Here is a 56,415-nt window from a genome sequence, read left to right on the forward strand (position 1 = left end):
CAGCCCACAGTGGAAGAACCGGTACAACATCCGCGCCGGCGTCGAGGGCACCATCCGCCAAGCCACCCACGTCACCGGCATCCGCCACGCCCGCTACCACGGCCTGAACAAGACCCGCCTAGAACACAACGCCGCCGCCACCGCCATCAACCTCATCCGCCTCGACGCCTGGTGGACTCACAACCCCCTCGACAGAACCAGAACCACCCACCTCCAACGCCTCCACCTCACCGCCGCCTGAACCCGAATTAGCCAACAGGGTCTAAGAGACCGAGAAACCTATGACAGCTTGGGGCCACGCGGGCCCGTCGCCCCAGGGGACTGCTCAGCTAGCGGGTGGCTGGGTCAGACGGCGGGTAGCTTGGTCGCCACCCGCGCTTGCGGCCACGGCGAAAGACCGCGATGCCGCCCAGCACCAGCAGGACGAGCGCGACCGCGCCACCACCGACGCTGAGTGCGACGTTGCGGGCGGTGGTGTCCGGCGGCGTGGGCGGGATGATCGGCTTGATCGCCGGCTTCTCCTCAGCGGTCTCCTGACCCCCGGACCGCGCCGGCAGGATGGCCGTGACCGCCTCGAACGGGTTCACGACGCCCCAGCCGTACTTCTGGTCAGGCAGGTCGAATCCGGGATGGTCGGCGGTGAACTCGATCCGCTGCTTCACCTGCACGGGTGTGAGTTTCTTGTCGTACGCCTCGAGAACGAGCGCGGCGACACCCGACACGAACGGCGCGGCGAAACTCGTGCCCTGGTCAGGCCCTCCGTGCCCGCTGATCGGCGCGGTGCTCACGACCGCCTCACCCGGCGCGACCACTGAGATGGGAACGGAGGTCGTGGTGAAGTCCGCGACCTTGCCAGCTTCGTTCGTCGCACCGACGACGATGAGCCCTTCGAAGCCCTTCTGTCCCGCGAAGCCTGCCGGCCAGGTCTCGGCATTGCCCTGCTGTCCGCCGGTGTTGCCGGACGCGACCACGACCACCACACCCTTGGCGAGTGCGTCCGCCACCGCGTCCCGCAGCGTGCCGCGCGGACTGGAGGTGACCATGGAGACGTTGATGACATCGGCTCCGTGGTCGGCCGCGTAGCGGATACCGGCGGCGAGTTCGTCGGCGGATCCAGCGTCGCGTTCCTTGGCGACCCGGACCGACAGGATCCGCGCGTGAGGTGCGACGCCGACGAAGGGCGTGGTCTGGTCCGCGACGTTCTCCCGCCCGGCGATGATGCCGGCGACGAAGGTGCCATGCCCGTTGCAGTCCCTCCACGGCGGAACCAGATCCTGGTCTGCGGGCACGAAGCTGGCTGGTGGTGCGATCGAGGCCCCGCCGAGCTGGGGATTGCCAAAATCGACACCGGTGTCGACCACGGCCACCGTCACCCCTCGCCCGGTGGCGAACTCGCGCACGCGCTCCAGTTGCAGGCGCTTTTGTTGCCACGGCGTACGACTAAGGACGGTGCTGGCGAACTGCCGGTCGCACCTCTCGGTCAGCTGGTTCGGCGGGATCGGCTCTGGAAGCGGGCTGCTCGACGGCGATGCGGCCGGGGTGGTGGGTCCGCTCGAGTCGGCGTCGTCGGTCGGCGAAGGGGTCCCGCTGGGTGAAGGGCTCGCGGTGGGGGCGGACACCGACGACTGCCCCGGGCCGGCCAGGGCGGCCGCGGGCAGCGCGCCGACGACCGGCGCCAACGCGAGTAATATGCCGGCCGACCGAACGCTGTGCCTTCTCGACCACCTCACAGTGGGCGAGAGTACCCGTAATGATCCGATCTGCCGGGCGGGCCGGGGTCACCGATCACGGGGCCGCTTTCGGTCACGGCAGCAACGGTCTTGCGCAAAGCTCGTTCTTTTCGGGGAAGTACGACCACGCTTGGTCACTGGGTGGGGTTTCCCACCGCGCGAGCGCGGGAAGCAAAGCGTCATGCCAACGCAGAGTCTCTGCGGCACGGGGTATGGCGAGTGGAGGGTCTAAGGAGAAGGCGTGACTGTGGCTCCGGTCGAGAGTTCGGCGACCTCCACTGCCTTGGTGCTGCCCTTCGAGGTGGCCAGCGCTCGGAAGGCGCGGCGTCGACTTGACGCTGACCTTACCGCAGCGGGCATCTTCGCGGACGATGTTCAGGATGCGCTCCTCGTGCTCAGCGAACTCGTCGGCAACGCCCTCCGGCATGCCCGTCCGCTGCCGGCGGGCACCTTGCGGGTGACCTGGGCACGCCTACCCGAGCAGCTGGTGGAGCTGGCGGTGACAGACGGCGGAGGGCCGACCCACCCACGTACCCTCGAGCTCCCCGCATCGGCGCTGGGTGGCCGCGGCCTCGCGATCGTCGGCGACCTTTCCGAGACCTGGGGTGTGCGGCGCGACGCGGAGTCGACCACGGTGTACGCCGTCCTCCGGTGCCGGGCCGCCGCGCCGGCCTAACGAGCGCCGCGGCGTCAGGCCGGCTAACGACTACGCTCGTTCCGTGTCACTCAGTGCGGCGGCCGGCACGCCACGTGTCGCGACAGTGATTCCCGCGAGGAACGAAGCGGCCCGGGTGGCCGCGACCGTGCGCGCGGTCGCGAAGATTCCCGCCGTCGACCTGATCATCGTCGTGAACGACGGATCGCGGGACGCGACCGCCGACCTCGCCCGCGACGCCGGCGCCGTCGTGGTCAGCCACCAGCGTTCGCGAGGGAAGGCCGCAGCGCTGGAGACCGGGGTCGAGACAGCCGCGGCGATCGACACCCGCGAAGGACGCGCCGCGCCGAGGCACCTGCTGTTCCTGGACGCGGATCTGGAGGAGAGCGCCGCCGAGGCTGGCGACCTGATCGCGCCCGTCCTCGCCGGCAGCGCCGACATGAGCATCGGGCTCCTCCCGGCGCAGACCGGCGGCGGGGGCGGCGGCCACGGCTTTGTCGTCCGGCTGGCCCGAGACGGCATCACCCGCGCCACCGGCTGGCTCGCCACGCAACCCCTGTCTGGGCAACGCTGCCTGACCCGGGAGGCGTACCAGCTGGCCCGCCCCCTCGCGCCCGGCTTCGGTGTCGAGGTGGGTCTCACGATCGACCTGATCCGGCGCGGCCTGCGGGTGGTGGAGGTCCCGGTCGCCTTCCAGCACAGGGTGACCGGCAGTGGCTGGCGCGGCCAGGTGCACCGGGGCCGCCAGTGGCTCCATGTCGCGGCCGCACTCGCCCGCCGCGGTGTCCTGCCCTCGGCGCGGGCGGTCCTCGGGAGGCGTACGAGCTCGGACAGCTCCGCGAGCCGGGACAGCTCCGCGAGCCGGGACCGCTCGGCCCGGTGAGCAGCACCGCCGCGACGTCCGTCCACTCGCCCGTCGCGTCCCATCGGGCTGGCCGCCGGGCCCTGGTCTTCTGCGGCGCCAGCTTCGCCCTCTTCACCCTCACCGGGTTGCTCGGACCGTCGGCTGTCACGCTGACGCTCCCGCAGCGGGTGGCCTGGCGGCCGCCGTACTGGTTCGACGTCCATCCCGCCCCGTGGCTGGTGATGGGGCTCGTGTACGCCGGCCTGGTGGTCGGCGCGTACGGCCTGTTCGTCGCGTTCCGTGCGCTCGCCGCCGGCTGGCAGCCATCGCCGCGGCGGCTGGTGGCGCTCGGCGTGGCGGGGGTGACGGCACTGACTCTGGTGCCGCCGATGGCGTCGGGGGACGTCCTGATGTACGCCGCGTACGGCCGGATCGCGGCGCTGGGTGGCGACCCGTACGTCACCTCACCCGCGGCCGCCGCGCTGCTCGGCCACGACCCGGTGATCGCCGCCACCGAACGTCCCTGGCAGAACGCCACCTCGGTCTACGGTCCGGTCGCGACCTGGATCCAGGAGGCGGCGGCCCGGATCGGCGACGGGTCCACGCACGGCACCATGCTGGGTCTGCAGGTCGTCAACGCGGTGGCGTTCGTCCTGACCGGTCTGCTCACGGTCGTCCTGGCGGGGAGTGGCGATGTGGCCCGGGCGCGGGCGGTGCTCTTCGTCCTCGCGAACCCTCTCCTGGTCTGGGCCGTCGTCGGCGGCGCTCACAACGACGCGCAGGCGGTGGTGTTCGCGGTCGCGGCGCTGGTCGTCGTCCGCCGTTCGCCGTTCGCGTCCGGTCTCCTGCTGGGGCTTGGCGGTGCGATCAAGTTGACGGTCGGGCTCTACGGCCTGGCTCTCCTGTGGTGCTTCCGGCGTTCTCCGCGTTCGGCTCTGAGCCTGTGTGCCGGTGCACTGCTCACGCTCGGCGGGACCTACCTCACCGCCGGGCCGCAGGTGTTCGACCGGGTTCTGCTGGCGCCGAGCTTCATCTCGTCCGGAACGCCGTGGCGTCTGCTGTTCGGCCCGCTGCATCTGTACGTGCTGCCGATGTCGGCGGCCAGGGCGGTGATCGCGAGCCTTGCGACGGTCGCGATCGTGTTGCTCGCGGTGCTGTTGTTCAGGGCCCTGCCCCGCCCGGTGCTTGCGCCGGCGGGCGTCGACGACCCGCGCCCGGAGGCGGTGCGTGCGTCCGCGGCGATCTGCCTGGCCTGGGTGTTCCTCACGCAGTACAGCCTGCCGTGGTACGACCTGATGGCGTGGGTGCCGCTGGCCGGGCTGGTGGCGACCAGGCTCGACCTGATGTTGCTGGGCCGGACGGCGATGATGGCCGCGGCGTACGTTCCCGGCCGGGTCGTGGTGATTCCGCTCGGACTGGCCATCGTCAGTGACCGGATCCGCGACACGGTCACTCCGCTGGTGCAGACGGCAATCCTGGTGTGGCTCGTCTCATGGTGCCTCGCACAGGTTCGTGGGCGGGTTCGCGGGGATGATGAAGGTATGCCTCCTCCAGAACCCCCGATCGAAGGTGGCCGGCCGGTCCTTCTTTATGACGGCGACTGCGCTTTCTGTACGCGCAGCGTTCGCCTGATCGAGCGGTGGATCCGACCGTCCGCCGCGTTGGAGCCCTGGCAGTTCGCGGATCTCGACGCGCTGGGCACGACCCGCGCCAGAGCCGAGTACGAAGTGCTGTGGGTGCGACGTGACCGTCGGGTCGACGGTGGAGCCCAGGCGGTCGCGCGGTTGCTCATCCATGCCGGTGGTGGGTGGGCCCTGCTGGGATGGTCGCTGCGGGTGCCGCCCATTCGCTGGCTCGCGCACCTCGTCTATCGCCTCGTGGCCAACAACCGTGACCGGTTGCCGGGAGGCACGCCTGCCTGCGCTCTTCCGGCCGACCAGCGCCCCGGTGCCAGCTCCGGAGCGTAATCGTCAGCCACGTCTCCACGGTGCGGGTGGATGGGCCGCATCGTGGGAAAAGTCCGTATTTCCGCCATTCGTGGAACGCTGGGCGGGCGAATCGCGTCTACGGAACTGCCAAGTTGGAACAGAAACCGACCTCCGGCGCAACAGCCAGTAACCAGATCCAAGGAAGTTACCCCGTCCCTGGGTCAGCCCCCGGTGGAAAGGGAGTGCTCGCGATGACCACCACGGTGGACTCGACCACGCTGATGCGGTGGGAGAGTCTCGCGCTCGACTACGACGTCGCCTGGGCCGACCTGCTGCTCATCGCTCTGAACGTCCACGGCGTACGCACGTCTGTCGGCTCGCGGACCCGCCTGCATGTGCGGCTGCCAGGTGAAGACGACACCCGGCTCATCGTGGTCCCGTCCGGCCGGCCCGACTCGCCGTTCGAGCTACGCGGGGACGATCTGTGTGTGGACGCCCAGCCGGTCGCGGCGGTCGAGCGGCTCGCCGTCGACGACGCCGTACCCGGCTACCTTCGGTGCTGGGATGGCAACCGCTGGCGAGCCGCCACCCTCAACCCCAACTCCCGGAGTCGCTGCACCGGCTGCGCGTTCTGTCCCACCAGCCTGGAGGATGCCGTCGACCCACGGCTCCGGCTCGACGACGAGATCGCGGCCCTGCTGGCCGGTCTCGCGGCCGAGCTTCCGCCAGGCGGCTCGCTCACCGATCTGGACGAGGTGACCATCTCCACCGGCTGCTTCCACACGGAGGCGGCGGCCCTGGAACACCTGCGCACCGTCCGCCGGGTGCTGACCGAGCACGGCATGCGACCACGGATCGGGTTGCTGAGTTCGGTGTTGCGGAGCCAGCGGGCCTTCGACCAGATCGCGGACGAGGTGGGTCCGTTCCTGCTCTACCTCACCGCCGAGTGTGGTTCACGCAGAGACGTGCTGCTCAAGGCGAGCAAGGCCAGCCTGCTGCCGCGGGAGATGCCGGGCCTGCTCGCCCGTGCTCGCGCGGCGGGCCTGGAGACGTCGTTCACCTACGTCGCGGGGTTGGACGCCTACGACGAGATGCGCGACTTCCTGTCGACGCTGCTTCCGGAGGTGACGGTTTTCCCGTCCGTGCAGGTCTACCAGTCGCACACCACGCTGATGGACCTGCTCCGCGCGCCCGAGGCCGAGGACCTCAGCTACTACCTCCGGATCCGGCGGGACTTGGAGGAGCTGGCCGCACCCCGTGGACTGGTTCCGGAACGTTGGCGGTGCTACCGGCCGCTCTGGTACACCACGTTCGCGGGGGCGCCGCTCACCAGCCCGTGCCGGTGAGGAGGGGCTCGGCCATGTCGAGGTCTGCAACCGCGGCGCCCGAGAGCCTCGCGATCCGCGGCCACCGCGAGGACCACGACGGTATGCGGGCGTACGTCCTCGATCGGCGGCTCACCGGCTACGACAGCTACCGAACGGCCCGGCTGATCGTCGCCGACCGCCCACCGCTGCGGGTACGCGTGCTCACGCTCGACGACCTGACGGTCCTGTGCCCGTTGCCCGAGCAGCGTGAGCTCCCCGACCGTTGGGAAGGCACGCTGGAGCTGCCGGCGACCAGCCGCGGTTCGGTCATGCCGGCAGACCTCACCCGCGCCCTTGTCGAGGCGGGGATCGAGCCGACCGCGCTCGACGATGCGCAGCGCCGGCATCTGATCGGCTTCGTGGCCGAAGCCCGGCCGGGTCCGACCCGGGACGCCCGCCTGGCCGCCGCGGTGTCGGCCGCGCGCCGCGACCAGGTGCGGGTCAGAGGCTGACAAGCTCGAACGTCGTCGCCAGGCGTCCACCGAAGCGGGCGGCGGCCTCGCGGGCGAAGCCGGTGAGGAGTTCGCGGGCGTAGGCGACCGGATCGCGGTCGGAGATCTCCTCGATGTACGCCCGGTGTTCGGCGAGCGAGGCGATCGCGCGGTCGAGGGTGCTGGAGACGTCGACGGCGTGCGAGGGGTACGGCGACGCGGCGACGGCCACCCACCGCACGCCGTTCCAGGGTTCGATTCCCTCGCCCACCAACTCGGGGAAGATCCAGCGGTTGCCGGCGTCCCCCACCGCGTCGAGGGCGGCCCGCCCGACGGCTCTGTGGTCGGGGGTGTTCCAGGAGCCGGGACCCCAGGTGTCGTGGTGGTTGAGCGTCACCACGAGTTCGGGCCGGTGCCGCCGGATCGCGCGGGCGAGTTCCCGGCGCAGAGCCAGACCTTCCTCGATCACGCCGTCCTGGTGGTCGAGGAACTCCACCGACCGCACGCCGACCGCCGCCGCGCTGGCTTGTTGCTCGCGTTCCCTGATGGCCGCGGCGTGCTCCGGCGGGATCCCGTCGATGCCGGCCTCGCCCCGGGTGACCAGGAGGTACGCGACCTCCCGCCCCGCGTCGGTCCAGGCCGCGACCGCACCCGAAGCGCCGTACTCGAGGTCGTCCGGATGCGCGACGATCGCGAGGCAGCGTTGCCAGTCCTCGGGCATCGGCGCAAGGTCAGCTTGCTGATCGGTCATCGCACCCCCTCGGCCATCAGCTCGACCCGCTTCCTCTCCGCCAGTTGCAGGCTCCGCCGGGTCCATGGTGGTGTCCGCGGATCGGCCGCGATCTCGTCGTACGACATCCACCCCACCCACGCCACCTCCTCCGGTGAGCCCGGTCGCGGTGTGCCGGTCTCGTGCGCGGCGAGGAAGACGACGTCGACCACCCACTGGTGGTCGTCGGAGTGGAAGGAGGTGCTGCGAACGTACGTCAGTGAAGGCGCGAGGGTGACTCCGACCTCCTCCTGGACCTCGCGGCGGACAGCCGCTTCGAGGACGCCGTCGTTGTCATCAGTCCGCTCGACCTTGCCACCAGGCATGGACAGCGTGCCGGCGGCGTGGCTGACCTGGGCGAAGCGTTGGATCATGAGCCACCTGCCGTCCCGGAAGATCGCGGCCTCGACGTTCACGATGAACCGCTCTGCCATGGGCTACTGCTCCTTCCCTCGCAGGGCCAGTAACCGTAGTGGCCAAGGCGTCAGGTTGCGACCGGCTGGTTCCGGGAGCGCCGCTCGACGCCGACGTTGACGATCGTGGTGTCGAGCATGGGGGTGAGCGCTCCGAGGACGAGGACGCCACCCAACTTGAGGAGCTGCGCGTCGATCCTCTCGGGCTCGCTAGGCCTGTCTAGCGCAGTATTTGGACTCATGAGTCCAACTATATGGATCTACGGGTCCGGTTTTGTCGGCGCGGGGAGTAGGGCGTGTCCTGTAGATCGGCAAGGTCTCACCAGGACATCCCAGGATGATGGAGACTCCGAGGTGCTATGACCCCCTGGAGTTTCCACGGTCTTGCTGAAGTGCGGCGATGTGCGACCGACCGGTTTCGCCTTGCCTGGTGGGAACGTGCCCTGCCTCGCACTGCAGAAGGTTGGCCCAACACCTCGAAGCGAACGTACGCGGTCGGATGCGCGTACCCGCGAGTCGTGGTCGGGTGTTTCCCTACCAGGGCAGGCGATTGTCCGCGTGGGTGCTCCCGAGTGCGCGGAGAGCGGCCAGCGTGTCGTCGGGCAGAACCACGTCCGCCGCGGCGACGTTCTCACGCAACTGCGCTAGCGACTTCGTGCCCGGCGCCACCGTCGACACCTCAGGCTGGGCAAGGATGTGGCTCAGCGCGGCGGGTGCGGTGCTGACGCCTGCTGGAAGCAGCGCCTGGAACTCCTCGACCAGCCTGGCACGGCGGGCGATGTCCTCAGCCGACCACCGGCTGCGCGCCTCGTCGAAGACCGACGTCGCGGCGTACTTCCCGGACAGCCAACCGGACTCCAACGGCACCTTGATGATCAGACCGACGCCGGACTTCGCCGCTTGTTCGAAGGCGGCGGCAGGTTCCTGATAGAGGGCGTTGAATCGCATCTCGATCGCCTGACTGCCGGTGGTTTCGGCGATCATGCGGATTTCCGCCGCGGTGTCGTCGCGTCCCGACACGCCGTACGCACGGATCACGCCGGAGTCCTTCAGGCGCTGCAGAACTCGATAGTGCGGCGCAGACGTGCCGTCCATGACATCGGACGGAGGACTGTGGACGAGCAGCACGTCCAGGTAGTCCGTACGCAGGCGCCGCAGGCTCGCCTCGACCGACTCCTCGATCCGGTCGGCCGAGAAGTCGATCGTGTCCGGCCACACGCCGAACTTCGTGCACAGCACCACCTGATCGCGACGTCCCTCGAGCGCGAGGCCGAGGATCTCCTCGCTGCGGCCACCGGCGTAGGCCGGCGCGGTGTCGATGAAGGTGGCACCCAGCCGGATCGCCTCGTCGATGATCGCGACGCACTCTTCCGTCTCGGGCCCACGCCAGTTTGCCGCACCGAACTGCATGGCACCGACGCCGATCTCACTGACCTCGATCCCGGTGTCGCCGAGCTTGCGTGTCCTCACTTACGTGCTCCTTCAGATACGTCGCTCGCCGCGTCCGAAACGGTCGAGCCCGGCCAGTGCGTGCAACGACTACGCCGGAACTGCGGGGGACAGCGCTCGTCGGTATCCCGTGATCTTGCTGTTGATCACGTCCAGATCGCGGTGGAGGTCGGCGATGTGGTTCAGGACCCGATCGCGGTGCGCCTCCAGCAGCTGCATGCGCTGCAGTTCGGTGGGCGTGTCGGCTCTCAGGAGCTCGGCATAGCGCAGCATCTCGCTGACCGGCATTCCGGTCGCGCGCAGTCGCATGAGGAGCACCAGCCGCCGCAGGTCGACTTCGGTGTACCGCCGATGGCCGGACCCGTCGCGGGCGACACCCTCCAGCAGGCCCACGCGTTCGTACCAGCGCAACGTGTGGGTGGACAGGCCGGTCAGCGCGGCGACCTGCCCGACGGTGAGCGGTTCGTCGACGTCCGGAGTGAGTTCGTCGACGCGGCAGGTTGCGACGTCCGGTGGTTCATTGATCACGCATTCAGAGTGCCCCTTAGAGTGCACTCGAAGTCAAGGCGCTGGGTGAGGATCAGCCGGTCCGACGCGCCCTAGTCGTCCTTATGGCTGTTGATGTTGATCACGTTGCCGTCTGGCGCGCGAACGAAGAACCTCCGCAGGCCCCAAGGTTCTGTGGTGAGTGGGTGGACGATCTCGAACCCGCGTCGTTTCGCTTCCTCGTACGCCTCCTCAACGCCGTCGCCGACGGCAACCGAGATCACCGAGTCGTGCGGAGCCGTGGCATCGCGGGTGACGAGTTGAACGATCGCTCGGCCGTCAGGAGACTGGAAGCGGGAAACCCAGCCCATGTTGAGCTCTTCGACGCTCAGCCCGAGGTAGTCCACGTAGAAGTCCCGAGCTTCGCCAATATCTGGGACGGACAGGTTCGCGGTGAGGCGCGTTGGCTGCACTGGTGGCTCCTTCTGTCGGTAGCCGGTTTCGCCCGCCATTCTTCTGCGTGGCGCCGAGTCGGTCCAGCTCAGTACGCATGGCCCCCGTAGGTTGGCTAGGGCTGTCTAGCGCCGTATCTGGGCTTATGAGTCCACGTATATGGATCTGCTGGTCCAGTTTTGGTGGGCGCGGGATACTGGGCGCCGTGGCCACCGCAGCAGAAGTCCCCATCCGCGGCCGGGCTGCCAAGCGGTCCGCGATCCTGCGGGCGGCCCGGCAGGTCTTCCTCCGACACGGCTACCAACGCGCCTCCGTCGACGACATCGCGTCCGAGGCGGGCGTGTCCAAGCAGACGATCTACAACCAGTTCGGCGGCAAGGAAGCTCTCTTCCTCAGTGCGGTCGAGGAGATGTTCCTGCAGCTGAACGCCGACACCCTCGCCGCGCTGGAGTCGTTCCCCGACCGTCCGCGCGATCTCGAAGCGGAGCTCATCGCCTTCGGCCGGCGGCTTGGTGCCTGCCTGTTCGAGGGGCAGGCGGTCGCGGTGCGCCAGCTCATCGAGGCCGAGGCATTCAGCCATCCCGACCTGGCCGAGGCATCCCGGGAACGCGGACCCGGACGGATGGCCGCGGCCCTCTCCGCCCGGCTCAGCCGGCTCGCGCACGCCAGGCTCCTCGAGGTGGACGACCCCGACGTGGCGGCCCGGCACTTCATGGCCCTGGTCACCTACGACCTGAAGTCGCTCGCGGACCGTGGTCCGGAGGGGGTCGACAGTCCGGAGTTCGACGCCGTGGTGACGACCGGGGTGCGCGCGTTCCTTCGTGCGTACACGCCGTGATGAGGAGTATCGAGATGCCCGAAGCCAGCGGACTGTCGGCGCCCGCTGAGACCGCTGAGACCGCTGAGACAGTGGAGACGGCGGACACGCAGCGTGCTGCTGTCCGCTTCTGGCGCGAACGCTGGCGGAACCAGCCGTGGATCGACCGAGCCGCCCGCGACGATGACGAACCCTGGTCGCTGCCGCTGGTCGTACGCGTCGAGAAGGCCCGGCCGCCCGATCACGACGATGCGATGACCGCGGCCGCGTTGGCTGTCGTACGCCTCCTCGCCCATCCCGCCAGCGCGCCGGACGGACCCTGGCACGCTGTCCTCGAACGCTGGATGGACGGGCGGATCCGCAAGGTCGTCCGCCGGGCCCGCGGTGCCCGGTGGACCGACATCCTCGACCTCCCCGGCGGCACGGCGGAGGTGGCGGGCACCGAGGTGCGGGCGTTGCTACCGCATCCCGTCGCGGAGGTGCCGCCGCTGGTCAGCAAGCTGCAGGTGCAGGGACTCGACCTGGACTCTGACGCTGAGAGTGGGGTCGACCGGTCTTCCCCTCCTGTGGAGTCGGCGGCCGGTCCGGTGCTGTCGATCGTGTTGGCTCCCGGGGTACGGATGTCGACTGGCAAGGCTTGCGCGCAGGTGGGACACGCGGCGCAGCTCGGCATGCTCCAACTCGACGAGGACCTGGTGTTCGGGTGGCTGGGCGCGGGATTCCCGGTGCGGATCGTGGCAGGATCCACGCGGGAGTGGAACGCCGTGCTCCAGGGGGAGATCCCGGCCGCCGTCGTTCAGGATGCGGGCTACACCGAGGTCGAGCCCGGCACCCAGACCTGTGCCGCCACGTTCGCGGCGGTGACCGGCACGAGCCGTTGACCAACCGCGTCGCCCGCGAACCTCGTTCGGGGACTTCTCGTTGGACAGCTCATGGGGAACACCGTGGTGAGGGTCGCACTGATCGGCGGAGTCGTCGCGCTGGGCGTGGCCGCGCTCGACCGTGCGCTGTTGTGGATGGAACGCCGCCGCTGGATCTATTACCGGCGTACCAAAGGCGCTTCGAAGACCAGCCGGGAGATCTTCCAGACGTTCGACCCGGGCGCGCAGGCGCTGAAAAAGGCGATGGAGCAGGAGAAAATCCGCAAGGTCGTCCGGCCCTCCGGCGACCCGCCGTTCGATGTCGACCTCGACAGCGGGATCGTGCGCGTACGCAAACCAGAGGACGCCGAGGGCAACCCCGACGGCCAGGGAACATCTCGATGATCTGAAACCGCGAACACGCGTGCGTGCACGACGCTAATCTCGCCTCCTGCTGTCTGACGGTGGGGCCCGTCGACAGCTCCATGGGCGGCTTTTTGGGGGACTTCATGAGTGCACGCTTCTGCCCACCACCTGGTTGGCCAACGCCACCAGAAGGCTGGGTGCCCGAACCTGGTTGGCTTCCTGATCCGTCCTGGCCGCCGCCTCCCGAGGGTTGGCAGTTCTGGGTCAGTGACACCTCGGAACGTTCCGCGTCGTCGTCTTCCGCGCCATCGGCGTCAGGTGCCGCGGGCGCCGGCGTCACATTCGGCACGACGAACCCGGGACCACAGTGGTCGCCTCGACCGGCGGCCGAAGCACGAACTGCCATTGGCCGCGGTACGCAGTTGGCTCAGATCTTCGGATGGGGAGGTCTCGGCGCGGTCGTTCTCCTTGGCGCGGCCACTGGTGGGTTCAGCGGCGCGGCGATGTTCTTTGGTTTGTACTCAGCCGTTGTCGGGATCATCGCGCTCGCCCGGGGCCGGGTCGGCTGGGCGAGACTTGGTACGCGCGCCGCGGGAGGTGCCGCCTGCGGTATCGCCTTCGTCGCAGTCATCGCCAGCGCGTTGACGGCACCGAGTACCGCGGCGACAGGTGACCCCAAGGCAGCCGGTGTCGCTCCGGCAGCCGGGCCGTCGCGGACCCCGACCCCGACGCCGACCACGTCGCGTCCGACACCGGTGGAGACGACTGTCAGTCTGGTCGAGCAGGCGATCGCCGGCGCGGGGCCCGAGACAACGCTCGCAGTTCTGGGAGTGATCCCTGTCAAGGCTCAAGCCGCTCTCGACGGGTACGACCGTTCCGCCTTCGGAGAGGCGTGGACCGACACCGACCGCAATGGATGCGACCAGCGCAACGACATCTTGCGGCGCGACCTCGTAGACAAGACTCTCAAGGCAGGCACCAACGGCTGCGCCGTGGTGAAGGGGACGCTCCGCGACCCCTATACCGGCACGTCGATCACGTTCAACAGGACGTCCAGTACCACCTCAGCTATCCAGATCGACCACGTTGTGTCCCTGGGGAACGCCTGGGCTAGTGGCGCCAGCGAATGGACAGCGGCGAAGAGAGCCGCATTCGCGAACGATCCGCTGAATCTCCTCGCGGTCAGCGCCACGGCCAACCAGTCGAAGCAGTCAGACGATGCGGCGGCCTGGCTTCCTCCGGACGAGCGCTACCGGTGTGCCTATGTGTCCCGCCAGCTGGCTGTCAAGAAGAAGTACGGCGCATGGATCACCGCTGGGGAACGTACCGCCATGGCTGAGGTTCTGATGGCCTGCCCGGCCGCGCGACTACCAGTCGCCCGCGTTATTCCTCTCGGTGGCGCGCCCGTGGACTCACCACCTCCTACCCGCACGTCGCGGCCGCGAGTGCCCAAGCCAACCACCGCGCCGAAACCGACCAGTGAGGCTCCGCGTCCACAGCGGGGGGTTCATCCCGGTGCGTTCTGCTCACCCGAGGGCGCCCTCGGCTACACATCCAAGGGCACACTCATGCGCTGCAGCACCAAGCCCGGCGACAGTCGCGCACGGTGGCGTCGGGCTTAGAACACCTGGAGCGCCCAGCTGTCGCCGACGATCGGTAACCGTACATATGGGGGGACGGTAAGGATGGGGTTCGGAGTAAGCGTGAAGGTTGCTCCCGGCATACGCCGTTTACCGCCTCGACGACCTTGGGTGGTCATCGGTCTGCCTCACGAACTCAAGCGAGCGCCGGGGAGCTAAGAGACCGTTCGGGACAGTAGACCTAGGTGGTCCAATGCCCGGTAACCGCAATCCTGGTCCGTGAGCTGGCCGGCGCGGATGTGCTCGATGAACACAGCCTCCTCGAGCAACACAACCTCGGTGAACTCCCTCGTCGCCGGGGTCAGGCTCTGCCACTTTTCGGCAACCCTCTGCCAGGAGGAAGTGTCGCTGGATCTGGAAGTTCGCGGCGAGCCAGGTAGAGCCCAGGTACGTTGTAGAACTGGGTTCGTAGCCGGTCTCCTCCAGCAGTTCCCTTTTGCCGGCTTGCAGCACCTCTTCGCCGGGATCCACCTGTCCGCCGGGCAACTCGACAAGCAGGCGACTTGGCCCTACGCGGAACTGCCTGGCGACGACGAAGCTTCCCTCCCTCGTGCGAGGCACGACAGGCGACCGTGTGGCCTCCCATGAGGACGTCCCAGTCGGATCGCTTCCCGTTGGGCAGCACATACGTCCGACGCGAGATCTTCATCCAGCCGTCGTAGACCGGGCGCTCGGACTCCAGCAGCCACTCACCCACGCGCAAGCCATCCCTCCATCAACCAGGCCATGAAACACCGGGCACAGGATTCCAGACGGAGCGCCAGGGACGCGAGGTTGTGTGTGCGGGTTGGTTGCGCACTCAGTGGAAGTCGCGGGACATGGTGCGGATGGTGAGTGGCAGCCGGGCGAGCTTCTCCGCGACGATGTTCGTGACGCCCTGGGCGCGTTCGAGGCGGCCGCGGATGAGCAGGGCGGGTGACTCGCGGGCGATCCGGCGGTGCCGGTCCCATACGGCCTGGGGGCAGATGATGTTGATCATCCCGGTCTCGTCCTCGAGATTGAGGAACGTCACCCCGCCCGCGGTCGCGGGACGCTGGCGATGGGTGACCACGCCGCCCACCAGGATGCGCCGGCCGTTGTCGACGGTGCGGAGGCGGCCAGCCGGGATCACCCCGAGTTCGCTGAGCTTGTCGCGGACGTGCCGGGTCGGATAATCGTCGGGGGAGATTCCGGTCGCCCACAGGTCGGCCATCACCTGCTCGGCGGGGTTCATGTCCGGGAGCAGCGGGACCTGTTCGGGGATCGCCGCCTTGGTAGCGGGTGCGGGCGCGGGCGCTGCGGTCAGATGGTCGGCGCGTTCCTGGGCGGCGCTGCCCGACAACCACAACGCCTGCCGCCTGGACAGCCCGAAGCACGCGAAGGCGCCAGCGGTCGCCAAGGCCTCCATCTGCGTCGCGGTCAGCTCGACCCGGCGGACAAGATCGGCCTGGTCGGCGTACGGTCCGTTGGTTTCGCGTTCGGTGACGATCCGGCGGGCGACCTCCTCACCGATCGAGCGGATGCCGGCCAACCCCAGGCGTACCGCGAACCGCCCGTCGCGCCGGTGCCGGGCATCGTCAACCGGTGCGTCCGGATCGAACGGCCCAGGAAGTGGATGCTGCGCCGCCACACACGCCGGGTCACCCCCCACTTCGCTCACTCGGTCGCCGAGCCGCTCGGTGTCTCTGGTCGCGTTCGGCTTCTTGTTCGCTGCGCGGACCGCTCGTTCCTCGCGGGCCACTTCGCTCACTCGGTCGCCGAGCCGCTCCAGATCCGCGTGGATGCCGGACGCGTGCAGGTCGGCGTGGCGTACCTCGACACCGTGCCTGCGGGCATCGGTGACCAGACTCTGCGGGGAGTAGAACCCCATCGGCTGTGCCCGCAACAACGCGGCCAGGAACACCGCCGGATAGTGCAACTTGAACCACGCGCTCGCATAGACCAGTAAGGCGAAGCTGATGGAATGGCTCTCGGCGAACCCGAAGTTGGCGAACGCCTCGATCTTTTCGTAAATCATGTCGGCGGTCTCGCCGGTGATGCCCCGCGCCGCCATTCCGGCGTACAACTTCTCCCTGAGTGAGGAGATCTTTTCCAGCCCGCGTTTGGAACCCATCGCCCGCCGCAGCAGGTCAGCGTCGTCGCCGCTGCAGCCGCCGACCTCCATCGCGATCTGCATGAGTTGCTCTTGAAACAACGGCACGCCGAGGGTGCGTTCGAGGGCGGGTGCGAGCGTGGGATGCGGAGGCGTGGGCGGCTCCTCCCCGAGTTTGCGGCGGATGTAGGGGTGCACCGCGCCGCCCTGGATCGGACCCGGCCGGATCAGCGCGATCTCGATAACCAGGTCGTAGAACCGTCGCGGTCGCAGCCGGGGCAGGGTCGCCATCTGGGCGCGGCTCTCGACCTGGAACACCCCGACGGAATCCGCGCGGCACAACATGTCATAAACGCCCGGCTCCTCCTTGGGAATGGTCGAAAGCGCCCAGTCTTCACCGAGATGCTGGCGGATGCCGTCCATGGTGTACTGCAGGACGGCGAGCATGCCGAGCCCGAGCAAGTCGAACTTGACAAGGCCCATCCACGCGCAGTCGTCCTTGTCCCATTGGAGTACGGTCCGGCCGGTCATGCGTCCGTGCTCGATCGGGCACACCTCGCCCACTGGCCGGTCGGTGAGCACCATGCCGCCGGAGTGGATACCGAGATGGCGCGGGAACGTCAGCAACTGCTCGGCAAGCCCGCGCACCGAGACAGGGACGTCGCTGTCGTCCCCCACGTTCACCGAACCCCACGAGTCGACCTGCTTGGACCAGGCATCCTGCTGCCCGGTGCTGTGGCCGAGCGCCTTGGCCATGTCGCGGACCGCCATCTTGGGGCGGTAGGTGATGACGTTGGCGACCTGCGCGGCGTTGTAGCGGCCGTACTTCTCATAGACGTGCTGGATAACCTCCTCGCGCCGGTCGGAGTCGAAGTCGACGTCGATATCAGGCTCTTCGTCGCGGGTCGCGGAGAGGAAACGCTCGAACGGCAGGTTGTAGAAAACGGCGTCGACCGCGGTGATGCCCAGCACGTAACACACCGCGGAATTAGCCGCCGATCCCCTGCCCTGGCAGAGAATCTCCTTGTTCCGGGCGAACTCCACGATGTCGTGGACGATGAGGAAGTAGCCGGGGAAGTCTTTTTCCTCGATGACCTTGAGTTCTTTGTTGAGGCGGGCGTACGCCTCGTCGCGCAGCGGTCCGACGTAGGAGCCGTACGCCCGCTCCGCGCCCTGGAAGACCAGCTCACGCAGCCAGGTCATCGGGGTATGGCCTTCTGGGACCTTCTGTCGGGGCAGCCGCGGCCGCGCCTTCCGCAGCGGGAACGCCAGTGCGTTGGCGTACTCCACCGTGCGGGCCACCGCGCCCGGATAGCGGGCGAACCGCGCGGCCATCTCCGCTCCCGCCCGCAGGTGCGCGGTGCCGGCGGCGGGTAGCCAGCCGTCGATCTCGTCCAGGCTGCGCCGGGCACGGACGGCGGCGAGCGCGGTCGCCAGTGGGCGGCGGTCAGGGGTCGCGAAGTGCACGTTGTTGGTGGCGACCACCGGGAGCCGGCGGGCCTTGGCGAGCTGTGTCAAGGCGTCGTTGCGGTCGGTGTCGAGCGGGTGGCCGTGGTCGATGAGCTCGACCGCGAGGTGGTCGTGGCCGAACAACGCGACCAGCCGGTCGAGCTCGCGGCCGGCACTGTCGATGCCGTCGCGGGCCAGCGCCTGCGGCACCATGCCCTTGCGGCACCCGGTGAGGATCAGCCATTCCCCGGCGGCGCGGGCGGCGAGATCGTCGAGGTCGTAGACCGGTCGGCCCTTCTCGCCTCCCCGTAGCTGCGCCTCGGTGATCGCGCCGGCCAGCCGGTGGTAGCCCTCCTCACCGCGCGCGAGGACCAGCAGGTGGCTGCCCTCGGGATCGGCGGCGCCGTTCTGGGGTTTGGTGAGACCGAGGGACAGCTCGGCGCCGAAGATCGTCGCGAGGTCGTAGCCGGAGAGTTCGGCGGATTCGGCCAACCGGACCACGCCGTAGAGGCCGTCATGGTCGGTGAGGGCGAGCGCCTGGAGCCCGAGGCGTACGGCTTCTTCGACCAGCTCCTCGGGATGGCTGGCGCCGTCGAGGAAGCTGAAGTTGGAATGGCAGTGCAGTTCGGCGTACGGCACCACCGGTCCGGGCGGTCGCTGCGGGCGCTGCTCGGGCGGCGGGTCGTACGGCGGCCGCGCGGAGGTCCAGGCGGGACTGTCGCCACCGTCGGCTTCCCCGGGTGGGCCGCCGGGCCGTCGTCCGGACAGCTTGCGTTCGAGTTCCGACCAGCTGATCGGCGGATTGCCCCAGCCCAGGCGGTGGGGGTGGGCCCGCGGTGTGGATCGGTCAGTCATAGCTCGCCTCGATCCACCAGCGGCCGTCCTCGTGGAGGACGACGAACGCATTGCCGTCAGCGCAGGCAACCTGGAACCGGGAGTACCGGCGAGCCGTCGCGGGATCCCACCACCGCTCGTCGACCAGCCAGGGACCCGCCCAGCCGACGATCTCGGACGGCTCGGAGTCTGGGCGGACCAGAACCCGGCATTCCTCGGAGATGTCGCCGCGCTCGTCGATCTCGACCAGCTGGCCGGTGGCGCCGCGCACCTCGATGGGCTCGGGCGTGGGGGGAACCGTGGACGGGGCAGGAGGCGGAAGATGCCCCGTCCACGGCGGCTCGATGGGGCGGGCCGGCGCCACCTCGTCTCCCCAGGGCACGAGAGTCATGCGTTCGGCTGGCGCCCGTCCTCCAGAGAGAACGACCGTGGTGACCGCTTCGTGCCCCAGCATGCTCTGAATTCGGGTGAAAGCGCGGTGAACGCGTTCGTCGGGTGCCTGGTCACCCCACAGGCCGTCCTGGTAGGCGCCGGTGCGGGCAACGTCGTCGGGGATCAGGCGGACGCGTACGACACCCGACGTCAGCTCCTCTGACGGACGGTCGTCCGCGGTGCGGGTGCCCTGCAGCTGCCAGCGGATCCGGTCGACGACATCGGCGGCACTGAACCACCGGGGATGCCGCCACTGCCGGCTCCGCGGCTCATCGCGTTCGGTATGAACCTCGACCCGGAGGCAGGTGCAGACCAGGTCGAGTTCGGCCAGCCTGGTGATCAGCTCGTCGGCGGCGCCGCGGATGGCGAAAGCCACCTGGTCAACTCGTTCGACGGGCGGCTCGAAGGCGGTGTCGGTGGCAAGCTCCGGTGGCGGCCGCCGGGTGGCCAGGGCACGGTCGTCACGACCGGACGCGAGCCGGTGCGCCAGCAGGCCGTCATTGCCGAACCGCGCCAGGACGTGCCGGGCTGGCAGGGCGGCGAACGCTCCAAGCGTGCGGATCCCCAGCCGGCGGAGGAGGTCGATGAGTTCGGGGCGGTGGAGCGTGTCGATCAGCAGCGGGGCGAGGCAGGTGGCGGACTCTCCCGGAGGGAACGCCAGCTGCCGCTCGCCGGCCTGCTCGGCGAGCCGGGCCGCCTGCTCCGCCGCGAAGGGCCCGTCGGCGATCCCGATCACGCAGGCGAACCCAGCCTCCTCCAGGTGAGCACGCAGGGTTTGCGCGAACGCCCACTCGCCTCTGGTCGCACCGGCCCGGCCGGATGGCTCGGCGCCGGCCAACGCTGCCTCGGTGTCAGGGGACGTGGCGCGGGAACTCGCGTAGTAACGACTTGGCCCGCGGGCGCCGAGCGCGCACATGCCGGGGCGGATGATCTCCACGCCTGGGGCGAGGGCCTCGACCGCCGTCACGACGGGCTCGAACTCGCGGGCATCGATGGCCGGGTCGTACGGCAGGACGACAAGATCGGGGCAGCGTGACTGCGCCTCCCGGATCCGCAGCTCCCGGCGTACGCCACTGCGCCGGGCGGCCTCGGAACAGGCGAAGACCCGACCTCGGTCGAGGACGGCGATGGCGGCGTCAGCGGCGATACCGGCGTCCCGACTGGCCGCGATCACCGGCCAGTCGGGGCACCACACCACCACGGTGCGCACGCTCATCGCGTCCATGCCCTGGGACGTCGATGCTGCCTGCGCGGGACTTCCACCACCCGCCCATCATCGAACACATGTTCGACGAAGTCAAATCCCGGCGCCGCCCGGCTGCCCCTCGCGAGCCGCGCGAGCGTTCGGCCAGCCCTGGGTGGTCTGATTGGTGGGTGTCCGTTCCTGAGACCCATCGCGCGATCGACGCGGTTTGGAGAATCGAGTCGCCCAGGCTCATCGCCGGGCTGGCCCGGATGGTGCGCGACGTCGGGCTCGCGGAGGAACTCGCCCAGGACGCGCTGGTCGCCGCGCTGGAGCAGTGGCCCGGATCCGGCGTACCCCGCAATCCCGGCGCCTGGCTCATGGCGATCGCCAAGCGCCGCGCGATCGACCAGATCCGCCGTCAGGAGCGGTACGAACGCAAGCTCGCGGAGATCGGTCGTGAACTCGCGATCGACGGTGAGGAATCCACGCCGGACCTCGACGCGGCGTTCGAGGACACCATCGAGGACGACCTCCTGCGCCTGATCTTCGTCGCGTGCCACCCGGTCCTGTCGACCGAAGCGCGGATCGCGCTCACGCTGCGCCTGCTCGGTGGGCTGACGACCGACGAGATCGCGCGGGCGTTCCTTGTCCGCGAGTCGACCATCGCCCAGCGGATCGTCCGTGCGAAACGCAGCCTCGCCAAGGCGCAGGTGCCGTTCGAGGTTCCGACCGGAGAGAATCGGGCCACCCGTCTGTCGTCCGTCCTCGAGGTCATCTACCTGATCTTCAACGAGGGCTACGCGGCGACCGCCGGGGATGACTGGATGCGGCCGGCGCTGTGTGAGGAGGCGCTGCGGCTGGGGCGGATCCTGGCCGAGTTGGTTCCGTCCGAACCCGAGGTGCACGGCCTGGTCGCGTTGATGGAACTCCAGGCGTCCCGGGCATGGGCCCGGACCGGCCCGCGGGGCGAACCCATCCTGCTCCTCGACCAGAACCGCAGCCGCTGGGACCGGTTGCTGATCCGGCGCGGACTCACGGCCCTCGACCGCGCGAGCGGGTCTGACCAGCCACCTGGGCCGTACGCCCTGCAGGCCGCGATCGCCGCCTGCCACGCGCGGGCGGGTACGCCGGAGGAGACCGACTGGGCCCGGATCGCCGCTTTGTATGCCGCGCTCGCGCAACTCGTACCGTCGCCAGTTGTCGAACTCAACCGCGCCGTCGCACTCGCGATGGCCTTCGGGCCGGCGGTCGGTCTCGAACTCGTCGAAACGTTGACCTCGGAGCCGTCGTTGAAGGAATACCACCTCCTGCCGAGCGTGCGAGGTGACCTGCTCGCAAAGCTCGACCGCCTGGACGAGGCGCGGGAGGAGTTCGAGCGCGCCGCCTCCCTCACCCGGAACGAACGCGAGCGCGCGCTGCTCCTTCGCCGGGCCGCCGCGTGTGTGGAGGGGAGCGGTGGCGCACCCACACCTTCGCTGGAACCGTGACGGCTGATCGTCTGTCGGTGAACGCTCTCTCGCTACTGTCAACCGAAACTTGCTTGTGTTCGTGGGCGTACGACGGCCAGCATCACGACATGGGCAGATCCGGGCGCAGCGGTGGCTTGCCGAGGTGGGGTTTCCCGTGCCGGAACTGCTGTATCTGGTGTGGGAGTGCCCGGAGTTCGACGGACGCCAGCTGTCGGTGCAACGCTTCGTTGACGCCGAGGCCGCGGGTGACCCGATCTGGACGCTGACCGACGTCCAGCGGGCGGAGTTCTTCGCTGACTTCGGTCGGGCTGTCGGCTGGTTGCACAGCTTTGATCTGCCAGAATTCTCTGGCTGGGTTGACGATCGTGGTGAAACACATGCCACCTGGGCCGATGCCGCCCGCCCTGACGCCGCGATCCGGGCGATCCGAGACCAGGGTTCGCTGGTGTCGGCCGGCGTGCTCACCGAGGCGGAGCGGCGGATTGAGTGCGGACTCGCCGCACTGCCGACAGTCCAACCCCGCTTGGTGCATCGTGACCTGCACCTCGATAACACCCTGATCGCCAGTGGCCGGTTCGTCGGGCTGATCGACTTCGAGCTGGTCCGGGAGTGGGATTTCGTGTGGGACTTCGCCAACCGGCTCCAGGGCGTTTTTGATTGCTACGAAGGGTGCGAGGACCCCTTTCTCGCCGGCTACCGGGAGATCGCGGGCGAGCTTCCGCCGTCGTTCGCGCTACAGCACTGGCTCTATACCGGCATTTATGAGGTGCTGTGCATAGAGGAGTGCCTCGAGGGAAACCAGGCGTACACCAAAAGCCACGAAGATTTGCGCACCTGGCTCGACACGCCGGTCCCGCTGTAGGTAGTGGTGCTCTGCTACTCCTGGCCTGTCAGGTTCGGAGGCGTTGGTTGCGGATGGGGTTGCGTTGGTGTCGATCCATTCGGGTGGGATGAATTCGGGCACGCCGTCCACCGCAACCTGGACTTGCCAGGCTCCTTGGTGGATGAGGCGGTGATGATAACCGCAAAGCAAGGTCCCGTTGGCCAGCGTGGTCGAGCCGCCGTCGAGCCATGAACGAATGTGGTGGCCGTGGCACCAGGCGGGTGGCCGGTCGCAGCCGGGGAATGCACATCCCCGATCCCGTAGCTCCAACAACTTGCGGAGGCGTCCGGTGAAGAACCGTGTCCCGTCCGACAGGGCAACCTCGCCGTCGCGGATGCCGAACCAGCTGACCTTCGCATCACACGCCCACTCCTGAACCGTGCGTGCCGACACGTAGGTGCCGGTACGCAGCAGTCGGCCGAGTCCGGTGCCGTTGACCAGGTTCTCGTCGGTGATGGTCACAACGATGTGGGGCTTCTCCCCACCCTGCGACGGGGACGTCCCGGAGTTGAGGTAGCGGCGGACGAGCTCGTCCAACGCCTCGCCTCGACGCTGGGCGGCGCTTCGGGGGTCCAGCCCGTCGGCGGTGGTGGGCAGGGGTTTGGACAGGGGCTCGATGGCGGTGCGGAACCGGTCGGCCGCGATCGGGTCGAGCTTGCCGCGAAGATAGGTGCCGGATCCGTCTGGGGCGTCGTACAGGGACAACTCGCACCGCCGGGCAGCCTTGGCTTCTTCTTCGGCGAGCTTCTTCGCCAACACCTTGTCGGCCAGGTCGGGGTCGACCGCGTTCAAGACGGCTTTGCCCAGCCCGGCCAGGTCTTTCGGGTCAAACACGCGAGCATGCTCGACCAGGACCTGTTCGGCCTCGGCTCTGGTTTCCTGTCCGGCCTCTTTCGGTAGATCGCGGATCGCTTTCGCGATCACCCGAGCGTGGTCGACGCTGATTTCACCGGCGTTCAACGCAAGCTGCACAAGCGGCAACGCGGTGTCCAGATCGTTCGCCAGGCGCACCGCCGCCCGCGCGTGTTCCGGCCGCATCCGCAGCAGCGACGACAACAAGGCGGCGGTACTGGTCGCACCAACCGTGCGGCCCAGGTCCTGCCGGTCCGCCTCGCGGATCACCTGAAGTTTGACCGCCTCGATCTGTGCCGAGAGAGCTTCCAGGTTCATGAGCAGGTCGATGAGCTCCTCGTGAGGAGTCGACCAGAACAGCGCACCGGACTCCTCAGCGAGACGGGCACGTATCCGCTCGACCAGCACCGAGAACGGGTGCCGGCCCGTGTCCGCCGAGGTCGAATCCATACCCGAACACTAGCGGCCACCACCGACAAGACCCCGGCCCGAAAGCCCAACAAAACAAGGGCATCCGGCATCCGCCAGGGCCACCGTTCTGGGTCGGGGGCACCCTTGGCCAATAGAGCCGTACAAGGGTGCCCCCGACCCAAAACGAAGGCGAATCCAGCAAGGCGAGAGGATCGTGGGTACGAGCGGTTCGCGCCGATACCTGACGCGTCCCCTCCACGAGGTGGTAGCTCCGCGACCGAGAGGACAGCAGCATGTCGTACCCCGAACCCACCTACTTCGGTGACACCGGCGAGGTGAGCGCGGTCTACCGGCCCGCCGACCACGAACCCGAACTCGTCTATCCGTCGGCCGGCAGCGTCGACTACCTCGCGAAGGGCGCGGACACCAAGAGCGAGTTCGGCCTCTACCGCTGGAACTTCGGCCCCGGACGCACCGGCCCCGACCCCCACTTCCACAAGACGATCTCGGAGTCGTTCTACATTCTGTCTGGGACCGTCCGGTTGTACGACGGGAACAAGTGGATCGACGGCACGCCGGGCGACTTCCTCTTCGTACCCGAGGGTGGCATCCATGGCTTCCGTAACGAGTCTGGAGAGCCGGCGTCGATGCTGCTGCTGTTCGCGCCGGGTGCGCCGCGCGAGGAGTACTTCGAGACCCTGGCCGAGATCGCAGGGGGTCGGGTGCTCAGCGAGGAGGAGAAGCTGGAGTTCTACCTCCGGCACGACAACTACTGGATCTGACTCACGGCCCCAACTCCGGCCGGCAGGAGGCAGCTACCCGTCGTCGTCCCGAGGAAGGCGCGCGGCCCGGGCGTCGAGGTAGCGCTGTTCGGGCAGGCTCGTCGTCCGCCGGGCGGCCTGGTGGTAGGCGGCGCGGGCGGCCGCGTGGTCGCCCGCCATCTCCAGGAGGTGCGCGCGTACGGCGTGGAGTCGGTGATGCTCCGCCAGCCGGTCGTCCTCGTCGAGCGCCTTGAGGTGGTCGAGCCCCGCCCGTGGCCCCTCGACCATCGCCACCGCGACAGCGTGGTTGAGAGCGATCATGGGGTTCGGTGAGAGGCGTTCGAGGAGTTGGTACAACGCGAGGATCTGCCGCCAGTCGGTGTCCTCCGCGCCCGGTGCCTCGTCGTGGATCGCGGCGATGGCCGCCTGGAGTTGGTACGAACCAACCGGGAATCTCGCCAGCGCATCGGTGATCAGCGCGACGCCCTCGGCAATAGCCTGGGTGTTCCACAGGTCGCGGTTCTGCTCGGCGAGCGGGATCAGGTCGCCGTTCGGGCTGGTCCGTGCAGGCCGCCGCGCGTCGGTCAACAGCATGAGGGCGAGGAGCCCCGCGACCTCGCCGTCATCCGGCAGGAGCCGGTGAAGGGTGCGGGCCAGCCGGATCGCCTCGGCGGTGAGGTCGGTCCGCTGCAGGTCAGGCCCGGACGTCGCGGTGTAGCCCTCGTTGAAGATCAGATACAGAACGTGCAGGACGACTCGCAGCCGTTCCACGCGTTCTTGTTCGGGAGGCATCTGGAACGCCGTACCCGTGGCCTTGATGCGTTGCTTGGCCCGGCTGATGCGCTGGGCCATGGTCGCCTCGGGTACGAGGAACGCGTGGGCGATCTGCGCCGTCGTCAAACCACCGACCGCCCGCAGGGTGAGCGCGAGCTGCGACGGCTGGGACAGAGCCGGGTGGCAGCACAGGAACAGAAGAGTCAGCGTGTCGTCTTCGCCGGAGACGCGGGTGTCGTCGGCGGCCGGCGTCACGAACTCATCCGCCGGGCCCAAGGTCGCCGCGGTCGCTTCCCGCTGCCGGCGGGCCTGGTCGCTGCGGAGCTGGTCGGTCAACCGCCGGGAGGCGACGGTGATCAGCCAGGCCTTCGGGTTGTCCGGCGTACCCTGCTCGGGCCACTGGACGGCGGCCGCCAGTAGCGCCTCCTGTACGGCGTCCTCGCAGGCGTCGAAGTGTCCATAACGGCGGACGAGCGCGCCGAGGACCTGCGGCGCGAGTTCGCGCAGCAGGTCCTCGGGCACAGGATTGGTCGTCACGCCTCGGGTTCGGGCTCACCGTGGAGCGGCCGGACCTCCATCGCCCAGTACCTCGCGTCCGGCCAGCGGGCGGCGATCTCGATCGCGCGCTCGGGGGTGGCGCAGTCGACGATGCAGTAGCCGGCCAGCTGCTCCTTGGTCTCGCTGAACGGGCCGTCGGTGACCGCGGGTACGCCGTCCCGCACCCGGACCGTCTTGGTCTGGGAGGAGTCAGCCAACGCTTCCCCACCGACCCATTCGCCGGACTCGGTGAGTTCCTTCCAGATCTCGCCAGCCTCGTTCATCAGGCCGTTGCGTTCCTCTTCGGAGAGGGTCGCCCAGGTGGCGGGGTTTTGGTAGATCAGCAGGATGTACTTCACGGCGTCACACCTTCTGGTTGGCGCGCCCGGTTGGGCGACTCTCAGCGGTGACGTCGGAGTGGGTGGGGAGTTCTCGACGTCCCGGCGAGAATCTTTCCGCGTATTTCTTCAGAAGCTACCCGAGCGGCCGCGGGCCGTCGGCGGCGGCCGCATCGGCGGTCGCATCGGCGGCCGCATCGGCGGTCGAGGCGGCTTCGACGGCGCGTAACCAGACCTCGGTGAAACCCGGGCCGTCCACGTCCACGAGGACCCGTGTGCGGATTCCGTTCTCGTCCGGAACGAACCGCAGGACGCCGCCGTCGAGGTCCGGCCGGAGGTTCATCTCCTCGACCGTGGCGCCCGGCCACCCCAGCGCGACGGCGCAGGTGACCGGGTCGTAGTGGAAGTTCAGGAGATCGCCGGGAAGTCCGGTATGAGCATGGCCCAGCCGGGTCATGCCGGCGTCCTCGCCGTACGCGGCCGCCTGGGAGGCAAGGCGTACGCCGAGCGGTCCGGCGGCTCGCAGGCGCGGGAGGTCTGACGCCCGCAGATGGCTGCCCAGCGTCGCCGGCAGGGTGGTCAGCGTCAGGCATCCGACCGCGCTCATGACGATGCTGGCCGCCCGGGTGTCCCACTGCACGTTCCAGTCCTGGTCAGGGCCCCATGCCGGCAGACCGGCGGCGGGTGGGCGTACCCAACCGCCCATCATCACGACGGAGGTCTCGGCGAGACTGCCTGGCCGGCAGGTCGCAAGAATCGCCAGGTTGGTACAAGGACCGATCGCGACGACCGTCGCGCCGGCCTCGACGCTGCTGCTGAGGAGATCAAGGGCGGCGCCCGGCGGTGAGGGCGTGGGGTGGGCGCTCGCCGGCCAGTACCGCGGGTCACCGATGACCGGGTCAGCCAGTTGTCCGGTGGTCAGCGACGCGCCCGCACCGGCCGCGACGGGAATGTCGGCTCGGCCGGCGAGTTCGAGCAGGTGGCGGACGTAGCCGGCCCGGACGCCGGCCGGGTCCAGCACTGTGGTGATGCCGAGGAGTTCGACGCCAGGCCAACCGAGCAGCATGGCCAGCGCGCAGGCATCATCGGGATCGCCGCCGAGGTCGGTGTCGAGATGGATGCGCATGTCTGCCTCCCTCGTGGTTGATCACCGAGAGGTCGCAAAGCTAGCTGTCGTCTTCACCGACTGGTTGTCGGGTCCACGCCGGGGATCTGTACGCAGATCTCCGTGCCCAGACGGCAGCCGCCCGACAGGGCCAGGTCGTCGCCGCTCCAGAAGCGCCCCGGGTCGTACCAACTCGGGCGCTTGCCGCCGGGCAGGAGTCCCATGGCCTGGTAGGTCACCGCGACGACCTCCGCGCAGTAGGCCGTCTCCAACTCGGTGCGGCGTTCCCCACGCCGAAGGATCCTCGGGACCCGCCCACTCACCCAACGGGTGGCGAGCCGGGCCGTCGAGGGGAACGGCGTACCGTCCAAACGCGCGATCGTCCGGAGTACGCCGTCTTCCATCGCCCGGGTGGCTGTCGGGTCGAGTTGACGCAGCCAGACCCGCTGGCCGTACTTACGCGCCCACACCAGAACCGACGCGCGGAGGTCGTGTAGTTGGACACCGCGCTGGTGCGTGCCAGACCAGAGGTCCGGCAGCGACTTGCCCAGCTCGGCGTGCCACATGAGCGGCGGCAGATCCTCGAGCGCGACGGTCATGCCGACGTGGTTGACCGGGCTGTTCGTGGTGATCCGGATCGCCCGGTCTGCCGCCGACCGGCCACGGAACAGCCAGAGGTCGCCGGTGCGGGTCAGGTCCAGGGCCTCGTCGAGGCTGATGCTCATGCCCGGCATGGTCGTAGCCTAGGCCGCATGCGTTGGTGGAAGGTGCTGGGCGTCGCGGGCCTGCTGGGCGTGGCCGCGACCGGAGTGGTGATCGCGCGGGCCGAACGCCGGCGCCGTGCCTACACGCCGGAGCAGATCCGGTCACGGCTACACGAGAGGTACGCCGAAGCCACCGCGCGCGGCTCCGTAGCCGGCGACTGAACACCCGGCCCGGGTGCTCGCGGGCCGACGGCAGGCGAAGGGCAGACTCGTCCTCGTTATGAACGAATCTGCCCGCCCCGAAGACCGTCCCGAAGGCCGCTCCCAAGGCCCGGCTCCCACGACCTCCACCTCCGACCTTCTCGAACTCGAAATCGGTCCTGTCGCGCACGGCGGTTGGTGCGTCGCCCGGCACGAGGGGAAGGTCGTGTTCGTCCGGCATGCGCTGCCCGGCGAACTCGTCCGCGCCCGGGTGGTCGAGGAGACCGCCCGGTTGGTACGCGCCGATGCGATCGAGATCCTGCGCGGCTCTCCGGACCGGGTCGCCCCACCGTGCCCGTACGCGGGTCCCGGGCGCTGCGGCGGCTGCGACTGGCAGCACGCGACCCTTGCCGCGCAGCGGGAGCTGAAGGCCGCGGTCGTCAAGGAGCAGTTGCGTCGCATCGCCGGCCTCGAGGTCGAGGTGACCGTCGAGGCGCTGCCGTCCCCCGTCCCGGACGAGGATCCCTCCGGCGACAGCGGGCTCGGCTGGCGTACCCGCGTGCGGTTCGCCGTCAGCGACGACGGCGTGGTCGGCTTCCGGCGGCACCGCTCCCACGAGATCGAGCCCGTCGACGCCTGCGTCATCACCCATCCCGAGATCGAACGCCTCGGCATCGAGCGCCACCGCTGGCCGGGCGCCGACCAGATCGAGGTGGCGGCGTCGGCCGCGACGGGTGACCGGGTGGTCGCGGTCCCGGACCGGAATCGCGGCGCCGTCGAGGTCCCGCGCCTCGCGGCCCCAGTCCGGCTCGTCCGCGGTGAGCCGCAACCGGGTCCTGGCCTGCCGTACGTACGCGAACACGCGGCTGGCCGCACCTGGCAGGTGAGCGGGACCGGCTTCTGGCAGGTTCATCCGGCCGCGGCGGACACGCTCGTCGAGGCTGTCCTCGAGGCGCTGGAGCCGCGCTCCGGTGAGCGGGTTCTCGATCTGTACTGCGGTGTCGGGCTGTTCGTCGGCGCGCTGGCCGAGCGGGTCGGGCCGGCCGGCACGCTCACCGGAGTCGAGGAGGACCCGATCGCGGTCCGCGACGCGCGGCACAACCTCCGGGACCTGCCGAACGTCACCATCGAGAGGGGTCGGGTCGAGCGGGTGCTCAGTCGCGGAAGGCCGGCCCGGGGCGGCGGGCCGGGTGCCAATCGAGACCGTCCGGGCCTGGATCAGGTGGACCTGGTGGTGCTGGACCCGCCGCGCTCAGGAGCCGGGCAGACCGTCGTACGCCGCGTCGCGGCGCTCGCCCGTCGCCGGATCGCGTACGTCTCCTGTGACCCGGCGACGTTGGCCCGCGATCTCCGGTACTTCGCGGAGCACGGCTGGAGCCTTGCGGGGCTGCGTGCGTTCGACGCGTTCCCGATGACCCACCACGTGGAGTGCGTGGCGATCCTGGAGCCGGTGAAGAAGGACGGCGCCTGACGCCCGCGGTCATGCGGCTGCGAGATGCCTGGTGATCAGCGACCGCAGTCGTTCGGAGTCCTCCGGAGCACCCAGACCACGTTTGGGGAGGAGCAGCACTCCGGTTCCCCAGATGTCCGGGGTGAGCAGCACGAATACCCGTCGGCCCTCGACGCCGCGCCCGTAGAACCCCCAGTCGGTCTGATTCGCATGCCGCTCGGAAACGGTACTGATCCCGTCCTCATCGACCGTCACGCGATGTTCGCCCAGATGCCGGGCGTAGGCGAGCAAGGCGAGAGCCGCCAGCCAGCGGACGGCCACCAAGAAGAGGCAGAGAATCAGAAAGAACTTCCACGCCCCCAAGCCGACGGCACCAACACCTCTGGTCAACAGGTTGGCTGCGCTCACCAAGCCGAGCAATGCGCCCAGTCCCCACAGGGCGCGATAGCACCATCGCCCGACTGGACTGTGTCGCATCTGAATCTTCAGTCCGTCAGATATCTCCCGCCATGTCACTACGTACGTCAGCTGCACCGACACATCAACGGCCATGCGTCCTCCTTGGATTCGATGGGCAGGGACTGTACCGGCGGGTCAGCCAACCGATCAGGACACAGATGCCGCCGCCCACGGGGCCCCGACCGCGGTCGCGGGGAGCGGAGCGCTGCAGGTCGCCCGGCCGTACGAGCCGGTTGGGCGGACCACCGATCGGAGCGGCGGCCTATCATCGAGGGTGGTTGTTGAATCTGAAACCAGTTGTCGGAGGCGGTGGACGGTGAGCAACGTCGAGGCGGAACCCGCCGAGCAGCGCTGCGGAGCGGTCGCCGACGAGCGGACACCACGAACACCACGGGCGCCGTACGTCGAGGTGCTTTCCGCACGTGAGGTTCCTCTGGGCGGACCGCGGGCGATGTCGGTACGCCGATCGCTCCCGCAGCGGGCCCGGACGCTGATCGGGGCCTGGTGCTTCGCCGATCACTACGGCCCTGACGACGTAGCCGAGGCGGGCGGCATGAACGTCCCCCCGCATCCGCACACCGGCCTGCAGACGGTGAGCTGGCTGTTCAGCGGGGAGATCGAGCACCGCGACAGCCTGGGCACGCACGCCCTGGTGCGCCCGGGCGAACTCAACCTCATGACCGGCGGCTACGGCATCAGCCACTCGGAGGTCTCAACCGCGCGGACCAGGGTCCTGCACGGCGTCCAGTTGTGGGTGGCGCTGCCGGCGGCGCACCGGAACGCTGGCCGGGATCTCCAGCACTACGCCCCCACTCCCGTCCAGGTGGACGGGGCTGAGCTCAGAGTCTTCCTGGGCTCGCTTGCGGGGGACACCTCACCGGTGCGGACGTTCACACCTTTGCTGGGTGCCGAGCTCCGCCTCGCGGCAGGGGCGACGACCACGCTCGCGGTGGACCCCGGCTTCGAGCACGGCCTGCTGGTCGACCAGGGGAACGTCCGTCTGGGTGGCGTACTCCTGCGTCCGGCGGAGTTGGGCTACGCCAGCACGGGGTTCGACACCCTCACGCTGACGAACGAGTCGGAGGACGCGGCCCGGTTGGTCCTGCTCGGTGGTACGCCGTTCGACGACCAGATCGTCATGTGGTGGAACTTCATCGGCCGCAGCCACGCCGACATCGTCCAGGCGCGCGAAGACTGGCAGAAGGCCTCTGACCGCTTTGGCGCCGTCGAGGGGTACGCCGGCGACCGGCTTCCCGCGCCCGCCCTACCGAACGCCACCCTCACCCCGCGCCGGAACCCACCGCGCCTCTGAGCCTCTGGCCGGGCGGAGAGCGCGGTCGGCGCCGGCGCTCTCCGCCCCGAGGTGTCAGCCGAGCCTCAGGAACCGTTCGAGGCGTACGGCACCTTGACCCAGCTGAGGACCTGCGGGCCGCGCGCGTTGATCGTGACCTTCAGCCAGCTGTTCACGCCGGTGGAGCCGTCGACGGTGATCCGGTTGAGGTTGGGTACGGCGGACACGCCGTACACGGACAGCCACTTCGAGCCGTTCGCGAGCGGCCGGTCGGCGTTGTAGACGTGGCTGTCGCCGTTGAACAGATAGACCGGCCCGTCGAACGCCGTGGCCTGCTCGGCGATCGTCTGGATGATCGGCGTGAAGCCGGAGAGGTTCGCGGGGTTCGGGTTGGACACGGACGGGTCGAACATGTCGGCCTGGGTCAGCAGCACCACCGCGCGGTCACGGTCCCGCTTCGCCTGGGCGAAGGTCTCCCTGATGTGTTGGACCGCCGCGGCGGTCCGCCCGCGTACCTCCGCCAACTGCTCCGGCGTGGCGGAGGTGTTGCCGGTCCACGGCAGCAGGCTGTTGTTGCTGCCGACGACGTGGACCGCGGCGAAGGTCACGTCGGCGCGGGTGTACCTGACGTTCTCGGCGTAGCCGGCGGCGGCCTGGGACTTCACGGCGACCTTGTGCTGCCCGAGCGTACGACCGGGCTCGGGAAAGAACGTGCGCCGGATCGCGGTCAGACGTTCGAGCGGGTTGTAGGAGCCGTTGTTGGCGCGGTGGCAGTCGGTCCACTCGTTGTCGCCCGGTGTGTAGACCAGCGGGTCCGCGAACCGGTCGAAGTCTGACCTGATGCGCGCGAAGTAGCTGTCGCTGCACAGCGACGAGCCATCCTTGATGTCACCGAGGTGATCGACCAGGCGTACGTCGGGGTCGGCGTTGATCTGATCCACCACCGACGGGAACTCCGTGATCTGGGTGGGGCCGTACGGCACGTCGCCGATGACCGCGAACGTGAAGCCCTTGTCGTTTCCCGCTGTCACTGCCGCCATGCTTGGCGAAGCGCCGACCATGAGTGAGGTCGACAAAGCCGCGCCCAATGCGAGGCACTGCCACTTCTTCACGCCGTTCTCCCATCGTCGTTGTCGGCGGTCATGCTCGCGTGACGGCGTGAACCGGCGAAGGCTCCCGCGAGGATCCTTCGTGAACCTTCGCGGCGCGCGTCAATGCCAGCTTGGCGCCCGTCAACCTGGGGTAGCTATCCCTGGTGCCCGAGAGGTGACAGTTTGGTATGACAATCGGTATGGTCGCCGGTATGGCAACAACGAAGAAGATCACGGTGAGCCTGTCGGGGGATGCGCACTGGCTCGCCGAACGCGCGGCCGCGGACGCGGACATGTCCCTCTCGGCATGGCTCTCGCGGGCCGCCTGCCATTACGCGCTGTGGCAGGCGCCGGGCCAGGTCTCCGAGGAAGGTCAGCTCCGCGACGAGGAAGATCGCTCGGCGGAGGAGACCGCCTATCGTGCGACGGGGTGAGATCTGGCGCTACGTCTCCAAAGGCTTCGGCCGCGAGCGCCTCGTCGTCGTTGTCAGTACGGACGCCATCAACGGGTCACCCGGACAGGGCTGGTTTCTCGCCCTCGAGGTGACACCGGAGGATCCGGGTCACCTGCTGGCGGTTGAGCTTCCGGGCACCGGATGGGTCACTCCCCAACAACTCGACGCGCTCTACCAGCGCTCGTGCGTTGAGCAGGCTGGCCTCGTCGAGCACGACGTGATGGAGCGGGTGGCTTCCATGCTCCGGATCGCGCTGGACCTGTAGCGGGACGCCGCGCCCGCAGGCCTAGTCAAAACCCCGTCGCGCCAGGCAGCTGGCTGAGCCGAGGTCGACGTGGGACCTGGCGACGATGGGGCGGCCCAGGTGCCCGTGCTTGCCGAACCTTGAGTAGACGCCCACTTTTTCGCGGGAACTGGGCATCTACTCAAGGTTCGCGCCGCGACACCTTCAGGTCTGCCCACGATGTGAGACAAGCCAGACGTTGTCTCACATTGTGTACACCTTCTGCAGTGCGAGGCAGGGCAAGTTCCCACCAGGCAAGGCAAATTGGCCTAGTGAGGTGGGGACTTGCCGCGTGAGGTCCATCAAACGGTGTACGCAATGTGAGACAGAACCTTGGCTTCTCACTATCCGATACGACCGGGTGTACGCCATTCGAGACAGCCGCCACCTCACGCGGAATCCCCCGCGAAGCACACTCAATTCGCCTTGCTTGGCGACGACTCGGTCCAGGAGAACCCGAACTGGCCTCACATCCGCAGCACCTCAGCAAGACCGTGAAAACTTAAGGGGGTCATAGCACCCCAAACTTTTCACAATCCTGGTCGGCGCGAGTTAACACCAAGTCGGCCCGGATGCTGAGACGTGCGGGTCCTCTGCTGTAGGGATCGTTGCGGACTCCCCGCACCCCCGCGCTCAGTCGTCCTGGTCGGTGCAGTCGACGTTCGGGGTTGCGCACGCGGTCGCAGCCGCGGTCCCAGCGTCGATGGCGGCCGCCTGGACGTCGGTGAGGAGCCGACGCGGACCGGGGCCGGTGGTGCCGAGGACGTCGTTGGGGTTCGACAGTTGGCAGATCCCGAGGCTCAGGCACCCGCACCCGATGCAGTCGGTGAGGTTGTCGCGCAGGCGCTGCAGTTGTTCGATCCGGGCGTCGAGTTCTGATTGCCAGGCGGCGGACAGGCCCATCCAGTCCCGGCGGGTCGGCGTTCGTTCGTTGGGAAGGCGGGACAGCGCCTCCCGGATGGTCTTCAGCGGAATGCCGAGGCGTTGCGAAACCCGGATGAACGCCACCCGGCGCAGGATGTCGCGGGTGTAGCGACGCTGGTTGCCGGACGTACGGCGGGAGCGGATCAGCCCCTTCGACTCATAGAAGTGCAACGTGGAGACGGCGACCCCGCTGCGTTCGGCGAGCTGGCCGACGGTGAGCTCCGCGGCGGCGGACGGAAGATGGGTCACAGGACGCACCTTAGCCTTGACCTCGACCAAACTTGAGGTTCGCCGTTCTCGATGAGGCGGAGGTCACATCTCCACCGCCGATGTCACACCAGGCGGCCGGCGCGGCTCTCAGGATGCGAGCGCGAGAGGAGACCGCACCATGAACGACCCGAGGGGCGACGCGATGAACGTCGCAGGGAACGACGCGATGAACGTCGTGAGGGACGAGGCGACCCGGGAGTTCGTCAATTGACGACGACGAGCTGGTAGAACCCGCCGTCCTCCGGGGCCGGCGCACCGTGCTCCTCGGCGGCGACCGCGAACGCGCGGCCCAGGAAGAACAGGAACGCGCCGACACCGCCGTCTCCCCACCGCAGGGCGACCTGCTCCAGGGCTCCACCGAACCCTTCGGGGTCATCCATCCCCACGGCCATGAGCGCCGCCTTGGCGTACTCCCTGATCTCGGCGACCTCATTCCCCGGACTGCTCAACCGGCACCGCGCCTCCATAAACGTTCTGGATCATCACGGTCGCGTGCTTGCGGACCTGCTCCGCGAGTTCGTCAGCCGAGGCGATCGGCTCGTAGTCGACCGGGGCGAGCGCCTGCAGCGCCTCCGCCAGCTCCGGCCACGTGTTCACCAACATGTCCCGCCGGGCCTCCTGGCCGATCGGGACATCAGTCTTGTCGGTCCACGCGGCGACGACAGCCTGGACCTTCTGCTCCTGCGTCTGCTCCATGGACTGACTCCTACCCGCAGACCGATTCCTACTCGCCATCAGATCGGCAACCCTTCACGTCGAAACCGAGCCAGATAGTTCTGGACAGACGGGTTCCTTCTCCGGTCTAGATCCACCGGGAAACTGATACTCCGGTTCGACGGGGTACGGACGATGATGTGCGAGCCAACTTCTTCGTCTGCGCGGTCTACACCCACGTTCGCGCCAGTGACTATTCGCCGCAGTTCCGTTTGGCGATCGGACTTCTTCTGCTGGCCGTTGTCTCGCTGATTCTTGGTTTCCGGTGCCGTTTGGTACGCCGAGCCAGCGGGTGGCACAGGTCGCCGACATCGTCGCGGCTGTCAGGCGGCAGTTCGCGGACGCCGGGCGACCGGCGCCCAGGATCCTGCTCGCTGGTGCCCGCCGGCAGCTCCTCGAACTCGCGGTCGCCGAGGCCGACACCCTGGCGCTGCCGTTCCTCCTCGAAGTGGGCGAGGAGCGGCTCGCGGCCAGCATCCGCGAGCTGCGGGCGATCGCCGGCACGCGGTTCGACGGGCTCGAGCTCGCGCTGAGCGTCCTGGTCGTCGGTGACGGCGAGGTGCCGGAGGCGATGCGGATGCTGGTCCGTGACGTGCCGCGTGACGCGGTGAGCCGGCTCAGTGGCACGCCGAAGGAGATAGCTGACACCCTCCGCCGGCGCCGCGATCAGTACGGCATCTCGTACGTCACCGTCGCCCAGCCGTACATCGAGCAGTTCGCGCCCGTCATCGAACTCCTGGACGAGTGAACTCCCGGTCTGGAGGCGCTGTCTGGTAAGGGTTCTTTGATGGTGTTGACCGGACCGAGGAGCACTCATGCGCGCAGCCTTGTACACCCGCAGCCGCACCCTGACCGTCGAGGACCGTCCGACGGTGCCGCCCGGACCCGGTGAGGTCCAGATCGAGGTGGCGTACGCCGGCATCTGCGGCACCGACCTGCACATCCGGCACGGCGCGATGGACGACCGGGTCCCGCTGCCGGGGATCCTCGGGCACGAGTCGTCGGGCCGGATCGCGGCGGTCGGTGAAGGTGTCACCGGCTGGCGGCGCGGCGATCCGGTCACGGTGATGCCGCTGCGTTGGTGCGGCACCTGCGCCGCCTGCCGGGCCGGCCACACGCATGTCTGCCAGACGCTGAAGGTCATCGGCGTGGACCTGCCTGGTGCCATGCAGGGAAGCTGGACGGTTCCGGCCGAGGTTGTCGTACCCCTTCCCGCCGACCTTCCCCTCGACCAGGCCGCCCTGGTGGAGCCGACGGCGGTGGCGGTTCACGACGTGCGACGCGCGGAGCTGCGTGCCGGCGAGAAGGCCGTCGTCGTCGGTGGCGGCCCGATCGGCCTGCTGATCGCGCGGGTCGCGATCGCGGAGGGCGCCGAGGTGGTCGTTGCCGAGCCCGACCCGCATCGCCGGGCGATCGCCGAGCGGATCGGCCTCACCACGGTGGATCCGGCCCAGACCGACGTGGCCGGGTACGTCGCGGAGTGGACGGCGGGCGCGGGCGCACCCGTCGCGTTCGAGGTGTCGGGTGCGCCGGCCGGGGTTCGTTCGGCGACGGAGGTGCTGGGGGTGCGCGGCCGGTTGGTCATCGTCGCGATCCACCCCGAGCCGCGCCCGGTCGACCTCAACCGCGTCTTCCTGCGGGAGTTGACGATCGTCGGCACCCGCGTCTACACCCGGGCCGACTTCGAGCACGCGGTCGGTCTCGTCGCCAGTGGCGTGGTTCCCGCGTCCGCACTGATCTCGAGGGTCGTCCCGCTGTCGGGTGCCACGGAGGCGTTCGACGCGCTGGAGTCCGGTGGTGGCGTGATGAAGGTCCTGATCGACTGCCAGGCGGAGTCGTGAGCGGAGTCGTGAGCGGAGGCAGGGACGCGGGTACGCCGGTGGCCGGGCTCGGCCTCTTCGACCTGACCGGCCGGCTGGCTCTGGTCACCGGTGCGCGGCGGGGTCTCGGCCTGGCAATGGCGGACGCGCTGGCCGCCGCGGGCGCCGACATCATCGGTGTGAGCGCGCACCTCGAGCCGTCCGGAAGCGCGGTCGAGCGCGCGGTCACGGCCCGGGGCCGGGCGTTCGAGGCGTACGCCGTGGATTTCGCCGACCGCACCGCGGTCTCCGAATTCGCGCGGGAGATCTCGGGTCGTGACCGGCCGGTCGACATTCTCGTCAACAATGCCGGCACGATCCGGCGAATGCCGGCCGCGGAGCATTCCGACGAGGCGTGGGACGAGGTGATCGCCGTCAACCTCTCCTCGCAGTTCGTGTTGACCCGCGAGGTCGGACGCCGGATGCTCGAACGCCGGGCGGGCAAGGTGATTTTCACGGCGTCGGTGTTGAGTTTCCAGGGCGGCATCACCGTGCCCGGGTACGCGGCGGCCAAAAGCGGTCTCGTCGGCCTGATGCGTGCGCTCGCCAACGAGTGGGCGGCGTACGACGTGAACGTCAACGCGATCGCACCCGGCTACATGGCCACCGACAACACCGTGGCGTTGCGCCAGGATCCCCTGCGCAACAAGGCGATCCTCGACCGGATCCCGGCCGGCCGGTGGGGGCGCCCGGAGGATCTGGCGGGTGCGCTCCTCTTCCTTGCCTCGCCGGCCTCGGACTATGTCTCGGGTGCGATCATCCCGGTCGACGGAGGCTGGCTGGCTCGCTAACGTGATCAAATGGCTCACCCCTCCCCATCGGCGGCGATGGTCGCATCGGCGTTCGACCTCGGGCATCCCATCGAGTCGCTGACCCCGCATCGCTACGGAAGTTTCGAGACCTGGATCCTCACCACGATTGCCGGGCGTTTCCTCGTCAAGCGGCTCTGGTTGGGGCCGGAGCCTGAGTGGCGGGCGGCGCTCGAGCGGTCGATGGATTTCGAACGCCGCGCCCGTCAAGGTGGTCTTGACATGCCGGTGGCGATCGTGCCGCCGCGTCCGGCGTTTGGTTGTGCGGCGCTGGTGGGGTCGTACGGCATCTTCCGGGTGTACGAATGGCTCGACCATCGCCCGGTCGACTTAGGCGACGACCTCAGTGAATGGGTGGGCGCCACGCTGGCCCGCCTGCACCAGGTGGAGCCGCTGGCGGGGTCGCAGCCCGAGCCGGAGTGGTATGGCCTACACCCGCCGGAGCGGTGGCACGACTGGCTTGCCGCCGGCGAGGCCCAGGGCAGGGCATGGGCACCCGCCCTCCGCCAAGCCGTTCCCGTCATCCTCAAGACATCGCGGTGGATCGCGGACGCGTTCGCGAACGCCGGGGGCTACGTGCTGACCCATCGAGACGTCGAACCCTGGAACGTCCTGATCACTGACCGCGGCCCGGTCCTGGTCGACTGGGACACCTCCGGCCCCGACAGCGCCCCGTTGGAGGCCGCGCAGGCCCTGCTGACGTTCGCGACCATCGGGAAGGCCGAGCCGGATCCGGCGCGGGTACGCCGGGGGCTCGCGGCGTACGTCGACGCGGGCGGAGCCCCGCTCACCTCCGGTCGGGACCTGACCGCGCGCCGCGCCGGGCTGAAGCTCGCCCGGCTCAGCGAGCGCCTCCAGGTGACCGTCGGCCGGATCGGTGCCGGCTCCACCGAACCCCACAAAGCTGACATTCGTGCCCGGGAGCAACTCGAGGAACTCCCAGGTTTCCTCGCGGACCTGACCCGCTGGTGCGCGCTTCTCGAGCCGGGCGCTGATCCCACCTTCGCGTGAGCGGCCCAACGGCAACACCGCCCGACGTCGCGAAGTTGGCCGAGTCCCTCGGCCGCACGCGTTCCAACCTGTCCAACCACCTGACCTACCTGCGCGGTTGTGGTCTGGTGGTGGCGACGCCGGAAGGCCGGCAGGTCAGGTACGAGCTGGCGAGCCCGCAGCTCGCGCATGCCCTGGTCGAGTTCCTCAAGGTCGTCGGCTGACCTCACCCACGCTGGCAGCTCCACGCTGGCAACACCACGTGGACAGCACCGAGGAGAGCAGGAATGGGAGCGGGACACGGCCACGGCACCGCGACGGGCGCGCACCGCGGGCGGCTGCTCCTGGTGCTGGCGCTCACGGTCGTGACGCTGCTGGTGCAGGTCGTCGGCGCGGTCCTGTCGGGATCGCTGGCGCTCCTGGCAGACGCTGGCCATCTGGCGGCGGACGCCGCCGGGGTCACTATGGCGCTGATCGCCGTGACCATCGCGCAGCGCGCTCCGACGACGAGGCGGACGTTCGGCTGGCAGCGGGTCGAGATCCTCGCGGCCGTCGCCAACGCTGTCCTCCTCTTCGCGCTGGCGCTCTACATCCTGGTCGAGGGTTTCGAGCGGCTCTTCGCCCCGCCCGAGGTCGGCTCGACCCTGATGCTGGTGGTGGCGCTGATCGGCCTGGTCGCCAACACCGCCTCGTTGCTGCTGTTGCAGCGGGCTCAGGCGGAGTCGCTCAACCTGCGGGGTGCCTATCTCGAGGTGCTCGGCGACCTGCTGGGTTCGGTCGCGGTCGTCGTGGCCGCCGTGGTGATCGCGGTCACCGGCTGGCTGCGCGCCGACGCGGTGGCATCGATGCTCGTGGGTGTCATGATCCTGCCGCGGGCCTGGGCCCTGCTGCGGGACGCGGTGGACGTACTCCTCGAGGCCACGCCGAAGGACGTCGACCTCGAACGCGTACGCCACCACATGCTCCATCTGGACGGCGTCATCGACGTCCACGACCTGCACGCCTGGACGATCACGTCAGGACTCCCCGTGCTGTCGGCGCACGTGGTGGTCGACGAGGGAACGATGAACGGCGGCCACACCGGTCGGGTCCTCGACGCTCTGATGGAGTGCCTGTCGGATCACTTCGACGTCGAGCATTCGACGTTCCAGATCGAGTCGGCCCAGCACCGCGACCACGAGCACGCACTCCACGACTAAGAGGTCCCGCCGTGAGCCACACCAAGAGCCGGCGTACTGCCACCCGGTCCACGTACGGTGGTTCTTTCGGAGGAGGGCGTACGTGGCAGGTCGGGGCGAGCCCACGCTGATTGGTTCGGTACAACGCGCGCTGCGCCTCCTCGACGCGGTGGGTGCCGCTGACCGGCCCGTACCCGCGAAGGTGCTGGCCCGCCAGACCGGCCAGCCATTGCCCACGACGTACCACCTGCTCCGCACGCTGGTCCACGAGGGCTACCTGTGTCGGGTCGAGGACGGCTATCTGCTCGGCGACCGGATCGCGGCTCTCAGCCACCGCAGCCGCGGCCAGTTGATCGCTCTGCGGGTACGCCCGACCCTCCGGATGCTGCACGATGAGCTCGGCAGCGCGGCGTACCTCTCGTTCTACGAGGACGGCGAGATCAGGCTGGTCGATGTGGTCGACAGCCCCGCCGCGCCCCGCGTCGATCTCTGGGTCGGTTTCCACGACGCGGGTCACGCGACCGCGCTGGGCAAGTGTCTGCTCGCCTGCCTGCCCGAGGACGACCGCCGCGACTACCTTGCCCGTCACGATCTGAACGATCTGACCCCGCACACGATTACTGACAGCAAGGTTCTCTTGGCGCGGTTGGAGACCGAGCGCGAGTACTCCCTTGACCGTGAGGAGTACGCCGTCGGGACGGTGTGCGTGGCGGCGCCGGTGAAGCTCGAGGACCTCACCGGCGCGGTGGCGGTGTCGCTGCCCAGCCGCCGGTTGGAGCGGGTCTTCGAGAAGCGACAGGCGATCAGCCGGGCGGCCCAGCGGATCGCGTTCGCCCTCGCCACCGAGAACACATAGGCGAAGCCCGCCCGCGCGCCGGTCGCATTGCGTGACGCTGGTCGCTCTCTGTCCGTGTCCACATCGCGCGATGGCTATCACCATCTGAAATCGAACCGTTGGTGCAACCAGCTCGCCCACGCGATGGTTTCAAGAAGGGGGGACCTACTGAGGAGGGGGACATGGTGGGCGAGGGCCCGACCATTTCAGACGCCACCCGCGTCGAGCTCTTTCGTGTCATGGTCCTGATCAGGACCTTCGAGGACGCCATCCTCGGCGAGTACGCGAAGATTCGGAGGCCCCACCCCGCGGTCTGGCCGGCAGGGGTGGCAGCGCCGGACCCTGACCTGGCGCGGGCGGGATTCTCCGGGGGCCGTGAGCCGGTCGCCGCGGGAGTCTGCGCGCACCTCCACCCCGACGATGCGATCACCGCCACCAACCGTCCGCATCATCTCGCCGTCGCGCACGGGGTCGACCTCACGAAGCTCGCGGTCGAAGCGCTCGACCGCGGGGACGGTGGTGGTGGTGCTCGGACCGGGCCGGAGCACCGGCACCTGTTCGTCGCGGACACCGACGTCTCCGGTTCCGGGACGATCGCGGAAGGCTATCCGCGCGCCCTCGGGCGGGCGTTCGCGTTCCAGCAGCGGCGGACCCGCCAGGTGTCCGTAGCCGTGGTGGACAGGGCCGAGATTCATCAGGACGGCTTCCGAGATGCAATAAATCTTGCAAATTTGTGGAAACTGCCCCTCGTCTTCGTGATTGAGGACCACGATTGGGGAACCACTACTCTTCGGAGCGCTCCGACAGGCGCCGTCGCCCCCTTGACGACGCATGGTGTTCCGGGCGAGCGAGTGGAAGACAATGCGGTGGAGACGGTTTACACATCGGTCGGGCGCGCGGTCGAGCGCGCCAGATCGGGTGAAGGACCCGCCATCGTCGAAGTGCACACCGTTAGACTCTGGCGGTCCGATGCCGAGAGAAGGCGCATCGGCTCCCCGCCAGCCGCGTACGACGTCGTGGCCCAGGACCCGCTTCCGACGTACGAGTTCGCACTACGAGAACGCAATCTTGTGGATGACGAACTCCTGGCCGAGATTCGTACTCTCGCAGCCACCCGCGTCGCCGAGGCGCTCAGACCACTGAGAGCCGAGGAGAAGCCGGTGAAAGCTGTGTGACCAGTGCACGGAAGGCGGCACCATGAACGGGCCGACCGCGGGTGGTTCCCCAGAAGGCGGAGACACCCTCGTACATTCGCCGGGCGCGGCGTTTGACCTGAGCGCGTCGGGCGATTCCTATGACCCCCTGGTCTTCTGCATCAGCGATGGCGCAGGCGGATTCGGTGGTATTTACTGGCTCGACGACCGGGCTACTGCGTCCGGATAGAAGCAGGACAACCTTCCTGAGCCCGCGCTCGGAAGGTCCAGATCGCCCGCCTCCGCGATCTGGACCGCCCAGGCGTGGGCTCAGTTATTTTTCTCGGTCCGGGTCGACATCAGCCGTCTGGTGTGGTCCGGCGGTGCGTCGTGCGGTCGGCGTCGGTCGTAAAGGTCACGATCCGAATCATCGTTTCTATTACGCCTTGACGTCGATCAGGTAAACCTGCGACTGTCTGCCACGTGGAAAGCGGCTCTCCGGTTTGCAAGGCTGACGCATCATCGGAGGTAGTGGCACATGACTTCGCACCACCCGACCGCATTCATGAGTCGCCGCGGCTTCCTTCGCGGCGCGGGCGGCGTCGCCGCCCTGGGTATCCTCGCCGCGGCCTGCGGTAGCAACACCGGGCGATCGCCAGGCGGTAATGGCAAGGTCGCGCTTGCCCAGTGGTATCACCAGTACGGCGAAGCCGGCACCAAGGAAGCCGCACTGAGATATGCCAAGGCCTATCCAGATGCCAGCGTGACGGTCCAGTGGACCCCCGGCGACTACGGCTCCAAGCTGGCTTCGGGATTGTTATCTGACAAGGGTCCAGACGTTTTCGAGAGCCAGCTCAACATCGCCATGGTGCAGAGCAAGCAGGTGGTGGCCCTCGACGACATCATGGAAGACGTCAAGGACGACTTCAACGAGAACGACATCACGACGAACACCGTGGACGGCAAGATCTACGGCGTACGGATGATCGACGATCCGCAGCTCATCTATTACCGCAAGAGCCTGCTCGACAAGGCGGGGCTCAAGCCACCCACCACGGTCGACGACTTGATCGAGACCGCGAAGGCGCTCACCACCGACAAGATGAAGGGCATCTTCGTCGGCAACGACGGTGGGCTGGCACTTGGTGGGCCCGCACTGTGGTCCTCCGGCGGTAGCTTCCTCACGCCCGAGCGCTCGCCCAACTTCGCTGGTCCGCGCGCGGCACAGGCGTTCAGCAAACTACGCGAGCTGCACACCAGCAAGGCGCTGTTGCTCGGCGCGCCCACCGACTGGTGGGACCCTGGTGCCCTCATCAACGAGCTCGCCGCGATGCAATGGATCGGCCTGTGGGCCATGCCCGCCATCCAGAAGAAGTTCGGGGACGACATCGGCGTGATCGCGTTCCCGAAGCTCGACGCGCAGGGCAAGGACGCGGTGTATTCCGGTGGCTGGACGCAGTTCGTCTCCGCCAAGAGCAAGAACGTCGAGGCCGCCAAGAAGTTCGTCCGGTGGCTCTGGATCGACAAGGCGGAATTCCAGGAAGACTGGTGCCTGAGCTACGGATTCCACATCCCGCCGCGTAAGAGCCTTGCCGCCAAGGCGTCCAAGCTGCAGGCCGGCCCGGCCGCCGACGCGGTGCGGCTCGCCGCCGATTACGGCAACACTGACAACCCCGCCTGGACACCCAAGATGGGTTCGGCGTTCGGTGACATGCTCACCAACGTCATCAAGAAGGGCGCCGACCCGGCCACCGAACTCCCGAAGGCCGAAAAGACGGTGCAGACGGAGCTCGACCGGTTGTTCGGGTGACCGTCGGATGAGCACGGTCGCCGAGTCGTCCGCCGCCGAGAGTCGAGCCTCGGCGGCGGGGCGCCCAGCCAGGAAGGGCATCCGCGGGACGAACCTCGCGTTCTGGATCTTCGTCGGGCCGTTCACCCTCGGCCTGCTGATCTTCGCCTATGTCCCGATCGTCTGGAGCCTCTTCCTCAGCTTCTTCGACGCCCGCAACACCGTGACGCCGACTGATTTCGTCGGCCTACAGAACTACGTCGACATGCTGACGGATCCGGATTTCCTGTCCAGCATGGTGACGTTCACGGTGTTCGCGATCTTCATCGTCCCGCTGACCTTCGCGCTGTCGCTGGCGTTGGCGCTGCTGGTCAACCAGGTCAGGGTTGCTCGGGCGTTCTTTCGTTCGGTGTTCTTCCTTCCGACCGCGTGTTCGTACGTCGTCGCGTCACTGATCTGGAAACTCTCGATCTTCAACGGCGTGCGGTTCGGGTTGGCCAACACCGTGCTCGGGTGGTTCGGGATCGAGAACATCGCCTGGCTCTCGACGGTGGACCCGCCGTGGTACTGGATTCCGCTGGTAACGGTGCGGCTCTGGCTGCAGCTGGGTTTCTACATGATCCTCTTCATCGCGGGACTCCAGCGAATTCCGACCGAGTTGTACGAAGCGGCGTACGTCGACGGCGCTAAGCCCGGCTGGCAGATCTTCCGCTTCATCACCTTCCCGCAGCTTCGGGCGACCTCGGTCGCGGTGTTGATCCTGAACCTCATCGCGGCCTATCAGGCGTTCGATGAGTTCTACAACCTGGTCGGCAACGTCAACTACGCGCGACCTCCTCTGGTCTATCTGTACGGCGTTTCGCTCGGCTCGATCCAGGACCTCGGCCGCGGCAGTGCGGGAGCCCTCATCCTCGCGGTGATCATCATGATCGTCACGCTGGTGCAGAGCAGGATCTTCGGATTCGGTAAGGCGGAGTGATGGCGACAACCACGCCCGAGCGAACGACCGGAACCCCACGGCCGATCGGCCACCAGACCAGCCCGATCGGTGTGGCCGGCGCGATTGCCCGTTGGGTAGCACTGACTATTGGGACGCTGCTCTTCCTGGTGCCGTTCTATCTCGTCGTGCGGAACGCCCTGTCAAGCGAGGCGGACATCACGGCTCCCGAATGGACGTTGTTTCCGAGCCGCCTGCACTGGGAGAACGTTGGTGAGTTGTTCAGCGACCAGGAGGTCCCGATGGCGCGGGCCCTGTGGAACTCCGCGGTCGTTGGCGTGCTCGGGACCACCGGGCAGCTGTTGTTGGCGTCGATGGCGGGATACGGCCTGGCACGCATCCCGCATCGGCATGCCAACAAGGTGTTCTACCTGATCGTTGCGACGCTGATGATTCCCAGCGCGGTGACGTTCATCCCCAGCTTCGTTCTCGTCTCGTCGTTGGGCTGGGTGAGTTCGCTGCGTGGGCTCATCATTCCCGGGCTGTTCAGTGGCTTCGCGGCATTCCTTTTCCGGCAGTACTTCCTGAACTTCCCCCGGGAGTTGGAGGAGGCGGCGCGCGTTGACGGGTTGGGCTATTGGCGGACGTTCTGGCTGATCGTTGTGCCCAACTCCCTGCCGTTCTTCGCGGCACTGGCGGCGATCACCTTCATCGGCAACTGGAATTCCTTCCTGTGGCCGTTGGTGATCGGCCAGGATTCGTCGTCGTGGACCGTCCAGGTGGCCCTGTCGACGTTCATCACCGCGCAGACCATCAACATCCACGAGCTTTTCATGGCCGCGGCGGTGTCCATCCTGCCGTTGGTGCTGATCTTCGTGTTCCTCCAGCGCTATCTGGTACGCGGCGTCACCGAGACCGGTATCAAGGGCTGAGGTCAGCCGTCGGCTTGCCGTTCGGCGCCTGGCCGGCAACCCGCGCGGCCAGCGCGGACGGCCCGCCGAGTGCGGCCATGACGTCAACCAGATCGGCGTAATCGCGCAGCAGCACGATCTCGCCCTCGCGAACGTGGATTACGTAGAGGTAGGAAATCTGGTGCGGCTGGCCGGTGGCAAGAATGGAGCCGGCGATGTCGTGCTCCACGGTGATCACCTCGGGATTGGCGGTGTCGTGGATGACGACGTTGCGATACTCCTCGAACCTGAAACCAACCCCGAGGTTCGGTCGTAACCAGGCGCGGATCGCCTCGCGTCCCTCGACACGTTCCGGCATTCCAAGCGCGGTGAAGGGGAATTCCATCACGCCATCCACCGCGAAGAGGTCCGCCACCGCCATCCGGCCGGCGGAATTCTGAAGTACGGCGTTCTGGTAGCGCGCGAACACCGCACGCGGACCATGGTCGGCCGGCGGCACCTGATTGCCTGCCGGCAGCACCTGGTTGCCGGCTGGAAGAACCTGGTCGCGGGTGGGCTTTTCGTGAGGGACTGAATGTGCCGCTGTCGGCCTACCCAGACTGTCGAGCAGAGCCGGCAGGTGGCCGAGAGCCTCAGCCATCGCGAGCACGTTCTGGTATTCACGGAGGTGGGTGATCTGACCGTCGTGAACGCTGAGGATCAGGGCGAACGACGCGGCGGCGTTGTGGCCGGTCGCGGTGTTCGTGGCGGCGAGGTCGTACTCCACCACGATGCTGTCGGGCTCTGCCCCCACCTCGTGGATCACGACGTTGCGGAACTCCTCAAAGCGCAGCGGCAGCGCTTCCTGGCCACGGCGAGCCAACGCGCGGAACGCATCTCGTCCCTGGATCCGCCGCGGCCGGCCTGGCGGGTTGAAGGGCCATTCGACGACGACGTCCGCGGCCAGACCTGGCAGGTCTTCGGTGGTTCCCTCGAGTACGGCCTCCTGGAAGCGAGCGAACGCTTCGCGCGGGGTGAGCGTGGTATCGGCTGACTGGGGCATGACGACACAAACCTCCGTTCACTCAACGGGCGTTGAGACTCAACGAGCGTAGAGCGAATCTGGGTCCTCGGTCAACGCCAGTAGAGTCGGGGACTGTGAGCGGTTCCGATCGACGCCTGTCACGTGCTGAACGCCGCCAACAGACCGAGGCGCGCATCCTGGCGGCCGCCCGCAGGCAGTTCGCTCAGGTCGGCTATGACCGGACGACGATCCGGGCGGTCGCGGCGACGGCCGGGGTCGACCCGGCGCTGGTGATGCAGTACTTCGGCTCGAAGGACGAGCTGTTCCGCCAGGCGGTCCACGTACCCCCTGACGAGGAGCTTCCGGACCAGACGGGTGAGTTCGTCGAACTCCTCCTCGCCATCCTTGGCGTCAAGCTGGGCGAGCTTCCCGAGGCGTCAATCCCGCTGATCCGGTCGGCCTTCACCCACCCCGAGGCCGCTGAGCAGGTTCGGAGGTCGTTGGGTCATCAGATCACGCAGGCGACCTCGGCGATCCACGCCGAGGACGCGGAGCTTCGGGCGGCGCTGATCGTCGCGACACTGCTCGGGGTGACGATCGGGCGCCACCTGCTCCAGATCGACCAGCTCCGTGACGCCACACCGGAACAGATCACTGAGCTGCTCCGACCGAGCTTCGAAGCGCTCGTCGAAGGCGACTGAACCTGGCTCCCGCGCCCGGCGAATCTCGTGGTCGCCGCACTGCTGTGTGAAGGGCCAAATGATCACGTATACGTGATCATTTAGGTTCCCGACCAAGGGGACCTGGACCCCGCATGGAGTTTTCAACAGGCTCAGGAGAGCGAGCTCACCAGGAGTCGAGGCGTACGCCAACTCCTTCGGCGTTCGCCCGGCCGACGACGTGATGGGCGGCGGTGAGGTCCAGCAGCGCCATTCCCTGCGACTCGAACAACGTGATCTGCTCGTCGCTCGTACGCCCGGTCGCCTTGCCCACCAGGATGGTGCCGAGGTCAACCACTCCTGACCAGTCGTCGAGGCCTGCGATCAGGTCGCCGCTCTCCGTCCGGGCGACGTCGATGCTGTCCACCGCGACCACGTCGGCGGCCAGGACCGCGGCCGCGTCGAGTTCGCGTTTGACGGCGTAGTTGGAACCAACGGCGTTGACGTGCGTGCCGGGTCGCAGCCAGGACCCGTCGAAGACGGGATCGCTCGCACCGGTCGCGGTGATCACCACGTCGGCCAGCCGGACCGCGGACTCGGCATCACTTGGCGCCACGTCGAGGCCGGTCTCACCGGCCAGCTCCGTACAGAAAGCCGCGAGGCGTTCGGGTGACCGGCCCACCACGCGGACGCGTTCGAGTGACGGAAGCGCGCGCACCGTGGCGAGGAGTTGGCCGCGCGCCACCCAACCCGCCCCGAACACCGCGAGGGTACGACTGTCTGGACGGGCCAGCACCCGCGTGGCGACCGCGGTCGCGGCGGCGGTGCGGAGGTTGCCGAGTACGTTGGCCCGCAGTAGCGCGGTGAGCTGGCCGGTCGTCACATCGAAGAGCTGGAACGTGAACGCCGCGCCCTGGGTGACGTCGGTGCGGACGACGGGATAGGTCTTGACCCCCATCACGCCGAGCGTCGGCGCGATCGCCCCCATCAGGTTGAGCGTCGCGCCGGCGCGGATCACCCGCTGGCGGACGGCGTTCTCGGCGGCTCCGGTGCCGAGCAGCCGGAACGCCTCCTCGCTGGTGACCAGCGCGTCGTCGAGGCTGAACAACCGCTCGACCTCGGCCTCTGTGAGGAGCAGGACCAACGGGGTCACCTCTCTGTGGTGGCGGGATCGGCGTCGGTGGCGGCCCGGCGTACCGACCGCTGCGTGATCAGCTGGCCGGAGGTGGGGCGCGGGTGGCCGGCGCCGCCGTCGGGGAACGCCGTGGCGCGTTGGCTCATCTCCAGGACCCGGCCGACCCGAGCGGCGGCGGCCATGACTGACTCGGCGAGCGCGGGAATCCGGTCCTGCGTGAGGCGGTAGGTGGGACCGCCGATCCAGATCGCGTACGGAACGCTGTTGCCGACGTGGACCGGCGCGGCGACCGCGGCGGCCCCCTCCTCCAACTCGTTGTAGGCCACGGAGTACCCACGCTCGCGGATGGTGGCGAGTTCGGCGAGGAACGCATCGAAGTCGGCGAACTTCTCCGACGGGTTGTCCTGGAAGTCCTCGGCGAACTCCTTGCGGATGTTCTCGGTGTCCTGCCAGGCGAGCAGGGCCTTTCCGGTGGAGGTACGCCAGGCCGGCAGCATCCGTGGCACGGGACTCAGCCCGTGGCTGATGAGGAAGGGACCCTGAACCTGCGCCACCACCATCACCGACGGCGGCACCAGCTGGTCGAGCCCGGCGGTTTCCTGAGCCTCGTCCGCGAGATCACGCAGGACACTCTGAGCGTGGCCGTACGCCGACTCCTGGTCGAGCAGCCCACCCAGCAGGAAGAGCAGGCCGAGGGAGACGCGGAACCTCCGGCTGTCGGGGTCGGCCGTCAGCCAGCCCTCCCGCTCGAGGATTCCGAGGATGCGGTGGCAGGTCGCCTTGGGGATGCCGGACGCGCGCGCCACATCGGACAGGCCGATACCTTCCGGATGTGCCGCGACCGCGCGCAGGATCCAGATGGTCTTCTGCACAAGTCCGATGTCACTCATCGCAGTTTCTCCCTGAACACGCCAGTCCATCCAGCGTTCGGTAGACGGGTCATGCTAGGACGTCGTCCCGCTTCGTGTCCGGGCGGTTTCGATCAGGTGCTGATAAATCCGCGAGATCGACCGGCGCTGCAGGCTCTCGACGATGTCGTCGGGGTAGCCGGCGTACGCCGGGGTGGTCACGTGGATCCGGTCCTCGAACCTGATGGTGTCGGCGGCCTCCGCCTCGGAGACGCCCGCGTCCAGCGCTGCGCGAACCTGGCCGACGAGCGCGTAAGCCTTCTGGTCGAAGGCCGTCACCACGTCCTTGCCGCACACCTCGCCGTGGCCAGGAACGAGTACGTCGAAGTCCAGCTCGGCGATCCGGCGCAGGCTCGCCAGCCATTCGTCGACGAACGCCTCCTGGAACGACGGCAGGCTCGCCTCGCACACGTTGTCGCCGCTGAAGAAGATGCGTTGCTCGGGCAGCAGGATCCCGATCGTGTTGGGTGTGTGGCCGCTGAGCCGGATGAGCCGCAGGTGTACGTCGCCGACGTAGAGGTCCAGCTCGTCCGAGAAGGTGATGTCGGGAAACCGGAGATGGTGACCCTCCATCAGCGGAAGGCCATCCGGGTCGATGAGGGCGATGAGGTCGCGGACGTACGCCGGGTCCGGGAAGTCGTGTTGCATCCCCGCGCGGGTTCGTTCGTGCGCGACGACGGTGCCCGGGAGGAAGTAGCCACCCATGGTGTGGTCGATGTGGTGGTCGGTGTGAATGAGGTACTTCGTCGGGCCGAGTTCGTCGACCGCCTTACGCCAGGCGACAGCGTCGGTCGGCTTGTGGGGTGCGTCGATGAGCACATTGCCCTCGGACGTGGTGATCACGGCATTGTTGGAGCCGAGATTTCCGAGCTCGACGTAGATGTTGTCGGCGATCTGTTGCATGGCGAGGACCTCTCAGGCACGGGTCGGCGCAGTGGAATGGGTGGGAACGGCGCCGGAGGCCGCCGTGGATGTCGAAGAGTCGTCGAGATAGGTCGGCAACCGTTGAGCGAGGAACGAAGATCCGAAGCTCACCAGGCACAGGACCGTCATGTACACCGCGATCGGCCAGGTGCTGCCGGCCCAGGCGTACAACGCGGTTCCGATGAACGGCGCCGTCCCTCCGACGATCGCGGTCGGCAGGGCGTAGCTCACCGAGGCGCCCGTGTAACGCACCTCCGCGGGGAAGAGCGCTGCGAAGAACGCCGGCTGTGGGGTGTAGACGGCGCCGTTGACGACCACCACCAGGATGGCGACCGCCGCCAGGATGAGGAGAGTGTTTCCGGTGTTGACGATCGTGAAGAAGGGGAACGCGAAGAGCGCACCGAAGCCGGCCACCGTCATCATGACCCGGCGCGGCCCCACCCGGTCGGCGAGCATGGCCATGAACGGAATCGCGATGACGTAGATCGCCGCCACGATGAGGTTGACCGTCAAGATGGTGTTGCGCGACTTCCCGAGCTCACTTGTGACGTACGACAAGGTGAAGATCGAGCCCGTCCAGTACGCGATGTTGTTGCAGCAGCTGATGCCGAACACCACACCGACGGTCTTTGGGTAGCGGCGGACGACGGTCGCGAGTGGCACCTTCGGCTTGGCATCCTTGTGGTCGATCCTGGCGAACTCCGGCGACTCCGGCAGCGTCATCCGGAGCACCAGTCCGAAGATCAGCAGCAGGGCGCTGGCGAGGAACGGCACCCGCCATCCCCAGGTGGCGAAGCTGTCGCCGGTGGTCACCGCCATCGTGGTGACGAACGCCGTCGAGAGGAGTTGTCCGGCGGGCGAACCCATCTGGGTGGCGCTTCCGTACAACGCACGCCGGTGTGCGGGCGCGTGTTCGACCGACATCAACGCGGCGCCACCCCATTCGCCGCCGAGGCCGAGCCCCTGGATAAAACGCAGCACCGTCAGCAGGATCGGTGCCCACACGCCGATGGTCTGATAGCTCGGCAGGAGTCCGATGACGAACGTCGTGCCGCCCATCAGGACCAGCGTGACGACCAGCGTTTTCTGGCGCCCGAACCGATCACCGAAGTGGCCGAAGATGATGCTGCCGAGGGGACGCGCGGCAAATCCGACCGCCAGCGTGGCGAACGACGCCAGCGTGCCGGCGAGGTGGCTGAACTCCGGAAAGAACAGCTTGTCGAAGACCAGCGCGGCCACCGTGCCGTAGACCAGGAAGTCGTACCACTCCAGCGTGGTGCCGACGAGACTGGCAAGGGCCAGCCGCACCGGCGAAACCCGGGTGCCTCCGGCAGGGTTCTCGGCGTTCGTCATGGGCCGTTCCTCCAGACGATCAGCGGTAGAGCTCGGGCCGGCGGTCGCGGAGGAACGGACGTTCCATGGCGCGCTTACGGGCGAGCAGGCCGGGATCGATGTCGGCCTGGACGAGTTCGTCATCGCCGCTGTCCGTGCTCACCGCGAGCACCTCGCCGTCGGGCCCGTAGATCGCACTGCCCCCGAAGTACTCCTTGGGTCCTTCGGAGCCGATCCGGTTGGCGGACATGACGTACATGCAGTTGAAGACCGCGTGTGCGCGCAGCTCGATCTCGAAGATGGACCTGGAGTAGGCCGTCGCCGATGCGATGGGTACGCACAACAGGCTGGCGCCCTCCAGAGCGACCCGGCGGGCCATCTCCGGGAAGTGCCGTTCGTAGCAGATGATCGTGCCGATCTTCGTCTCTCCGGTGTCGACGGCCGAGGGTGGCTCCTCGCCGGCCCGGAAGTAGAACTTCTCCGGAAAGGCGTTGGAGAACGGCAGGTGTGACTTGCGGTACGTCGACGTCAAGACGCCATTGACGAAGGTGCAGGCGGTGTTGTGGTAGACGCCCGGAGTCGCGGTGGCCTCGAAGAGGGACGACACGATGGTGATGCCGTGCTCGCGGGACTTCGCCGCGACCAGGGCGTTGCTCGGCCCGTCCAGCGGCTCGGCGTAGGAGAAGAACTCCGGATCGCCCGGCACCCCTTGAACGAAGGGCACCGCGAACAACTCGGGCAGCAGGACCACCTTGACGCCGGCCGCGGCCGCCTCGTCGAGCTTGGCACCCACCCGCTTCAGGTTGTCCTCGCGGCTCTCGGTGGGGTGGTACTGCAGGGCGGCGACGCGCATGTCTCTCCTCTCCTTGCCAGCGGTCATCAGGTCAGGCCGGTCAGGCCGCGAAGGTCTTGGCCAGTGCCTGGACCGTTTCGATCTTGCGGCCCAGCGGGTTGAGGACCGGCACCCGGATTCCGGCCGCGTGGAAGGCCTCGATCGTCTCGGCCGCCTGGCTGGTGGTGCCGCAGGCGCTGACCCGGCGTACGAGCTCGTCGGAGACGAGTGGCATGGCCCGCTTGACGTCATCGGGGGCAGCCGGCCAGCCGGCGATCTCCTGGATACGTTGGACGAGTTCGGGTTCGACGCCGCAGTGCTTGGCGATGTGCGGCTGCTGCATGAGATAGAGCGTCAGGAACGCCTTGCAGTGGTTGAGCGCCTCCTGCGGGTCGGAGTCGTCGACGCTGCAGGCGATGATCTGCGTGAGGTCGAAGTCGTCCTTGGGTTCGGCGCGTTTCGCCAGCCCGCGCTGGATGGCGGGGATGGCCTCGTCCAGGTAGGAGATCGGCAACAGGAAGTCCATGTAGACGCCGTCCGCGACCTCGCCGGACAGCTCCAGCATCTTCATGCCCACCGGGCCGGTGTAAACCGGAACCGGAACCGGCTTGTTCTCGGCGTACATCCGGTCGAAGCGCACGCCGTCCATCTGGACGAACTCGCCGTCGAAGGTGACCACCTCGTTGCGGAAGAACGTCTTGAGGACGGTGATGTACTCACGCATGTGCTTCAGCGGCTTGTGCAGCGGCAGGCCGACCTTGCTCGCCAGCGGTTCCCACCACGCGCCGATGCCGAGGATGATGCGGCCGGGTGCGAACTCGTCCAGGGTCTTGAACGTCGCCGCCATGAGCGCGGCGTTGCGGGTCTTGTTGTTGACGACCCCGGAGCCGATCCGGATCCGTTGGGTCCGGCTGGCCAGCAGGGTCATGAGAGTGATCGCGTCGCGGGTGATCCGTCCTTCGGCAACCCACAAGGAGTCCAATCCGGCTTCGTCGGCGAGGTCAGCGACCGCCCAGGTTTCGTCAAGCGTGAAGCGTTCGCCGAGATGAACGCCGAGAGGAATGCGCATCGGTCCTCCTGTGGAGCAAAGTCTGTGATCGGTTACCGGGAGGTGTCAGAGGTGGCGCGGGCCAGATAGCGGCCGCGTCCAGCGGGGGCATGGAGTTCTCCGTCAGAGACGACGATGTCGCCACGGGAGAGGACATGCCGGGGACGTCCGGACACCCGCATGCCTTCGTAGAGGTTGTAGTCGGCCCGGGTGTGGTGCCCCGCGGCGGTGATGGTGTGGTCGGCGGCCGGATCCCAGACGAGGACGTCCGCGTCGGATCCGGGTGTCAAGGTTCCCTTGCGGGGATAGAGACCGAACAGCTTGGCCGGTCGGGTCGCGACCAGATCCACGAACCGGTGGACGTCGAACCGTCCGCCCACCACGCCGGCCTCCCAGATCACCATGAGGCGGTCCTCCACACCGGGAACGCCGTTGGGAATCTTGGGGAAATAGCCACGTCCCTGTGGTTTCTGCGGTGGCAGGTCGTCGGGCTGGCTCAACGTGAACGCCGCGTGGTCGGTGCCGAGCGTGGAAATGACGCCGGTCTGAAGCGCGTGCCAGAGGTCTTCCTGGTTGGCGCGTTCACGGATGGGCGGGGAGCAGACGTACGCCGCCGCCTCGAACCCCAGTCCGGCGTAGTCCTCGTAGCTGGTGAGCAGATACTGCGGGCAGGTCTCACCGAAGACCGCGAAGTCGCGGGCTTGGTGGCGGGCGATCTCCTCGGCCGCCAACCGGGACGAGACATGGACCACGAAGAGGGGGCTGCCGACCGACTCGGCGATGGTGACCGCCCGGTGGACCGCCTCGCGTTCGGCCACGTGCGAATGTGCCGCGTGGTGCTGGTGTTCGGCGGTCTGGTTGTCAGACAGGAGCCGTTGGGTGGCGTCCGCGACCAGAGTGCCGTTCTCCGCGTGCACCATCGGAAGGACACCTTCCTCGGCGCACCGGCGAAAGCCCTGGATCAGCACCCGATCATCGACCATCGTCCCCGGATAGGACATGAAGAACTTCCAGCTCGTGGCACCTTCGCGGGCGAGTCGAGCCAGCTCGTCGAACGTCGCGTCACCGGCGGTCGGCGGCACGATCGGGTGGAAGCCGAAGTCAACCACGCATTGCGCCTCGGCCGACTCCAGGCGGCGTTGGAACGCGTCGTACATGCCCTGGTCGGGTCGGGCGCGGACGAAGTCCACGATGGTGGTCGTCCCGCCGAAGGCCGCGGAGACGGTGCCGGAGTGGAAGTCGTCCGCTGTCCTGGTGAGGCCGTTGGCGCTCATGTGTTCCAGGTGCGTGTGGGTGTCGACGCCGCCGGGCATCACTAAGCAGCCGGCGGCGTCGACGATTGTGTCCGCGTCCCATTGCGCTCCATCGCCGAGGGCGGTGATGCGTTCACCCTCGATGAGAACGTCGGCGCGGAAGCGGTCGGTGGGGGTGACCACCTCACCGCCTCGGATCAGCGTTCGCTTCGGCATCGCGTCGTTCCCTCAGACCTGCTGATCCGCGAGGGTGAGTGCCTCGTCGAGCACTCCGATTCCCTCGTCGATCTCGGCCTCGGTGATGATCAGCGGCGGTGCGAGCCGGATCACGTTGTTGAAAGCGCCGAAGTGAACGCCCTTGTCCTTGGCGGCCTTGATCACCTGGCTGATCGGCGCGGCCTCCGAACCCTTGGCGTTGAACGGCGCGAGGGGCTCCTTCGTCTCCCGGTCACGGACCAGTTCGATGCCCCACATCAGGCCGAGGCCACGGATGTCGCCGATGCTCGGGTGGCGGTCGGCGAGCTCGCGCAGCCGGCGTTCGAGCAGGATCCCTTGCGTGGCGGCGTTCTCGACGATCTTCTCGTCCTTCATGATCTCGATCGACGCGACGCCGCTGGCGCAGGCGAGGGGATGCCCGCTGTAGGTCAGGCCGCCGGAGAACGTGTGTTCCCGAAGCCAGTCACGGATCGGCTCGGAGACGATCATCGCGCCCAGCGGGACATAACCAGAGTTGAGTCCCTTGGCGACGCTGATGATGTCGGGCACGACATCCCAGTGCTCGCAGCCGAACCAGCTGCCGAGCCGGCCGAATCCGACCATGACCTCGTCGAGGATGAGCAGGATTCCGTACTTGTCGCAGACCTCGCGGATCGAACGGAGATACCCGTCCGGCGGGACGATCGGTCCGTTGGTGCCGGTCACCGTTTCCAGGACGACCGCCGCCACCGTTTCCGGATTCTCGTACTGAAGGATCTCCTCCAGGTGCGGGCCTCCCGAGCAGACCGGGCACGGATCCGGGTGGCCCGCGGGGCAGCGGTAGGTGTACGGATCCAGCATCCGCACCACGCCAGGCATGCCGGGTTCGGCCGGCCAGCGCCGGGGTTCGCCCGAGAGCGTGATCGCTCCGGCGGTGGCACCGTGGTACGACCGGTAGCGGGTGATGATCTTGTGCCGTCCGGTGTAATGGCGGGCGAGCTTGATGGCGTTCTCGTTGGCGGCGGCACCGCCGGTGGTGAAGAACGACGCGGTGAGGTTGCCGGGCGCGAGTTCGGCCAACTGCAAGGCGAGCTTGCTCCGCGCCTCGTTGGCAAGGTTGGGCCCGATGTAACAGAGTTCGTCGGCCTGCCGCTTGATCGCCTCGACCAGTCTGGGGTGCTGGTAGCCGAGATTGAGGTTCACCAGCTGGGACATGAAGTCGAGGTGCCGGCGGCCGGAGGAGTCGACGAAGTAGCAGCCTTCGCCGCCGACCACGACCAGCGGGTCGGGTCCGGACTGCTTCGACCAGGACGTGAGAACGTGCTCGCGTTGGGCTTTCGCCACCCAGGCAAGGGATTCCGGATCCGCGGTCATGAGGAGACCTCCGCGCCGAAGGTCGCGAGCCGGGCGAGCGGGCGCCCTCCGTTCGCGGCGGCGGCAAGGACGAGGATCTCCCGGGGAAGTGGAGCGTCCTCGATCCGGAACGTCACGGTCTGATGGTGAGACCGGGTCTTGGCGTCCAGCTTGTGTTTG

At 68.2% G+C, this 56,415-nt stretch carries 58 protein-coding genes and 2 pseudogenes (1 of these 60 only partly in view); 30 read left to right on the top strand and 30 right to left on the bottom strand.

Translation table 11 applies throughout. The features are described 5' to 3' along the window. On the top strand, nt 1-241 hold a 241-nt coding region (locus B141_RS42385), incomplete at its 5' end, for a transposase (protein ID WP_020577728.1). Nucleotides 242-329: 88 nt separating this feature from the next. Here the strand turns inward: B141_RS42385 and B141_RS42390 are convergent. Next, nucleotides 330-1,679, bottom strand: a complete 1,350-nt coding sequence (locus B141_RS42390) for a S8 family serine peptidase (protein WP_020577729.1) — start codon at nt 1,677-1,679, stop codon at nt 330-332. Between the two features lie 292 nt (nt 1,680-1,971). Between B141_RS42390 and B141_RS0123980 the strand changes: the two genes are divergently transcribed. From B141_RS0123980 to B141_RS0124005, 5 genes are all read left to right on the top strand, one after another. Then, on the top strand, nt 1,972-2,406 hold the full coding sequence (locus B141_RS0123980) for an ATP-binding protein (RefSeq protein WP_020577730.1): 435 nt from the start codon (nt 1,972-1,974) through the stop codon (nt 2,404-2,406). 43 nt (nt 2,407-2,449) lie between these two features. Further along, nucleotides 2,450-3,268: a glycosyltransferase family 2 protein gene (locus B141_RS42395; RefSeq protein WP_202805889.1), complete on the top strand. Its 819-nt coding sequence runs from the start codon at nt 2,450-2,452 to the stop codon at nt 3,266-3,268. After that, nucleotides 3,265-5,196, top strand: a complete 1,932-nt coding sequence (gene mptB / locus B141_RS49545; RefSeq protein WP_020577732.1) for a polyprenol phosphomannose-dependent alpha 1,6 mannosyltransferase MptB — start codon at nt 3,265-3,267, stop codon at nt 5,194-5,196. Before B141_RS42395 ends, mptB begins: the two co-directional genes overlap by 4 nt. Nucleotides 5,197-5,408: 212 nt before the next feature. After that, entirely contained in the window at nt 5,409-6,503 is a 1,095-nt protein-coding gene (locus B141_RS0124000) for a hypothetical protein (RefSeq protein WP_202805890.1), read from the top strand. Between the two features lie 14 nt (nt 6,504-6,517). Then, nucleotides 6,518-6,976: a hypothetical protein gene (locus B141_RS0124005; protein ID WP_020577734.1), complete on the top strand. Its 459-nt coding sequence runs from the start codon at nt 6,518-6,520 to the stop codon at nt 6,974-6,976. Here the strand turns inward: B141_RS0124005 and B141_RS0124010 are convergent. The 6 genes from B141_RS0124010 to B141_RS0124035 all read right to left on the bottom strand — a co-directional run bounded on the left by B141_RS0124010 (nt 6,966) and on the right by B141_RS0124035 (nt 10,545). Next, nucleotides 6,966-7,706 carry a PIG-L deacetylase family protein gene (locus B141_RS0124010; RefSeq protein WP_020577735.1) on the bottom strand — a complete coding sequence of 247 codons (741 nt, stop codon included), beginning with the start codon at nt 7,704-7,706 and terminating at the stop codon, nt 6,966-6,968. The genes B141_RS0124005 and B141_RS0124010 overlap by 11 nt on opposite strands. Beyond that, nucleotides 7,703-8,158 carry an NUDIX hydrolase gene (locus B141_RS0124015; RefSeq protein ID WP_020577736.1) on the bottom strand — a complete coding sequence of 152 codons (456 nt, stop codon included), beginning with the start codon at nt 8,156-8,158 and terminating at the stop codon, nt 7,703-7,705. The genes B141_RS0124010 and B141_RS0124015 overlap by 4 nt, the downstream gene beginning before the upstream one ends. Nucleotides 8,159-8,208: 50 nt before the next feature. Continuing rightward, the gene (locus tag B141_RS49550) at nt 8,209-8,379 is read right to left on the bottom strand and encodes a hypothetical protein (RefSeq protein ID WP_157181231.1); all 171 of its coding nucleotides are present in this window, start codon (nt 8,377-8,379) and stop codon (nt 8,209-8,211) included. Nucleotides 8,380-8,671: 292 nt separating this feature from the next. Continuing rightward, nucleotides 8,672-9,607 carry an aldo/keto reductase gene (locus B141_RS0124025; RefSeq protein WP_020577738.1) on the bottom strand — a complete coding sequence of 312 codons (936 nt, stop codon included), beginning with the start codon at nt 9,605-9,607 and terminating at the stop codon, nt 8,672-8,674. A gap of 69 nt (nt 9,608-9,676) precedes the next feature. Next, nucleotides 9,677-10,114: a MerR family transcriptional regulator gene (locus B141_RS0124030; RefSeq protein WP_020577739.1), complete on the bottom strand. Its 438-nt coding sequence runs from the start codon at nt 10,112-10,114 to the stop codon at nt 9,677-9,679. Nucleotides 10,115-10,185: 71 nt separating this feature from the next. After that, complete coding sequence (locus tag B141_RS0124035) at nt 10,186-10,545, bottom strand: VOC family protein (protein ID WP_020577740.1); 360 nt, start codon at nt 10,543-10,545, stop codon at nt 10,186-10,188. Between the two features lie 185 nt (nt 10,546-10,730). On the opposite strand from B141_RS0124035, the gene B141_RS0124040 reads away from it, so the two are divergent. The 4 genes from B141_RS0124040 to B141_RS42410 all read left to right on the top strand — a co-directional run bounded on the left by B141_RS0124040 (nt 10,731) and on the right by B141_RS42410 (nt 14,190). After that, nucleotides 10,731-11,363 (top strand): TetR/AcrR family transcriptional regulator, encoded by a 633-nt coding sequence (locus B141_RS0124040; protein WP_020577741.1) that lies wholly within the window; start codon nt 10,731-10,733, stop codon nt 11,361-11,363. 14 nt (nt 11,364-11,377) lie between these two features. Further along, on the top strand, nt 11,378-12,223 hold the full coding sequence (locus B141_RS0124045) for a peptidyl-tRNA hydrolase (RefSeq protein ID WP_020577742.1): 846 nt from the start codon (nt 11,378-11,380) through the stop codon (nt 12,221-12,223). Nucleotides 12,224-12,274: 51 nt separating this feature from the next. Then, nucleotides 12,275-12,607, top strand: coding sequence for a hypothetical protein (locus B141_RS42405; RefSeq protein WP_020577743.1), 333 nt, complete (start codon nt 12,275-12,277; stop codon nt 12,605-12,607). A 383-nt stretch (nt 12,608-12,990) separates the two neighbouring features. Next, nucleotides 12,991-14,190 (top strand): HNH endonuclease family protein, encoded by a 1,200-nt coding sequence (locus tag B141_RS42410; protein WP_051114172.1) that lies wholly within the window; start codon nt 12,991-12,993, stop codon nt 14,188-14,190. Between the two features lie 108 nt (nt 14,191-14,298). On the opposite strand, the gene B141_RS52920 is transcribed toward B141_RS42410, so the two are convergent. From B141_RS52920 to B141_RS0124070, 3 genes are all read right to left on the bottom strand, one after another. Then, entirely contained in the window at nt 14,299-14,835 is a 537-nt protein-coding gene (locus B141_RS52920) for an NUDIX hydrolase (protein WP_084678480.1), read from the bottom strand. A 172-nt stretch (nt 14,836-15,007) separates the two neighbouring features. Beyond that, nucleotides 15,008-18,583: an error-prone DNA polymerase gene (locus tag B141_RS0124065; RefSeq protein ID WP_020577745.1), complete on the bottom strand. Its 3,576-nt coding sequence runs from the start codon at nt 18,581-18,583 to the stop codon at nt 15,008-15,010. Then, nucleotides 18,576-20,210 (bottom strand): DNA polymerase Y family protein, encoded by a 1,635-nt coding sequence (locus B141_RS0124070; protein ID WP_157181233.1) that lies wholly within the window; start codon nt 20,208-20,210, stop codon nt 18,576-18,578. Before B141_RS0124070 ends, B141_RS0124065 begins: the two co-directional genes overlap by 8 nt. Before the next feature lie 158 nt (nt 20,211-20,368). On the opposite strand from B141_RS0124070, the gene B141_RS0124075 reads away from it, so the two are divergent. Further along, nucleotides 20,369-21,667 (top strand): RNA polymerase sigma factor, encoded by a 1,299-nt coding sequence (locus B141_RS0124075; RefSeq protein WP_026257536.1) that lies wholly within the window; start codon nt 20,369-20,371, stop codon nt 21,665-21,667. Between the two features lie 61 nt (nt 21,668-21,728). Next, nucleotides 21,729-22,280: pseudogene (locus B141_RS51625) on the top strand (phosphotransferase family protein); the annotation flags it as partial. Nucleotides 22,281-22,382: 102 nt separating this feature from the next. Here the strand turns inward: B141_RS51625 and B141_RS0124085 are convergent. Further along, nucleotides 22,383-23,834, bottom strand: a complete 1,452-nt coding sequence (locus B141_RS0124085; RefSeq protein WP_020577749.1) for an HNH endonuclease signature motif containing protein — start codon at nt 23,832-23,834, stop codon at nt 22,383-22,385. 254 nt (nt 23,835-24,088) lie between these two features. On the opposite strand from B141_RS0124085, the gene B141_RS0124090 reads away from it, so the two are divergent. Beyond that, on the top strand, nt 24,089-24,577 hold the full coding sequence (locus B141_RS0124090) for a cupin domain-containing protein (RefSeq protein WP_020577750.1): 489 nt from the start codon (nt 24,089-24,091) through the stop codon (nt 24,575-24,577). Nucleotides 24,578-24,610: 33 nt separating this feature from the next. On the opposite strand, the gene B141_RS0124095 is transcribed toward B141_RS0124090, so the two are convergent. The 4 genes from B141_RS0124095 to B141_RS0124110 all read right to left on the bottom strand — a co-directional run bounded on the left by B141_RS0124095 (nt 24,611) and on the right by B141_RS0124110 (nt 28,035). After that, complete coding sequence (locus B141_RS0124095) at nt 24,611-25,867, bottom strand: RNA polymerase sigma factor (protein ID WP_020577751.1); 1,257 nt, start codon at nt 25,865-25,867, stop codon at nt 24,611-24,613. Further along, nucleotides 25,864-26,226: a YciI family protein gene (locus B141_RS0124100; protein ID WP_020577752.1), complete on the bottom strand. Its 363-nt coding sequence runs from the start codon at nt 26,224-26,226 to the stop codon at nt 25,864-25,866. Before B141_RS0124100 ends, B141_RS0124095 begins: the two co-directional genes overlap by 4 nt. 115 nt (nt 26,227-26,341) lie before the next feature. After that, complete coding sequence (locus B141_RS0124105; protein WP_020577753.1) at nt 26,342-27,331, bottom strand: nucleoside hydrolase; 990 nt, start codon at nt 27,329-27,331, stop codon at nt 26,342-26,344. A 53-nt stretch (nt 27,332-27,384) separates the two neighbouring features. Next, a complete protein-coding gene (locus tag B141_RS0124110; protein ID WP_020577754.1) occupies nt 27,385-28,035 on the bottom strand; it encodes a C40 family peptidase in 651 nt (216 codons plus the stop codon). A gap of 27 nt (nt 28,036-28,062) precedes the next feature. Between B141_RS0124110 and B141_RS50360 the strand changes: the two genes are divergently transcribed. Then, nucleotides 28,063-28,236: a hypothetical protein gene (locus B141_RS50360; protein ID WP_020577755.1), complete on the top strand. Its 174-nt coding sequence runs from the start codon at nt 28,063-28,065 to the stop codon at nt 28,234-28,236. Nucleotides 28,237-28,294: 58 nt separating this feature from the next. Further along, the gene (locus B141_RS0124120; RefSeq protein WP_020577756.1) at nt 28,295-29,686 is read left to right on the top strand and encodes a class I SAM-dependent RNA methyltransferase; all 1,392 of its coding nucleotides are present in this window, start codon (nt 28,295-28,297) and stop codon (nt 29,684-29,686) included. A 9-nt stretch (nt 29,687-29,695) separates the two neighbouring features. On the opposite strand, the gene B141_RS0124125 is transcribed toward B141_RS0124120, so the two are convergent. Then, nucleotides 29,696-30,217, bottom strand: coding sequence for a YcxB family protein (locus tag B141_RS0124125; protein ID WP_020577757.1), 522 nt, complete (start codon nt 30,215-30,217; stop codon nt 29,696-29,698). A gap of 223 nt (nt 30,218-30,440) precedes the next feature. On the opposite strand from B141_RS0124125, the gene B141_RS0124130 reads away from it, so the two are divergent. After that, complete coding sequence (locus tag B141_RS0124130; protein ID WP_020577758.1) at nt 30,441-31,436, top strand: pirin family protein; 996 nt, start codon at nt 30,441-30,443, stop codon at nt 31,434-31,436. 65 nt (nt 31,437-31,501) lie between these two features. Here the strand turns inward: B141_RS0124130 and B141_RS0124135 are convergent, their stop codons facing one another. After that, nucleotides 31,502-32,455 carry a metallophosphoesterase gene (locus B141_RS0124135; protein ID WP_420313604.1) on the bottom strand — a complete coding sequence of 318 codons (954 nt, stop codon included), beginning with the start codon at nt 32,453-32,455 and terminating at the stop codon, nt 31,502-31,504. Nucleotides 32,456-32,718: 263 nt separating this feature from the next. Here B141_RS0124135 and B141_RS0124140 point away from each other — a divergent pair, with 263 nt between their 5' ends. Both B141_RS0124140 and B141_RS0124145 read left to right on the top strand, forming a co-directional pair. After that, complete coding sequence (locus B141_RS0124140; RefSeq protein WP_157181236.1) at nt 32,719-32,940, top strand: hypothetical protein; 222 nt, start codon at nt 32,719-32,721, stop codon at nt 32,938-32,940. Beyond that, entirely contained in the window at nt 32,927-33,226 is a 300-nt protein-coding gene (locus tag B141_RS0124145; RefSeq protein WP_020577761.1) for a type II toxin-antitoxin system PemK/MazF family toxin, read from the top strand. Before B141_RS0124140 ends, B141_RS0124145 begins: the two co-directional genes overlap by 14 nt. Nucleotides 33,227-33,877: 651 nt before the next feature. Here the strand turns inward: B141_RS0124145 and soxR are convergent. From soxR to B141_RS0124165, 3 genes are all read right to left on the bottom strand, one after another. Beyond that, complete coding sequence (soxR, locus tag B141_RS0124150; protein ID WP_020577762.1) at nt 33,878-34,417, bottom strand: redox-sensitive transcriptional activator SoxR; 540 nt, start codon at nt 34,415-34,417, stop codon at nt 33,878-33,880. Between the two features lie 224 nt (nt 34,418-34,641). Next, complete coding sequence (locus B141_RS0124160) at nt 34,642-34,887, bottom strand: hypothetical protein (protein ID WP_020577764.1); 246 nt, start codon at nt 34,885-34,887, stop codon at nt 34,642-34,644. Beyond that, a complete protein-coding gene (locus B141_RS0124165) occupies nt 34,868-35,134 on the bottom strand; it encodes a hypothetical protein (RefSeq protein WP_020577765.1) in 267 nt (88 codons plus the stop codon). The genes B141_RS0124160 and B141_RS0124165 overlap by 20 nt, the downstream gene beginning before the upstream one ends. Before the next feature lie 283 nt (nt 35,135-35,417). Between B141_RS0124165 and B141_RS42420 the strand changes: the two genes are divergently transcribed. From B141_RS42420 to B141_RS0124220, 11 genes and pseudogenes are all read left to right on the top strand, one after another. Continuing rightward, a complete protein-coding gene (locus B141_RS42420; RefSeq protein ID WP_157181237.1) occupies nt 35,418-35,900 on the top strand; it encodes a hypothetical protein in 483 nt (160 codons plus the stop codon). A gap of 67 nt (nt 35,901-35,967) precedes the next feature. Beyond that, nucleotides 35,968-36,993: a zinc-dependent alcohol dehydrogenase gene (locus B141_RS0124175; RefSeq protein WP_020577767.1), complete on the top strand. Its 1,026-nt coding sequence runs from the start codon at nt 35,968-35,970 to the stop codon at nt 36,991-36,993. Further along, a complete protein-coding gene (locus tag B141_RS0124180; RefSeq protein WP_272944105.1) occupies nt 36,990-37,802 on the top strand; it encodes an SDR family oxidoreductase in 813 nt (270 codons plus the stop codon). The genes B141_RS0124175 and B141_RS0124180 overlap by 4 nt, the downstream gene beginning before the upstream one ends. A gap of 9 nt (nt 37,803-37,811) precedes the next feature. Then, nucleotides 37,812-38,831 (top strand): aminoglycoside phosphotransferase family protein, encoded by a 1,020-nt coding sequence (locus B141_RS0124185; protein ID WP_084678482.1) that lies wholly within the window; start codon nt 37,812-37,814, stop codon nt 38,829-38,831. A gap of 35 nt (nt 38,832-38,866) precedes the next feature. Beyond that, nucleotides 38,867-39,034, top strand: a pseudogene (locus B141_RS42425) (transcriptional regulator); the annotation flags it as partial. Nucleotides 39,035-39,097: 63 nt separating this feature from the next. Next, a complete protein-coding gene (locus tag B141_RS0124195; protein WP_020577771.1) occupies nt 39,098-40,009 on the top strand; it encodes a cation diffusion facilitator family transporter in 912 nt (303 codons plus the stop codon). An 82-nt stretch (nt 40,010-40,091) separates the two neighbouring features. After that, nucleotides 40,092-40,844, top strand: coding sequence for an IclR family transcriptional regulator (locus tag B141_RS0124200; protein ID WP_020577772.1), 753 nt, complete (start codon nt 40,092-40,094; stop codon nt 40,842-40,844). 161 nt (nt 40,845-41,005) lie between these two features. After that, nucleotides 41,006-41,998, top strand: coding sequence for a thiamine pyrophosphate-dependent enzyme (locus B141_RS42430; RefSeq protein ID WP_020577773.1), 993 nt, complete (start codon nt 41,006-41,008; stop codon nt 41,996-41,998). 496 nt (nt 41,999-42,494) lie between these two features. After that, nucleotides 42,495-43,766, top strand: a complete 1,272-nt coding sequence (locus tag B141_RS0124210; protein ID WP_020577774.1) for an ABC transporter substrate-binding protein — start codon at nt 42,495-42,497, stop codon at nt 43,764-43,766. Nucleotides 43,767-43,773: 7 nt separating this feature from the next. Then, entirely contained in the window at nt 43,774-44,724 is a 951-nt protein-coding gene (locus B141_RS0124215) for a carbohydrate ABC transporter permease (RefSeq protein WP_020577775.1), read from the top strand. Beyond that, on the top strand, nt 44,724-45,614 hold the full coding sequence (locus B141_RS0124220) for a carbohydrate ABC transporter permease (RefSeq protein WP_020577776.1): 891 nt from the start codon (nt 44,724-44,726) through the stop codon (nt 45,612-45,614). Before B141_RS0124215 ends, B141_RS0124220 begins: the two co-directional genes overlap by 1 nt. Here B141_RS0124220 and B141_RS47740 read toward each other — a convergent pair. Next, a complete protein-coding gene (locus tag B141_RS47740) occupies nt 45,604-46,635 on the bottom strand; it encodes a nuclear transport factor 2 family protein (RefSeq protein WP_020577777.1) in 1,032 nt (343 codons plus the stop codon). The two genes, B141_RS0124220 and B141_RS47740, sit on opposite strands and share 11 nt — an antisense overlap. Before the next feature lie 95 nt (nt 46,636-46,730). Here B141_RS47740 and B141_RS0124235 point away from each other — a divergent pair, with 95 nt between their 5' ends. Beyond that, nucleotides 46,731-47,297: a TetR/AcrR family transcriptional regulator gene (locus tag B141_RS0124235; protein WP_020577778.1), complete on the top strand. Its 567-nt coding sequence runs from the start codon at nt 46,731-46,733 to the stop codon at nt 47,295-47,297. 145 nt (nt 47,298-47,442) lie between these two features. Here B141_RS0124235 and B141_RS0124240 read toward each other — a convergent pair whose 3' ends face one another. The 9 genes in view from B141_RS0124240 to B141_RS0124280 are tightly spaced (at most 54 nt apart) and all read right to left on the bottom strand, a layout consistent with a single transcriptional unit that may run on beyond the window. Further along, on the bottom strand, nt 47,443-48,408 hold the full coding sequence (locus tag B141_RS0124240) for an ornithine cyclodeaminase family protein (protein ID WP_020577779.1): 966 nt from the start codon (nt 48,406-48,408) through the stop codon (nt 47,443-47,445). Next, nucleotides 48,405-49,280 (bottom strand): IclR family transcriptional regulator, encoded by an 876-nt coding sequence (locus tag B141_RS42440; RefSeq protein WP_020577780.1) that lies wholly within the window; start codon nt 49,278-49,280, stop codon nt 48,405-48,407. Before B141_RS42440 ends, B141_RS0124240 begins: the two co-directional genes overlap by 4 nt. Nucleotides 49,281-49,334: 54 nt before the next feature. After that, a complete protein-coding gene (locus B141_RS0124250) occupies nt 49,335-50,201 on the bottom strand; it encodes an MBL fold metallo-hydrolase (protein WP_020577781.1) in 867 nt (288 codons plus the stop codon). 12 nt (nt 50,202-50,213) lie between these two features. Then, complete coding sequence (locus B141_RS42445) at nt 50,214-51,575, bottom strand: MFS transporter (protein WP_020577782.1); 1,362 nt, start codon at nt 51,573-51,575, stop codon at nt 50,214-50,216. A 19-nt stretch (nt 51,576-51,594) separates the two neighbouring features. Continuing rightward, the gene (locus B141_RS0124260) at nt 51,595-52,407 is read right to left on the bottom strand and encodes a carbon-nitrogen hydrolase family protein (protein WP_020577783.1); all 813 of its coding nucleotides are present in this window, start codon (nt 52,405-52,407) and stop codon (nt 51,595-51,597) included. A 40-nt stretch (nt 52,408-52,447) separates the two neighbouring features. Continuing rightward, nucleotides 52,448-53,455 carry an LLM class flavin-dependent oxidoreductase gene (locus B141_RS0124265; RefSeq protein ID WP_020577784.1) on the bottom strand — a complete coding sequence of 336 codons (1,008 nt, stop codon included), beginning with the start codon at nt 53,453-53,455 and terminating at the stop codon, nt 52,448-52,450. A 32-nt stretch (nt 53,456-53,487) separates the two neighbouring features. Beyond that, nucleotides 53,488-54,903, bottom strand: a complete 1,416-nt coding sequence (gene hydA / locus B141_RS0124270) for a dihydropyrimidinase (protein WP_020577785.1) — start codon at nt 54,901-54,903, stop codon at nt 53,488-53,490. A 12-nt stretch (nt 54,904-54,915) separates the two neighbouring features. Next, nucleotides 54,916-56,256 (bottom strand): aminotransferase class III-fold pyridoxal phosphate-dependent enzyme, encoded by a 1,341-nt coding sequence (locus B141_RS0124275; protein ID WP_020577786.1) that lies wholly within the window; start codon nt 56,254-56,256, stop codon nt 54,916-54,918. Then, nucleotides 56,253-56,415 carry the 3' portion of an amino acid synthesis family protein gene (locus B141_RS0124280; protein WP_026257541.1) on the bottom strand. It continues 407 nt past the right edge of the window, so 163 of the gene's 570 nt are visible here — the last part of the coding sequence; its start codon lies beyond the right edge, outside the window; it ends in the stop codon at nt 56,253-56,255. Before B141_RS0124280 ends, B141_RS0124275 begins: the two co-directional genes overlap by 4 nt.

Origin of the sequence: Actinopolymorpha alba DSM 45243, from assembly GCF_000373925.1 — a bacterium.
In the GTDB taxonomy this organism is placed as follows: Bacteria; Actinomycetota; Actinomycetes; order Propionibacteriales; family Actinopolymorphaceae; genus Actinopolymorpha; species Actinopolymorpha alba.

Bases quoted from the DNA above. Each gene is read 5' to 3' on its own strand.
- B141_RS0124000 (WP_202805890.1), top strand. From the start codon at position 5,409: ATGACCACCACGGTGGACTCGACCACGCTGATGCGGTGGGAGAGTCTC.
- B141_RS0124005 (WP_020577734.1), top strand. From the start codon at position 6,518: ATGTCGAGGTCTGCAACCGCGGCGCCCGAGAGCCTCGCGATCCGCGGC.
- B141_RS0124010 (WP_020577735.1), bottom strand. From the start codon at position 7,706: ATGACCGATCAGCAAGCTGACCTTGCGCCGATGCCCGAGGACTGGCAA.
- B141_RS0124015 (WP_020577736.1), bottom strand. From the start codon at position 8,158: ATGGCAGAGCGGTTCATCGTGAACGTCGAGGCCGCGATCTTCCGGGAC.
- B141_RS49550 (WP_157181231.1), bottom strand. From the start codon at position 8,379: ATGAGTCCAAATACTGCGCTAGACAGGCCTAGCGAGCCCGAGAGGATC.
- B141_RS0124045 (WP_020577742.1), top strand. From the start codon at position 11,378: ATGCCCGAAGCCAGCGGACTGTCGGCGCCCGCTGAGACCGCTGAGACC.
- B141_RS42405 (WP_020577743.1), top strand. From the start codon at position 12,275: ATGGGGAACACCGTGGTGAGGGTCGCACTGATCGGCGGAGTCGTCGCG.
- B141_RS52920 (WP_084678480.1), bottom strand. From the start codon at position 14,835: ATGTGCTGCCCAACGGGAAGCGATCCGACTGGGACGTCCTCATGGGAG.
- B141_RS0124065 (WP_020577745.1), bottom strand. From the start codon at position 18,583: ATGACTGACCGATCCACACCGCGGGCCCACCCCCACCGCCTGGGCTGG.
- B141_RS0124070 (WP_157181233.1), bottom strand. From the start codon at position 20,210: ATGAGCGTGCGCACCGTGGTGGTGTGGTGCCCCGACTGGCCGGTGATC.
- B141_RS0124085 (WP_020577749.1), bottom strand. From the start codon at position 23,834: ATGGATTCGACCTCGGCGGACACGGGCCGGCACCCGTTCTCGGTGCTG.
- B141_RS0124090 (WP_020577750.1), top strand. From the start codon at position 24,089: ATGTCGTACCCCGAACCCACCTACTTCGGTGACACCGGCGAGGTGAGC.
- B141_RS0124105 (WP_020577753.1), bottom strand. From the start codon at position 27,331: ATGCGCATCCATCTCGACACCGACCTCGGCGGCGATCCCGATGATGCC.
- B141_RS0124110 (WP_020577754.1), bottom strand. From the start codon at position 28,035: ATGAGCATCAGCCTCGACGAGGCCCTGGACCTGACCCGCACCGGCGAC.
- B141_RS50360 (WP_020577755.1), top strand. From the start codon at position 28,063: ATGCGTTGGTGGAAGGTGCTGGGCGTCGCGGGCCTGCTGGGCGTGGCC.
- B141_RS0124120 (WP_020577756.1), top strand. From the start codon at position 28,295: ATGAACGAATCTGCCCGCCCCGAAGACCGTCCCGAAGGCCGCTCCCAA.
- B141_RS0124125 (WP_020577757.1), bottom strand. From the start codon at position 30,217: ATGGCCGTTGATGTGTCGGTGCAGCTGACGTACGTAGTGACATGGCGG.
- B141_RS0124135 (WP_420313604.1), bottom strand. From the start codon at position 32,455: ATGGCGGCAGTGACAGCGGGAAACGACAAGGGCTTCACGTTCGCGGTC.
- B141_RS0124140 (WP_157181236.1), top strand. From the start codon at position 32,719: ATGGCAACAACGAAGAAGATCACGGTGAGCCTGTCGGGGGATGCGCAC.
- B141_RS0124165 (WP_020577765.1), bottom strand. From the start codon at position 35,134: ATGGAGCAGACGCAGGAGCAGAAGGTCCAGGCTGTCGTCGCCGCGTGG.
- B141_RS0124175 (WP_020577767.1), top strand. From the start codon at position 35,968: ATGCGCGCAGCCTTGTACACCCGCAGCCGCACCCTGACCGTCGAGGAC.
- B141_RS0124185 (WP_084678482.1), top strand. From the start codon at position 37,812: ATGGCTCACCCCTCCCCATCGGCGGCGATGGTCGCATCGGCGTTCGAC.
- B141_RS0124195 (WP_020577771.1), top strand. From the start codon at position 39,098: ATGGGAGCGGGACACGGCCACGGCACCGCGACGGGCGCGCACCGCGGG.
- B141_RS42430 (WP_020577773.1), top strand. From the start codon at position 41,006: ATGGTGGGCGAGGGCCCGACCATTTCAGACGCCACCCGCGTCGAGCTC.
- B141_RS0124210 (WP_020577774.1), top strand. From the start codon at position 42,495: ATGACTTCGCACCACCCGACCGCATTCATGAGTCGCCGCGGCTTCCTT.
- B141_RS0124215 (WP_020577775.1), top strand. From the start codon at position 43,774: ATGAGCACGGTCGCCGAGTCGTCCGCCGCCGAGAGTCGAGCCTCGGCG.
- B141_RS0124220 (WP_020577776.1), top strand. From the start codon at position 44,724: ATGGCGACAACCACGCCCGAGCGAACGACCGGAACCCCACGGCCGATC.
- B141_RS47740 (WP_020577777.1), bottom strand. From the start codon at position 46,635: ATGCCCCAGTCAGCCGATACCACGCTCACCCCGCGCGAAGCGTTCGCT.
- B141_RS42440 (WP_020577780.1), bottom strand. From the start codon at position 49,280: ATGAGTGACATCGGACTTGTGCAGAAGACCATCTGGATCCTGCGCGCG.
- B141_RS0124250 (WP_020577781.1), bottom strand. From the start codon at position 50,201: ATGCAACAGATCGCCGACAACATCTACGTCGAGCTCGGAAATCTCGGC.
- B141_RS42445 (WP_020577782.1), bottom strand. From the start codon at position 51,575: ATGACGAACGCCGAGAACCCTGCCGGAGGCACCCGGGTTTCGCCGGTG.
- B141_RS0124260 (WP_020577783.1), bottom strand. From the start codon at position 52,407: ATGCGCGTCGCCGCCCTGCAGTACCACCCCACCGAGAGCCGCGAGGAC.
- B141_RS0124265 (WP_020577784.1), bottom strand. From the start codon at position 53,455: ATGCGCATTCCTCTCGGCGTTCATCTCGGCGAACGCTTCACGCTTGAC.
- hydA (WP_020577785.1), bottom strand. From the start codon at position 54,903: ATGCCGAAGCGAACGCTGATCCGAGGCGGTGAGGTGGTCACCCCCACC.
- B141_RS0124275 (WP_020577786.1), bottom strand. From the start codon at position 56,256: ATGACCGCGGATCCGGAATCCCTTGCCTGGGTGGCGAAAGCCCAACGC.